At 51.9% G+C, this 57,671-nt stretch carries 50 protein-coding genes and 1 riboswitch (2 of these 51 cut by a window edge); of the genes, 1 reads left to right on the top strand and 49 read right to left on the bottom strand.

The window, feature by feature from the left end:
• From I8J30_RS20665 to lepB, 32 genes are all read right to left on the bottom strand, one after another.
• On the bottom strand, positions 1 to 298 hold the 5' portion of the coding sequence (locus I8J30_RS20665) for an SDR family NAD(P)-dependent oxidoreductase (RefSeq protein WP_210661351.1). The gene continues 464 nt to the left of window position 1, outside the view; only the first 298 of its 762 coding nucleotides appear in the window; it begins with the start codon at positions 296 to 298; its stop codon lies off the left edge, out of view.
• A gap of 108 nt (positions 299 to 406) precedes the next feature.
• Positions 407 to 832 carry a ribosomal maturation YjgA family protein gene (locus I8J30_RS20670; protein WP_210661353.1) on the bottom strand — a complete coding sequence of 142 codons (426 nt, stop codon included), beginning with the start codon at positions 830 to 832 and terminating at the stop codon, positions 407 to 409.
• A gap of 31 nt (positions 833 to 863) precedes the next feature.
• Entirely contained in the window at positions 864 to 1,964 is a 1,101-nt protein-coding gene (locus I8J30_RS20675; RefSeq protein ID WP_210661355.1) for a DUF3900 domain-containing protein, read from the bottom strand.
• A gap of 130 nt (positions 1,965 to 2,094) precedes the next feature.
• Positions 2,095 to 2,910: an aminoglycoside adenylyltransferase domain-containing protein gene (locus I8J30_RS20680; protein ID WP_210661357.1), complete on the bottom strand. Its 816-nt coding sequence runs from the start codon at positions 2,908 to 2,910 to the stop codon at positions 2,095 to 2,097.
• A gap of 1,142 nt (positions 2,911 to 4,052) precedes the next feature.
• A complete protein-coding gene (locus I8J30_RS20685) occupies positions 4,053 to 6,146 on the bottom strand; it encodes a HelD family protein (RefSeq protein WP_210661359.1) in 2,094 nt (697 codons plus the stop codon).
• 236 nt (positions 6,147 to 6,382) lie between these two features.
• Complete coding sequence (locus I8J30_RS20690; protein WP_210661361.1) at positions 6,383 to 6,673, bottom strand: DUF1294 domain-containing protein; 291 nt, start codon at positions 6,671 to 6,673, stop codon at positions 6,383 to 6,385.
• Between the two features lie 13 nt (positions 6,674 to 6,686).
• Positions 6,687 to 9,227 (bottom strand): ATP-dependent helicase HrpB, encoded by a 2,541-nt coding sequence (hrpB, locus tag I8J30_RS20695; RefSeq protein ID WP_210661362.1) that lies wholly within the window; start codon positions 9,225 to 9,227, stop codon positions 6,687 to 6,689.
• Positions 9,228 to 9,456: 229 nt separating this feature from the next.
• Positions 9,457 to 10,452, bottom strand: a complete 996-nt coding sequence (locus I8J30_RS20700; RefSeq protein ID WP_420831242.1) for a glycoside hydrolase family 113 — start codon at positions 10,450 to 10,452, stop codon at positions 9,457 to 9,459.
• A 23-nt stretch (positions 10,453 to 10,475) separates the two neighbouring features.
• Complete coding sequence (locus I8J30_RS20705) at positions 10,476 to 11,492, bottom strand: glycosyl hydrolase (RefSeq protein ID WP_210661364.1); 1,017 nt, start codon at positions 11,490 to 11,492, stop codon at positions 10,476 to 10,478.
• 32 nt (positions 11,493 to 11,524) lie between these two features.
• Positions 11,525 to 13,258 (bottom strand): DUF5060 domain-containing protein, encoded by a 1,734-nt coding sequence (locus I8J30_RS20710; protein ID WP_210661366.1) that lies wholly within the window; start codon positions 13,256 to 13,258, stop codon positions 11,525 to 11,527.
• 27 nt (positions 13,259 to 13,285) lie between these two features.
• Positions 13,286 to 14,284, bottom strand: a complete 999-nt coding sequence (locus I8J30_RS20715) for a carbohydrate ABC transporter permease (protein WP_240548235.1) — start codon at positions 14,282 to 14,284, stop codon at positions 13,286 to 13,288.
• Between the two features lie 21 nt (positions 14,285 to 14,305).
• Positions 14,306 to 15,208 carry a carbohydrate ABC transporter permease gene (locus I8J30_RS20720; protein ID WP_210661367.1) on the bottom strand — a complete coding sequence of 301 codons (903 nt, stop codon included), beginning with the start codon at positions 15,206 to 15,208 and terminating at the stop codon, positions 14,306 to 14,308.
• Positions 15,205 to 17,781 carry a DUF5696 domain-containing protein gene (locus I8J30_RS20725; protein WP_240548236.1) on the bottom strand — a complete coding sequence of 859 codons (2,577 nt, stop codon included), beginning with the start codon at positions 17,779 to 17,781 and terminating at the stop codon, positions 15,205 to 15,207. Before I8J30_RS20725 ends, I8J30_RS20720 begins: the two co-directional genes overlap by 4 nt.
• A gap of 14 nt (positions 17,782 to 17,795) precedes the next feature.
• Complete coding sequence (locus I8J30_RS20730; RefSeq protein ID WP_210661369.1) at positions 17,796 to 18,416, bottom strand: Yip1 family protein; 621 nt, start codon at positions 18,414 to 18,416, stop codon at positions 17,796 to 17,798.
• The gene (locus I8J30_RS20735) at positions 18,397 to 19,869 is read right to left on the bottom strand and encodes an NHL repeat-containing protein (RefSeq protein WP_210661371.1); all 1,473 of its coding nucleotides are present in this window, start codon (positions 19,867 to 19,869) and stop codon (positions 18,397 to 18,399) included. The genes I8J30_RS20730 and I8J30_RS20735 overlap by 20 nt, the downstream gene beginning before the upstream one ends.
• Positions 19,870 to 19,882: 13 nt before the next feature.
• A complete protein-coding gene (locus tag I8J30_RS20740) occupies positions 19,883 to 20,749 on the bottom strand; it encodes a carbohydrate ABC transporter permease (protein WP_210661373.1) in 867 nt (288 codons plus the stop codon).
• A gap of 4 nt (positions 20,750 to 20,753) precedes the next feature.
• A complete protein-coding gene (locus I8J30_RS20745) occupies positions 20,754 to 21,626 on the bottom strand; it encodes a carbohydrate ABC transporter permease (protein WP_240548257.1) in 873 nt (290 codons plus the stop codon).
• 109 nt (positions 21,627 to 21,735) lie between these two features.
• Positions 21,736 to 24,672: an extracellular solute-binding protein gene (locus tag I8J30_RS20750; protein ID WP_240548237.1), complete on the bottom strand. Its 2,937-nt coding sequence runs from the start codon at positions 24,670 to 24,672 to the stop codon at positions 21,736 to 21,738.
• A gap of 193 nt (positions 24,673 to 24,865) precedes the next feature.
• The gene (locus tag I8J30_RS20755) at positions 24,866 to 26,260 is read right to left on the bottom strand and encodes an ABC transporter substrate-binding protein (protein WP_210661377.1); all 1,395 of its coding nucleotides are present in this window, start codon (positions 26,258 to 26,260) and stop codon (positions 24,866 to 24,868) included.
• A gap of 360 nt (positions 26,261 to 26,620) precedes the next feature.
• Positions 26,621 to 27,661 carry a LacI family DNA-binding transcriptional regulator gene (locus I8J30_RS20760; RefSeq protein ID WP_210661379.1) on the bottom strand — a complete coding sequence of 347 codons (1,041 nt, stop codon included), beginning with the start codon at positions 27,659 to 27,661 and terminating at the stop codon, positions 26,621 to 26,623.
• Between the two features lie 286 nt (positions 27,662 to 27,947).
• Positions 27,948 to 28,763 carry an adenosylcobinamide-GDP ribazoletransferase gene (cobS, locus tag I8J30_RS20765; RefSeq protein WP_240548238.1) on the bottom strand — a complete coding sequence of 272 codons (816 nt, stop codon included), beginning with the start codon at positions 28,761 to 28,763 and terminating at the stop codon, positions 27,948 to 27,950.
• Position 28,764: 1 nt separating this feature from the next.
• Positions 28,765 to 29,394, bottom strand: a complete 630-nt coding sequence (locus I8J30_RS20770; RefSeq protein ID WP_210661383.1) for a bifunctional adenosylcobinamide kinase/adenosylcobinamide-phosphate guanylyltransferase — start codon at positions 29,392 to 29,394, stop codon at positions 28,765 to 28,767.
• A gap of 41 nt (positions 29,395 to 29,435) precedes the next feature.
• Positions 29,436 to 30,494, bottom strand: a complete 1,059-nt coding sequence (gene cobT / locus I8J30_RS20775; RefSeq protein WP_210661385.1) for a nicotinate-nucleotide--dimethylbenzimidazole phosphoribosyltransferase — start codon at positions 30,492 to 30,494, stop codon at positions 29,436 to 29,438.
• Positions 30,495 to 30,527: 33 nt separating this feature from the next.
• Positions 30,528 to 31,343, bottom strand: a complete 816-nt coding sequence (locus tag I8J30_RS20780) for a heme ABC transporter ATP-binding protein (protein WP_338044909.1) — start codon at positions 31,341 to 31,343, stop codon at positions 30,528 to 30,530.
• Positions 31,340 to 32,380 (bottom strand): FecCD family ABC transporter permease, encoded by a 1,041-nt coding sequence (locus I8J30_RS20785; RefSeq protein ID WP_210661386.1) that lies wholly within the window; start codon positions 32,378 to 32,380, stop codon positions 31,340 to 31,342. The genes I8J30_RS20780 and I8J30_RS20785 overlap by 4 nt, the downstream gene beginning before the upstream one ends.
• Before the next feature lies 1 nt (position 32,381).
• Positions 32,382 to 33,392: an ABC transporter substrate-binding protein gene (locus I8J30_RS20790; protein ID WP_210661388.1), complete on the bottom strand. Its 1,011-nt coding sequence runs from the start codon at positions 33,390 to 33,392 to the stop codon at positions 32,382 to 32,384.
• A 174-nt stretch (positions 33,393 to 33,566) separates the two neighbouring features.
• Positions 33,567 to 33,825: riboswitch (cobalamin riboswitch) on the bottom strand.
• A gap of 56 nt (positions 33,826 to 33,881) precedes the next feature.
• Positions 33,882 to 36,086 carry a heavy metal translocating P-type ATPase gene (locus I8J30_RS20795; protein ID WP_210661390.1) on the bottom strand — a complete coding sequence of 735 codons (2,205 nt, stop codon included), beginning with the start codon at positions 36,084 to 36,086 and terminating at the stop codon, positions 33,882 to 33,884.
• A gap of 130 nt (positions 36,087 to 36,216) precedes the next feature.
• Positions 36,217 to 36,525, bottom strand: coding sequence for a rhodanese-like domain-containing protein (locus I8J30_RS20800; RefSeq protein ID WP_091218217.1), 309 nt, complete (start codon positions 36,523 to 36,525; stop codon positions 36,217 to 36,219).
• A 149-nt stretch (positions 36,526 to 36,674) separates the two neighbouring features.
• Positions 36,675 to 36,986 carry a heavy metal-binding domain-containing protein gene (locus tag I8J30_RS20805; RefSeq protein WP_210661392.1) on the bottom strand — a complete coding sequence of 104 codons (312 nt, stop codon included), beginning with the start codon at positions 36,984 to 36,986 and terminating at the stop codon, positions 36,675 to 36,677.
• 55 nt (positions 36,987 to 37,041) lie between these two features.
• A complete protein-coding gene (locus I8J30_RS20810; RefSeq protein WP_210661393.1) occupies positions 37,042 to 37,383 on the bottom strand; it encodes a DUF3889 domain-containing protein in 342 nt (113 codons plus the stop codon).
• Between the two features lie 72 nt (positions 37,384 to 37,455).
• Positions 37,456 to 38,463, bottom strand: coding sequence for a DUF4184 family protein (locus I8J30_RS20815; RefSeq protein ID WP_210661395.1), 1,008 nt, complete (start codon positions 38,461 to 38,463; stop codon positions 37,456 to 37,458).
• A 2-nt stretch (positions 38,464 to 38,465) separates the two neighbouring features.
• Entirely contained in the window at positions 38,466 to 39,017 is a 552-nt protein-coding gene (lepB, locus tag I8J30_RS20820) for a signal peptidase I (RefSeq protein ID WP_091218228.1), read from the bottom strand.
• 195 nt (positions 39,018 to 39,212) lie between these two features.
• Here lepB and I8J30_RS20825 point away from each other — a divergent pair, with 195 nt between their 5' ends.
• Positions 39,213 to 40,409, top strand: coding sequence for an MFS transporter (locus tag I8J30_RS20825; protein ID WP_210661397.1), 1,197 nt, complete (start codon positions 39,213 to 39,215; stop codon positions 40,407 to 40,409).
• A 53-nt stretch (positions 40,410 to 40,462) separates the two neighbouring features.
• Here I8J30_RS20825 and I8J30_RS20830 read toward each other — a convergent pair whose 3' ends face one another.
• The 17 genes from I8J30_RS20830 to I8J30_RS20910 all read right to left on the bottom strand — a co-directional run.
• Complete coding sequence (locus tag I8J30_RS20830; RefSeq protein ID WP_240548239.1) at positions 40,463 to 40,957, bottom strand: YlbF/YmcA family competence regulator; 495 nt, start codon at positions 40,955 to 40,957, stop codon at positions 40,463 to 40,465.
• Positions 40,958 to 40,979: 22 nt separating this feature from the next.
• Positions 40,980 to 42,584, bottom strand: coding sequence for a tRNA (N6-isopentenyl adenosine(37)-C2)-methylthiotransferase MiaB (miaB, locus tag I8J30_RS20835; protein ID WP_420831243.1), 1,605 nt, complete (start codon positions 42,582 to 42,584; stop codon positions 40,980 to 40,982).
• Between the two features lie 173 nt (positions 42,585 to 42,757).
• A complete protein-coding gene (locus I8J30_RS20840) occupies positions 42,758 to 43,330 on the bottom strand; it encodes a phosphate propanoyltransferase (protein WP_210661401.1) in 573 nt (190 codons plus the stop codon).
• A gap of 99 nt (positions 43,331 to 43,429) precedes the next feature.
• A complete protein-coding gene (locus tag I8J30_RS20845; RefSeq protein ID WP_210661404.1) occupies positions 43,430 to 44,296 on the bottom strand; it encodes a 2-oxoacid:ferredoxin oxidoreductase subunit beta in 867 nt (288 codons plus the stop codon).
• Between the two features lie 3 nt (positions 44,297 to 44,299).
• The gene (locus tag I8J30_RS20850) at positions 44,300 to 46,033 is read right to left on the bottom strand and encodes a 2-oxoacid:acceptor oxidoreductase subunit alpha (protein ID WP_210661406.1); all 1,734 of its coding nucleotides are present in this window, start codon (positions 46,031 to 46,033) and stop codon (positions 44,300 to 44,302) included.
• Between the two features lie 190 nt (positions 46,034 to 46,223).
• A complete protein-coding gene (locus I8J30_RS20855) occupies positions 46,224 to 47,174 on the bottom strand; it encodes a dipeptidase (protein ID WP_210661408.1) in 951 nt (316 codons plus the stop codon).
• 96 nt (positions 47,175 to 47,270) lie between these two features.
• A complete protein-coding gene (locus I8J30_RS20860; RefSeq protein WP_028597363.1) occupies positions 47,271 to 47,531 on the bottom strand; it encodes a stage V sporulation protein S in 261 nt (86 codons plus the stop codon).
• Between the two features lie 147 nt (positions 47,532 to 47,678).
• A complete protein-coding gene (locus tag I8J30_RS20865) occupies positions 47,679 to 48,473 on the bottom strand; it encodes a TIGR00282 family metallophosphoesterase (RefSeq protein ID WP_091218575.1) in 795 nt (264 codons plus the stop codon).
• Between the two features lie 75 nt (positions 48,474 to 48,548).
• Complete coding sequence (gene rny, locus I8J30_RS20870) at positions 48,549 to 50,090, bottom strand: ribonuclease Y (RefSeq protein ID WP_091218578.1); 1,542 nt, start codon at positions 50,088 to 50,090, stop codon at positions 48,549 to 48,551.
• 181 nt (positions 50,091 to 50,271) lie between these two features.
• On the bottom strand, positions 50,272 to 50,937 hold the full coding sequence (locus I8J30_RS34055; protein ID WP_210661411.1) for a RecX family transcriptional regulator: 666 nt from the start codon (positions 50,935 to 50,937) through the stop codon (positions 50,272 to 50,274).
• Positions 50,938 to 51,026: 89 nt separating this feature from the next.
• Positions 51,027 to 52,085, bottom strand: coding sequence for a recombinase RecA (recA, locus tag I8J30_RS20880; protein WP_091218584.1), 1,059 nt, complete (start codon positions 52,083 to 52,085; stop codon positions 51,027 to 51,029).
• Positions 52,086 to 52,307: 222 nt separating this feature from the next.
• Positions 52,308 to 53,549, bottom strand: a complete 1,242-nt coding sequence (locus I8J30_RS20885) for a competence/damage-inducible protein A (protein ID WP_210661413.1) — start codon at positions 53,547 to 53,549, stop codon at positions 52,308 to 52,310.
• A 112-nt stretch (positions 53,550 to 53,661) separates the two neighbouring features.
• A complete protein-coding gene (gene pgsA / locus I8J30_RS20890; protein ID WP_210661415.1) occupies positions 53,662 to 54,237 on the bottom strand; it encodes a CDP-diacylglycerol--glycerol-3-phosphate 3-phosphatidyltransferase in 576 nt (191 codons plus the stop codon).
• A complete protein-coding gene (gene rimO, locus I8J30_RS20895; protein ID WP_210661417.1) occupies positions 54,234 to 55,562 on the bottom strand; it encodes a 30S ribosomal protein S12 methylthiotransferase RimO in 1,329 nt (442 codons plus the stop codon). Before rimO ends, pgsA begins: the two co-directional genes overlap by 4 nt.
• 137 nt (positions 55,563 to 55,699) lie before the next feature.
• Entirely contained in the window at positions 55,700 to 56,188 is a 489-nt protein-coding gene (locus tag I8J30_RS20900) for a YajQ family cyclic di-GMP-binding protein (RefSeq protein WP_091218591.1), read from the bottom strand.
• Between the two features lie 108 nt (positions 56,189 to 56,296).
• Positions 56,297 to 57,229 (bottom strand): helix-turn-helix domain-containing protein, encoded by a 933-nt coding sequence (locus I8J30_RS20905; protein WP_210661419.1) that lies wholly within the window; start codon positions 57,227 to 57,229, stop codon positions 56,297 to 56,299.
• A 20-nt stretch (positions 57,230 to 57,249) separates the two neighbouring features.
• A protein-coding gene (locus I8J30_RS20910; RefSeq protein WP_090976411.1) for a DUF3388 domain-containing protein crosses the window boundary here: on the bottom strand, positions 57,250 to 57,671 show its 3' portion. It continues 343 nt past the right edge of the window; the window shows 422 of its 765 coding nt (coding positions 344-765); its start codon lies beyond the right edge, outside the window; it ends in the stop codon at positions 57,250 to 57,252.

Genomic DNA, 57,671 nt, shown 5'->3' on the forward strand with positions numbered 1-57,671 from the left:
TGGCGTCAATCGGTTTTAACGGCTCCAGTTTCGCGGCGTTATTAATGAGTAGTAGTTCGCTGATTTCTGCATCCTCGCGAATGATCAGAAACAACCGATCTATGATCTGCTCAAGGTCTCCGGCATTTGCCAAATCACACGGCACGGAAGTGAATCGTTCGCGTCCAACGAGCACCTTGGATTCCGAACGCGACAATCCATAAACCTCATATCCCGCAGTTAACAGCTCCAAAGCCACTGCTTCACCAATTCCTCGCGACGTTCCCGTTACGATTGCAACTGCTTTTCCCCGATTCATAACAGCCGTCCTTCCCTGGTATCATTTTCCTTCATTGTAGCGATCTATCGATGAACTTCGCAACTTTACAGTCCCCACCGGCAAAAAAGCGACCTGCAAGCACAACGCTCACAGATCGCTCTTGTATTCCTTATTTTTGACCCTTTGACGTCGTCCGCAGTCCGCATGGCGTCCGATATCCATCCCATATACGATTGCGATACCCACTGTGTATCGGAGCAGATCGATGGCAAGGAATCCTTGCCCCAGCACCAATCCGCCAATTACAGTCGAGCGAAGCGCATGAATCCAATCCGCTTGATACAGCTGACTACATTCAACCGCCATACAGAATAGGAAGCTGATACCGGCTGCCAGAGATGCACGCTGCCGCACCAAGCAAGCACGACAACCAGCATAAATCATTCCTGCCCAGAGAGCATCGCCAGCATGATCCGCAACAAAATTGGAAAGACGATCTCCGAAGTGCCTAACCGATAACCCCAGCACAATTAGCACCAGAGCCGCAATGAAATAGTAGATCCGTCGTTTCATCCGAAGCCCCTAACTACCGCGATTATCGGTCTTAGTAAGGCAACTCATGCTTGCTCGTGTCCGCCTTCTCTTTCTTCCGTCCGACTACTTCAAGCACTTCCAACAAATCCGGCGGCTGAAGCAATTCAACCGGTGACATGTTACGGTCGAATTGGAATGCATCTCCTTCAATGAGTGCAATATAACGGCCATTATAGGTAGCAAAATGAATCGATTGCCCAAACTCGGCAAGCGGTCCCTTCACCGAAACATCGCCAAGCTTGAACGCGACGCTTAGGTTCGGCTGCTGCTCCACCAGACGCTCGGCTGCGGCAACAACCCGCTCTTGATCCCAAGACTGCTGCAGTTCCCTTTTCTCGCTGGCCGCCCAGATTTCGAACTGATTCTCTTCTTGCTGGCGCTCTTCACCAACATGACCCTGCCATTTATCTTCCATATACTCATGAACCATCGTCAGCATATGCTCACTCATCAGCTCAGGCATTGCCTTCTCATAGCTGACAAACCGAAGAAAATCCTCGAAATACCGAGCATGCGACGCTTGATGAATCTTGAGCTCCCACGGCTCCAGCATGCCATCCTCGGGCATGAACGGATATTGAATCGACTTCATATTGCGTGCGCTGATGGCCATTTCGACATGCGAAATAAGATTGTGCTCATCCGTAATACGGGCGATTTTCGGCTCGAAATCACACTTCAGCACGAAGATCAGCGGCTCATCCGTGTGACGATTCGGCGTGGCATGCACGACGATTAGCGCACCTCCGCGCACGGCTGCCGCTTCCATATAGAGTCGAACGAGCTCATCGGCAAAGCCGTGAAATTCTGACGCGGATTCGGATGCGCGCAGCCGCTGAAACGTATTATAGTTCGGATTACTGTCCAGCTCATAACCGGGCTCCACGATAAATCGGCCGATTTTGGTCGGCGCGCCTTCGGTGCTTGGATGACGCTCTGCCTTTCGTTTACAGATCCGCGTGAACTCCCCATCGAGGAAGGACTTCAGCTCGCTTTCGGCATAATCATAACGATCCAACGTCTGAAAATGCTTAAATGTCTTCGCGGCGCTGTTGTCGCCACCTTCACCTTGTATGACAAAAAACGATAAATACTCAACGATAAAATCCATCCGTTATGTAAACTCCTTTGGCTGATGTAATCTGCGAAGCGAAGCGGTCAAGCTGACAAGCTGACACTCAAGTCATTAGCATAGCATAATTCGCCGCAGACTGTCCTGCCGGAAATCATGTTCGGAATATTTAGAAAGGATACTTCGCGTTGCACTCCGCAATCGTAGCCTGCACAAACTGCTGCACCTCTTGTGCACGTTCGAGATCCGTGTTGTATAGCGTCCCCCCGGTACCGCCGCTGCGGATCTGAACGGCCTCCCGCACAACGCGATGCCACCTATTAGGCTCCTGCTGCAGCAGATAGTAACCTGCATCGAGCTTCGTAATTATGCTCCTATGTTCCATGGTGTAGACAATTCTGGCGAGCGTCAGCACGGCGAATTCGATCCATTCCTCATCCATATACAGCTCTGCGCGGTTCGCTTTCCCCGCCCAATAGACGTTCAAATTATAGTTCATCGCACCTCGTATTTCATCCCATTCCACGACGATGCCGAGCTCCGATGCTTCAGGGCCAAACACCGCAATGCCATGATTTCTCAAAATCCATGCGGATGTGGGATCAACATAACCGGTATGCAAACTCTTCTTCCCGCCATGGGACAGTCTGGGAAATGTCTCTCCTGCCGGTTCCGCTTTCTTGCTCAGATGGGACAAGCTCGTATACAGCCCTTCAACCGCCAGATGAAACGGATGCTGCGCATGTAATTCCTCATGGATGGCCGTAATCTTGGCATTGTCTTCCTCGTTAATGACAGCTTGATTTAACACGACTATGACGTCTATATCACTCTTCATGCTTTGATAACCGCCCAGGGCGATCGAGCCTTGAAGATACAGTCCATGCACGAGATGCGGCACATGCAAACGAAGCAACCGGCCAAAATCGTCCATCAACGGAGTTAGTTCATCCGGAATCATGGAGTTATTCATGCTCCTATTCATGGTTCACCCATCCCTTCCTTTTACGCCTTGCAATTTAGAAGCTTCCCTCCCCATACTATCGGTATTGCTCCCCGGCAAAAATAGAAAAGTTGAATTATTTTCTTTCTTATTTTGAAAATGTGGGGGGCTAAGAGTCGGGTTTTCCTACTCTCGGACCTTTTTACTGACGGTTTTGTGGCTGAGAGTCGCATTTTTCGACTCTCAGGCTGTACAGGCGGTGAAATCGAGGCATTTTCTGTGCTGAGAGTCGGGTTTTCCTACTCTCAGACCTTTTTACTGACGATTCTGCGGCTGAGAGTCGCATTTGTCGACTCTCAGGTTGTGCAGACAGTGAAATTGAGGCACTTTCTGTGCTGAGAGACGGGTTTTCCTACTCTCAGACCTTTTTACTGGCGGTTTTGTGGCTGAGAGTCGCTTTTTCCGACTCTCAGGCGGCGCAGACAGTGAAATCGAGGCACTTTCTGTGCTGAGAGACGGGTTTTCCTACTCTCAGACCTTTTTACTGACGATTCTGCGTCTGAGTGTCGATTTTTCCGACTCTCAGGCGGCGCAGACAGTGAAATCGAGGCACTTACTGTGCTGAGAGTCGGGTTTTCCTACTCTCAAACCATTTTACTGACGGTTTTGCGCCTGAGAGTCGCTTTTTCCGACTCTCAGGCGGCGCAAGCTCCGAACCCCCACTAATCTCAATTTCCTACGAACTGACAGCGAATATTCCACTCTCGAAGTGACACAATCGCCGAAACCCAAGTAACCTTACCTTTCTCGGAGCAATAAGCGAATATACCGCGTACGAGTAAGGCCCTTAATTCGACTAATTTGGTTGGAGGCTAGGTTGGCTTGGTTTAAGTTTAGTTCGGCTAGGTTGGTTGCTTGCTTGCTTGCTTGGAGGCTTGTTGCTGCTGGAGGCCAGTTTGGCTGGTTGGAATTTAGTTGGTTGCTTGGAGGCTAGGTTGGCTGGTTCGAGACTAGTTTGAAATGCTTGAAGGCTAGATTGCTGCTTGAAGGTAGGTTGGCTGGCGGGAGGCTAGTTTACGGATAGTCGGATTTCATGCCGCTCTGCCCTCCTCTCTTCCCTCAACAAAGAAAAAAGCTGCCCCTGTCATCAGCTGATGACACCTGGGACAGCCCCTACACAATTACTATACAGCAGCTACCGGCTCGGAAACCAAGGAGGTCAACTCGCCGCAATAGAGCAGCTTCAGCTTATGCAGCGCACGGGTGCAAGCGACGTAGAGCAGCTTCGCATCGTTGCTGCCGAAGCTGTCTCCGTCCGCGTCCGCGATCAGCACGGCGTCGAACTCGAGCCCCTTGGACAAATACGCGGGAACGACGGTCAAACCGCCGCCGTAGGCATCCTGCTTGCTCTGGACGAGCGAAGCCGCGATGCCTGCTTCCGCAAGCTTTCCGGCAATCTCCTCGCAAGAGCGTGCCGTTCGGCCAAGCACGGCCATTGTCCGGTAATGGCCGGATTTCTGCCATGCCTTCACGGTGTCAACGACCAGCGCGAGCCGCTCATCATCGGTGGAAGCGTTGGTCACTTCCACCATTTCGCCGCTCCGGAATACAGGTACAGCCGGCTTCACGCCGGTCCCCATCGCACCGAGAACCAGGTTCGCGAAGTCGATGATTTCCATCGTCGACCGATAACTCCGGTCGAGCTCAAAGTATCCGGTATCAGCCTCGGGCAGCAGCGAAATCAGCTCTTTCCAGCTATGAATACCCGCATAGCCGTGGATCCCTTGCTGCAAGTCGCCAAGCACCGTCATCGACGGCTGGCGCTGGCATTGCTTCAGCGCTTCAAGCTGGAACGGCGAGTAATCCTGCGCCTCATCGATGACGATGTGATCGTACGGCGAATGCTCGAAGCCGAACAGCCGCAGCTGAATATAAACCAGCGGCGCCAAATCCTCCGGCTGAACGAGCTTCTGCTTCAGCGCTTTGATCGTCGCCGCGGTGCTCTTCGCAGGCAGCAGCTCTTGAACAGCCGGCTCGCGCAGCAACGAGCTGTACAGCTGGGATGCCGTATACGAAGGAATTTTCTTCGTGTACGCATTTAACTTCGTACCCAGCTGCGACTTCAGTTTGCCGTCCGCCAATCGGCGCGCCTTCCACTCAGACTCCAGCCAGCGCTTGAGCCGACTAACCAGCCGACTGCGCCGCTTCATGTAAGGCTCGCTTGCATCGTCCGTGGAAAGCCACTCGACGATCATAGCCGGCGTGACCTTCCAGCCCGGCAATGGCTCGAAGGACTGCTCCGGGATAAGCGAAGCTTCTGTCAAAGACAGCTTCTCATCCACCAACGCCTTAAAAGCCAAACTGCCTTTCACACGACTCGGCGCATGCTCCATTTCTTCGCGCGTCCTCGGCTGCTCGAACCAATACACGAACGGATCATAGGCCTCATCCAGGCGAACCTCATGCTGCAGCTGCTCCTGCGCCCAATCGGCAAAAGTAGTCTGCAGAATATCGCCAACGCCCAGCTCCGGCAAGACGCCGGAAATATAATCAAGGAACATGCGGTTCGGTGCGAAAATAACCATACGCTCTGCTCGGATCGCGCCTGCATACCGATAGAGCAGGTAAGCCAGCCTGTGCAGCGCAACGGTTGTTTTCCCGCTGCCTGCTACCCCTTGAATGAAAACAGCTTTATTTTTATCCGTACGAATGATGCGATCCTGCTCCTGCTGAATCGTCGAGACGATATCGCGCAGCTTGTTATCCTTGCTCTCACCGAGCCGATAGAGTAGAAACTCATCGGTGACGGATTCCTCTTCCTGGCCTCGCACATAGCTGTCGACGACCCGCTCAAGCTTCCCGTCCCGGATCATCAAATTGCGTTTGAGATGCACCGTACCTTCAACATCGCCGTCCGGCGATTCATACGTAACAGGCGCTTCCCCGCCGCTGAAAGCATAGAACAAACTCGCCACGGGCGCGCGCCAGTCGACGACCAGCACGTCATTCGACTTCTCGTGGGCAACGCCTGCCTTCCCGATATAGAGCGGCTTCGGTGCAGGATGCACCGTTTCTTGAAAATCAATTCGGCCAAAATAAGGCTCTCGCTCGGCCACCTCCAGCCGTTGCTGCCGCTGTTCGCGCTGCAGCTCCAACATTTGCTCGGTGAAATCATTGCCGGTGTAGCGCGGTCCGATTTCGCGAAGCTGTTTGCGAATTTGCACCAGTACTTCGTCTACGCGCGCAGCCTCTTCTTGAAAGGCACTTTGAACGGTCATGTCAGTTACCTCCCTCTGCGACTGCAAGCCGCTTGCATGCTAGTGCAGCGTAATCAACGGCTCTCGCTGCCCGTGTCCGATACGCTTATCAGGAGGCGGCGAAAGCCGCATTCGCATGCGGCTTGGTCTGAAAATATGTGATAATAGCTTAGGCTCCGGGGCGGAGCACGAGTGACCACTATAGCATAACCGAACCACCCGAGTCAATCCATCCCATTTTAGTCAAGATACGACTTTTACAGCACCGTTCGAAGCAACCAAATCACGACAACGATATGCAAAATAAGCAGGAGCGGCAGCCCGACGGAAAATGAAGGATGCTTCGTCTTATGACGGAACATCCGCATAGCTATGAACCCTCCCAATGCTCCGCCTATAGCGCTCATTCCCAGCAAACGGCGTTCAGGAATGCGATGCCTGCGGTCGCGGACGGACCGCGTTTTGTCAATTCGCATTAAAGCGAACACGTAGATATTAATAATGATGAGATAAGCCAGTACGAGCTTGTCGAATAGAGTCAGTGTCATTCAGCAGACCTCCTTAATTCTTGGGGCGTGGCTTCGCGCGGTTAGTCGGTTCTGCCTCGAGCGGATTATCCGGCCAATAATGCTTCGGATAACGACCTTTCAAATCCTTCTTAATTTCAAAATAAGCATGCTGCCAGAAGCTAGCCAGATCCTGTGTCACCTGCACGGGCCGCTGCGCCGGAGAGAGCAGATGAATCGTCAAAGGCAGCTTCCCTCCTGCGATGCGAGGCGTTTGCTGCAGGCCAAACAGCTCCTGTAAGCGAACGGCGACAAAAGGTGCCGCCGGATCGCTGTAATCGACCGGAATCCGCGAGCCGCTCGGCACGGTAATATGCGTCGGTACTTCCTGATCGAGCTCCGAACGCTCCTGCCAAGTAAGCATCGATTCCAATAGCGTCATCATAGACAGCCGCGACAGATCATTTCGGCTTCTCATGCCGCCAATATAAGGCGAAAGCCAATCAGACAACGTGGCTGCCAAAGCTTCACCGGAAACGTCAGGCCAATTGCTATTGTGGGTATGCATAAGCGCAATCCGCGCTTGCAGCTGGCGAGCCTGCTTCGTCCACGGGAGCAGCTCCAACCCCTGTTCAGCGATGCCGCTTAGCAGCGCCTCCGTAACAAGAACGGGATCCGCTTCCGTGAGCTGCGTCTCCTTTAGAATCAGCGCGCCAAGTCGCAGCCTGCGCCGGGCTCGTACGGATTCCGTCTGGCGATTCCATTTCACTTCCGTTTCCGTTTCGATCTGATCGGCAAAATCATGCTCTAGCTCCGCTAACGTAATCGGCGCCGCCAGCTGTATGCGGCTGTCGCTTCCGCTGTCCTCCAGCTCCGCTGCAGCGAGATAGGCTGAGCCCGATAACGGCTGCAGCTCTTGAATGGCCGCTCCTCGTCCGCTGCGGAGCAAATAGCGGCCGTCGCTCCGGCGCTGCGCGATGCGGTCGGGATACGCCAGCGCGAGAAGCAAGCCGCAGCCGTCGCCGGGCTGCGGTGCCGTATCATGGATGCCTGCCGCGCGCATCCATTCTTTCGCCTCTGCTGCGATGCGTTTCACCGCAGCTTCGTCCGGCTGCTCGCCTGCGGCCCGCCCGTGCAGCGCATCAAGGCGCAGCCGCATGTCGATGCTGCGCGATTGGCGCAGCAGGTCGCGGTCGCTCAGCAGCGCCGCGAGCTCGCACGCGAGGCGGCCAAGGCCGAGCTTCTTGGCTTGCAGCACCATATGCGCGAGCCTCGGATGCATCCCGAGCTCCGCCATCTCACGCCCGTGAGCGGTCGGCTTCCCATCGGCATCGATCGCTTCAAGCTCGCGCAGCAGCTCCATCGCTTGCGAATACGCGGCCGCAGGCGGCTTCGTGAGCCAGGCCAGATCCTCGCCTGGATCTGCGATTCCCCAGATCGCCAGCTCCAGAGCAAGCGGCGCCAAGTCGGCACCGAGCAGCTCCGGATCGCTCTGAGGCTGCAGCTGGTAATGGGCCTGCTCCGTCCACAGCCGGTAACAGGAACCCGGCGCTTCCCGACCGGCACGGCCGCGCCGTTGATCGGCGGAAGCGATGGAGACGGGAACCGTCTCCAATCTCGCCATACCGGTACGCGCCGAGAAACGCGGTACGCGGCTGAGACCGGCGTCCACCACGATACGCACGCCGCGCACCGTGACGCTGGATTCCGCAATGGAGGTCGCGAGGACGATTTTGCGCATGCCAGGTGTCGAGGTCGGCGCAACGGCACGATCCTGCGCCTCGGGCGGCAGCGCCCCATAGAGCGGCATAATCGTGAGCGATGCTGCCGAAGACAGTGAAGCGGAAGATTGAGCAGCTCGCAGCAGCCCTTCGACTCGCCTGATTTCCCCCGCTCCGGGCAGAAATACGAGCGCATCCCCTTCATGCTGCCTCATTGCCTCAATGACTGTCCGTGCGGCAGCATCTTCAATTCTGCCGGACACCGGCTTGGCGGCGTAGAAGGTCTCGACCGGATATGCGCGTCCCTCGCTCACAAGCATCGGCGCATCGCCCAGCAGCGCCGCAACGGGCTCTGCTTCAAGCGTTGCGGACATGACAAGCAATCGCAGATCCTCTCGCAGGACAGATTGCGTCTGCAGACAAAGCGCAAGCCCCAGGTCTCCATGCAAATGCCGCTCATGGAATTCGTCGAAGATGACGAGTCCGACGCCTTCAAGCGCCTGGTCCGTTTGCAGCATTCGCGTCAGGACGCCTTCCGTAATGACCTCAATCACGGTATTCGGTCCGACTTTGGTATCCATCCGCACGCGATACCCAACCGTTCCTCCCGCTTGTTCCCCTAACGCTGCAGCCATATAACGCGCGGCAGATCGAGCCGCTAATCGGCGCGGCTCCAGCATGAGGATGCGCTGGCCCTGCAGCCACGGCGCATCAAGCAAGGCGAGCGGCACTCTTGTCGTCTTACCCGCGCCGGGCGACGCTACGAGCACGGCGGAATTCCGCGCTTCCAGCACCTGCCGCAGCTCAGGCAGAAGCGCGTCAATCGGAAGCGGTTCTTCAGCGCGAACCGTCCGATTGTGGTTACGTTCGTTCATGATTACTTCCCCTGTCTCTCAATCTCATATGTCCTATTATAGGGACTATCCGCTTTCACCGTCAAAATTCGGAACCCAATGGGATCATCTGATTGTTCATCGGCTGGAAGATGAGTCCCTCTGAACATGCTTATAATGAAAGAACCGCCAGAGAACAACTCTCTGACGGTCATAACAAACGCTATCGCGTTCCGGAAATTAGGCTGCCGCGAGATCCGGCAGGAGAAACTCATCCAAGCCGGAGCAGCGATTGCTTGGGCTTCTCATACCATTCCTTTAAGATGTGCTCCGCCTTCTTGCCATATATATCAAAGCCAACATTCGACCCAGCCTCTTCCCTGTCGTACAGCTTCACGCTCCAATCCCACCAGAAGAAACCGGCAAACCATGGCTCGTCCCAGAACACCTTTAAGACCGAGCTGTAGAAATTCGCCTGCTCTTCTTCACTGACGGGCAGCTCGGTATGCGTGAAATCCCAAGGCATCGTCGCGCAGCCAAGCGCGCTCCGGCAGCCGATTTCCATGAAGATAATGGGTTTGCCGAATTTCGCGTGGAGCGATGCCATCTTCTCGCGCACGGGCAGCCAGTTGGAAATCATTTCCTCTTCGCTGTCGCCAGGTTGATTCGCAACCGGATAATAGGCGCTCGTACCAATGAGGTCCACTTGGTCGAACCATTTAATCCGCTCCTCCGACCCGTGGTTTGCGTTATAGACGATCGGCCCGTCATAAATGCTCCGGATTCTCGCGATTAGCTGACTCCAATGCTCCTGCTTGGCCTCTGTCTTCACCATTTCGCAGCCGATGCAGAACATCTCGCACCCTAACTCTTGCGCGAGCTCCGCATAGTGGCTGAGAAAATTGCCATAAGACTGGAACCATGCATCCCAGTAAGGTTCAGCGCTGGATTCCTCCGGGAAACCGATATGTGCGCGCCAGATCCCGTCCTTGGAGTTGACGACGGGCTTCAAGCATACTTTCAAGCCCAGCGCCTTGGCTTCTTTTACGGTGTGCTCGATATCCCTGTCGGTCATCGTCAATCCGTAATCGAACGGAATTTCTGTCGCATACACGTTATTTTGCATCGTATAAAACGATAATGCGATCCATTCGCTGCCTGTCTCGCTCAGCTTGCGGAGAGAATCAACGGCATAAGGCTGCCTGTAAGAGCCTCGGGAACTATTCCATCCATACGTCATCCCTTTGATGAACAAATCGGTCGGCAATGCATCTTCTCTCCTTTACGTAGTTATTCTCGCACTGGCAAGAGGTAGCTTCTCAGGTCGGGAAGCTCATCGCGTGTCAGCGTGAACGAGTGATTGTAAAATTTCCGGAGCATCTCCCAGTCGGTAAACTGCTCGGACTTCACGAAATCGCCATACCACGTGCAATTCCACGCCCAAAGCGCTCCGTCCTCAAGCATGCCGTCAGGATCAGGAAGCGGCCCGTTTTCCGAGAGGGCGATGATTTTGGCTTCACGGGTGTAATCGGCTGCCTGATTGAATCTCTTAACGTTCGAAACGTAATTGCGCTCGGGGACATAGACGTCTTCGCCAATGATGTCGACGTATTCATCCCCGGGGTACCAGTCTTCATGCTGACCGTTCCAAACCCAAATCAGGTTATGGAGCCCGTGCATATGGGTCATGCGTTCAACCATGAGCTTCCACAGCCGGATGCACGGCTGAGGGCCTTTCGCCCCCCACCAAAACCATCCGCCGGATGCTTCGTGAAGCGGCCTCCACAATACAGGAACGCCGGCGTCCCGGAGCTTGGCCAGCAAACCCGAAATGGCGTCGATATCGCTCAGCAGCAGACGATACTCTTCGGAATCGGTATCCTCGAACGCTGCAGCCAAATCGAATGTTGTCGCCGACGTATAGAAACCGCGATGCCATCCGTTGTCGGGCGGCTGATCAATGAGGTCCTTCGGCGCATTCCAATGCCAGCAAAAGGTGACGATGCCGCCATCTTCCCACCACTTGAGCGCAAGCTCCGTGTCCGTCCCAACCGCTCCCCGCTCCAAGCGCGAAGGAGAATCGTTCATGAAATCGAATCCGCCTACGGCTGGATACTTGCCTGTTTCGCGATGGATGAAATCCATCTCGGGCGACGTGATAACGCCAATTTGTTGGCCTGTCAACATTTTGCGTCCGTAGGTATCGCATAAATAAGCCATCAGCCGTTTGGCGCAATCATCGGCATTCGGATTGATGAGTTTCGGCTGAACCTGAAACCGATTGTGATCTCCAGCGATTGCTGACATACTCTGCCTCCCCATGCTTGATCGTCATGCCATTAGTTACGCGTAACCGTAAACGCCAGATCGGATTGGGAGGTGTCCGGCGAGGCGAGAACAAGCTTGCCATCCGCTGCCTCTACGGATCCACCTGCAAGTGAAGCGCCCGTCCAAGGATCGTACCAGGACAACGTGTACGTACCGGCCGGCCAACTCTGCAGCGTTGCGGTCTTGCCCCCGGCCCCTCCGTTCCCTGCGAGCAGCCAACCATAGGATTGAAGTTCCCCTTGCATCGCCCAAGCTTGCGCCTGTCCGCCTTCATCGCCTTCCGCACTGTTCACCGGAACGCGCTTCTCGTGCAAATCAATGCCCGCCGTAAACGCGGCAAAATGCTTCATGTGCAGAAACATCTCGTCGCTGACTTGTCCGAAATCCCACCAGAACGGCGAGGAGGCCAAGCCGCTTGCGAGCGAAACCCAGATCGACTGATGATATTTCAGCGTATCGGTCACATTCCCCGTTTCTCCGATGATGAGCGGCTTCTCATAGCTGTCCCACCGTTTGCGGATATCTTGGGCGTAAGCCTTGTAACTGAGATTGTAGTAGTTCTCTCGATCGGCAAGATCCAGCGTCCGATAGCCATAGTCCCAATAATCCTGACGATTTCCCGCCATGGAGCCCATCGTCGGATGCCCGTACGGATCATGCTCTTTGAAATAACTGTGCACCTTCGCCGTCCAAGCATCGGTATCTGCTGTGCTGCCGTGCACCCAGCCGTCCGTGCCGTTAATCTCGCACACCAAGTCCCAAATGCCGATTGCGCTGCTATACCCCCAGCGGGCAATGATGTAGCGGTAGAGATGCTCCTGATAGACCCACATCTCTTGGCTCGTAAAGAAATCTTTCGCTTCGCCGAGCTCCGCGTAACCGCTCTTATCCCACGCTTTCGGCCACCCGTCCAAGCTGTCGGCCAGCGAGTCATGCGGCCAAATGACGAAGTTCATGTGCAGCTCCCGCTGCTCGAACGATTCGATCAAGTCATCGATGCGACTAGCCTTAAGCGGGTCGATCTTCTCGACGCCGAACGTGGCGGATTGCAGCTGATTGCTGCCGCCGCCATTGCCGGAGCTGTCATAATTGCCGTTCCAGTAGGTAATGAGGTTGCCGCCGTGCGCTGCGATTTTATCAAGATTGACGTCGGTAATTCCCCACGGGTAGGCTACGCCTACACCGTAGAAAGAAGAACCGTCCCTATATTCGAGATACCGCTTATTCTCGTCCGACACTTGAATCCAGCCGCGACGCTTGGCAGGAGCCGCCTCGAACGAGGCCAGCGGCCCTTCAGTCGCAGCTCCGGCTGTTACGGCGCGCAGCCGGTAGCTCCACTTGCCGGCTTCATCCGGCGAGAACCGGACCTTCCAGGCAAATCCGGTACCGTCATAGAAGCCGTTAACCGACCACTTCTTCCCGCTTGGCGAAGTCAAGTCCATGGACAGGTCAATCTCACGCGGATCGTAGGGATTCTTATAATCGGCGTCCATCTCCAGCGTAAGCTCGAATTTCGTATAGAGCTCGATAGCATCTGCATTCGCCACAACATTTCGAATAATCGGCGCCTTCGCTGCTTGTGCCGCATTCAACGCCGTCCCCGCATTAGCTTCCGATGACGGCTCCTTCTGCAGTGTTCCAGCTTGATTGGCGGGATCGCCGCCGGCAGTCAGCGCTATATAGCCGACTGCCGCCAGCACGAGTAAGCTCCCAGCTGCGAAGAGGACTAGTTTGCGATTGATCATGAGTGAAGTCTCCTCTCGCGCCTCCGGTTAACCAACGACGCCTGTCCGCTCGACGCTCTCTACAAAGAATCGTTGAACAAACAGATACATGACCACAAGCGGCGCGATGGCCAGCAGAACCCCCGTATCCACAATCATGGATACCAGGTTCGGATCGACCTTCACGTTCGAGCCCGCGCCGACGCCCAGAATGCCGGGCAAATATTGATTGGCGTCAGCCGGCAAGGATGCAACCTTGATGGCCATGAGATTGCTTTGGCTCATAAAGAGCGAGCTGTAGAAGGTATCGTTATACTGCCATACGAAAGCGAACAGCGTGACCGTGATCAAAGGAGGAATCGCATTCGGCAGCATGATCGTAAAGAACGTCCGGAAACCTCCCGCTCCGTCGATGAGCGCCGCTTCCTCGATTTCCGCCGGCATGCCGCGGAAAAATTGGCGGAAAATATAAATGTACAAGCCCGACTTTAAGCCATTGGCAAGAGCGGCTGTTATCAGGGAGGGGCCATAGGTATTCAGCATGTTAATGCCCTCTGTGCCTGTAAACAGGTTCACCAAACCCATGACGTCAAAGTTGCGGAAGTGCAAATACATCGGCACCATAAGCGTGCTTGAAGGAATGAGAATCGTCAGAATAACGAGCGTGAACAGAATATTACGTCCAGGAAATGTGAACCTGGCGAAGCCATAGCCCGCAAGAGCGCAAGACGCAGCTTGCAGTGCCGTCGTAGAGACGACGAACAGCAGCGTATTCTTCAGCAGCGGCCAATAATTCAGCACACTCATTGCAAGCCGTAAATTCTCCGTCGTGAAATGAACGGGAATCATATAGATGGTCGGATTGTAAATATCGGTCTTATCTTTGATAGCGACCGAAAGCTGCTGAAGGAGCGGATAGATGATGACGAATGAAATGCCGATAATCAGAATGTAACGAAAAATCGACCACAGCAGCTCGATTGATTTGTTCTTCGCCTTCTGCATCCTCAAGACTACAATCTCGTTCTCCATTAGCGAACCTTTCATGCTGTTCTCCTCCCTTCTGCGTCAGTTATAGTAGAACACTTTCCTGGAGACCAGAACGCCGACGACTACGAGAATCAAACTGATGACAATGGTGTAGATCCAGGACATCGCGGCGCTCAGACCGAAATTTTGCGCTTGGAATGCCGTGGTGTAGATCGTTCTCGTTAGCTGGCTTTCCGTAAAGGAGTCGATAATCGTATAGATGATGTTAGTTAGAATCAGCGGACTTACCATGGGGAACGTAATCTTCCAGAAAGTCTCGTAAGGCGTTGCGCCTTCCATCTTGGCCACTTCATACATGGTGACCGGTACGGACTGAAGCGCCGCCAGAAAAATAAGAATTTGGACGCCGGAGCTGCTGATGATCTCATAGATCCGCTGTACGGCATCGATGATATATTCGATGAAAATGGTCGGCATGCCCGCATCGGAAAGCATAAAAGCGAGCATAAGCGGGTCGAAGCCGTTCTGTGCAAGGCCTAATTCCTGTGCAACCTCGGAGCTGCCCGTCAACTGAATCAATCCGGAGGATTGAGCTGCGGCTACGGCGCCTGAAGCGAGAATGACCGGTAGAAAGAATATCGCTCTCGCAATCGACCTGCCTCTAAACTTCGAGTTCAGCATGACGGCGGTAAATAAACTGAAGAACAGGATCATGGGCACGTTCCAAGCCATTTCCGTTAACGATTCGGTAAGGATCCGGTTATAGTTCGGATCGACCGAGAGCGCATCGGTAAAGTTCTTCAGTCCGATGAAGTCCAGCGAGTACCCGCCCGGAGCCACCTTCAGCTCGCTGAAGCTGAATCGGATGGATTGAACGAGCGGCGTCGCGAACAAGAACACGAAGCCAAGCAGCCAAGGCGCAATGAACGCGACTCCGAGAAATGCACGCTTCTGCGACAAGGTTAATCGTCTGAGGTTCACGAGTTGTCACCGCCTACATAGAAATTTTTGGCCGCGATATGAATGCCATTGACCGTAACCGGCTTATCCGTATAGTTCACATAAACGGAGGTACCGTTGTCATAGCGCACCTGTGCGACGCCGGGTTGATGCTGGATATGTTCGGCAATCGTTCTGTTCTGCAGACCGGCAAGCGCCTTGTTCACTTTGCCGTACAGGCTGGAGGCTGCTTGGAGCCAATCGGTATAATGCGTCGAGAAAAACGATTCGTAAGCAGTCAATTTCAGCTTGGACGACGATTCATAGGACCAGAAGAAGTGCGGCGCGGCTCCGTACTCCAGCGAACGAAGCATTTGGTAGGCCAAATCTTGGTTGTCATCCAGATTAACGGCAGAGCCGGCATAATTCTTGTAACCGTGTATGACCATTTCGTAGAATGGAATTTCTTGATCGGTGATGCCGAAACCGCTGGAAGCCATCGGTACGTCGATCAACGCGTCCGCATATTTCAACGCATAAGCATTTCCGCCGGTCAGCAGCATATTAGGAAAGCTCTTGTCCAGCTTGCCTAGCTGCTCCGTAACGATGTTCTTCGCGACATCGCGGAATACGACACGGCTGACCCGGTAATCGGCTTGCAGCAAGTCTCCCATATCGCGGAGAGAAACCGCATCGATTCCGTAGCCGTCATAGCTGTCGATGAATTGGTCAACGAAGTAAGGCAGCTTGGCCGGAGAAAGCAAGTAAAAAGATCCAAGCGAAAGGTCCATCGCGTTAAACGCGCGATTGATTGGCGCAAGCATCGCTTGCTCGCGCGTTACGAAGCGCGCCGCATCCGAGGCGGGCTTAAAGTTGCGATTCTCGCGAAGCACATGTTGAAACGCGACATCCGGATATAAACGGCCGCCCATCGCCTCGAGTTTCTCGGACAGCTGCTTCAGCTCGGTTTTGCTGCCAAGTTCGCTGTCCAATTTGACGTTCTTCGCGATTTTATGATCGAAGCCTTCATTGAACCAGCCGACATAGCGCATTTGAATGTTGGAAACGCCGGCAGCCTTCAGCTGTTCGGCCATTTGACCGGCTTGGTCGATCGTCGTCATCGGCATGAGTCCTTTATACGGAATGCCGAGGATCGACTTTTGTTTGTCTACGGCTCCCAGCACGTCGAGGTAGAACGGCAGTCCGGTTTGCGATCCGATCGGTTTCAGCACTTTATCCTGAACCAGCTTCTCGCGGTAGCGCTTTGCCATCCCGGAGTAATTCGCCTCGTTTCCGGATAAGAAGCTGTAGCGGACCTGCAGATCGCCTTTGAATGAATCCTCGGTAAGAAGCTGAATCTCGTCCACCTTATTGCCTTTGTAGATTTCGAGCTCATCCTCTCCGCGGATGGCGAAGCTCGCGTACGCATAGTTGTACGAATTTTTGCGGCCGCTAATATCGGCGTTGATGCTGGCGATGCCTTCGCCTTTCTCGATCGTGGCGAGCCAGGCGTCGTCGCCGGATTTCATGCCGAATACCGGCAGGCGTGCGGCTTCCGAAAGCTGCCCCCGGCGGCGGGAATTGTTGTTCTCGTCCTCGCCGTAGACACGCTGGGCATAGACTTCCTCGCCTATCTTGCCGTTATTCAGTTGAATCAAGCTCCCGGAGCCATCCGGCACAAGCATGTAGCCTTTCGCATCGGTGCCGGCTGCGCCGAAGAAATCGAGCAGCTCCACCGTACGAATTTGATAGCCCTTGCTTTCCTGAATCTCTTGCACAGGAACGCGGACCGTCAGCTCATCGCCGGCGAGCTGGTACTCGATGGGAACCGTAAAGTTCGGACGGCTCGCTCCTCCTTCGGAAGCCAGGCCGTTCTCTTGATTATCAGCGGCTAAATCCTCTGCCGTATACCCCGCTTTCGCAAAAGCATCCAGCATTCTGCTGAGCACGAGCGCTCTGGATACCGCCGTATCGAGCCGCTCCAGCACCTCCGGATTGTTCTCTAGCGGGAAATACCGGTTGCCTACGTATTTCGCCGTCGCTTCATCAAGCTTGCTGTATACCTTCTCTTCCATGCGCTTCTTGCTGATTCTCTTCGGCAGCGCATCGATGCCGAGGGATGTGTCCCCGATCGTATACGTAAGCCGGATGCCGTTCTCGATGCCCTCGGCCTTAAACTGCTTGCGTGCGATACTATCCGTGAAATTCGTGATCGATCCAAGCGTACCGATTGCATCCCTGTAATTGATCGTGACCTGGGCGGCCAGCCGATCCTTCTCGAAAGGCGACGCTTTAGCGTCGGAGCCCAGATCTTCCGGATTGCTCCGCCATACTTTGCCGCTGATTCGGTTAAGCACCGCGATTTCGGTCGTGTCCGGATTGAAATACAGCGCCAGCGTATCCGATTGGGCCGCAAGCTTCATTCCCGGAACGGCAGGTGCGCGATCAGGCAAATACTTAAGCTCCGAGGCCGCGGCCGGCTTAACGTCCGGCTGCATATAGGTACTTACCTCGATCGCCGGCGCACCTTTAGTGGACTGGTAATAGGCGAGAGCCGAGATACCCGCTATCCCGATACAAGCCAGCGCCGCATACCATTTCATTCGGTTATTCAAGGGTGCGGCCTCCTTTACGTACGGAATATGATTTCGCGATAAACATCATAAACGAACCAATAAATTTGCATGCCCAAGCTGAATGCCAGCGTGCCGAGAAATACGACGAATCCCATTGCGATCACGGTCAGCACCAACGTGAGAATGGCTTTAGCCGGCGTGTATTGATGCACCGTCATAATGCCGATGAACAGCAAGAGGAGGAACCAGATACTCGCCAAGCTGTTGACCAGCCAATAGAATGACGTCTCCTCCTGCGTCATGAACCGGCTTATAAACGTAATCGGCAGATTGAGCAGCACGATCGGCAGCAGCGCATAGCCGGTTGCCATAACGATTTCCTTGAACTTGCCTTCGCCCTCCATCAGCGTCGTAATGGACCAGTTCGCTATGCAGAACAGGAAGAACGGCAGCACCGTGAATTGCAAATCATCCAGACTGTTTAACGACCTCGGGTCTACGAAATTGACGAGAAAACCTGCGAATTGCTTCTGCAGGATGAGCGTCAGCACAAGCAGCAGGAGAATGGCCAAGGAAACTTTGACCTTCCCTTTATTCTCGTATTTCATGTCCCAGAATCCGTCGAACGGATGCAAGATGAGATGGAGCGGAAACTTAATATAATCCTGCTTCACGTTTCACAGTCCTCCTTCTTATAACGTTCCTGGCGATGCGGAACGCGACGAATGCGGCTACGAGCGAGATCAGCACCGTCATGAATGGGCCGAAATTGTCCTTCATCACTTCCCGGCGATATCGCTTGTAGGCAACGGAGTAGTTTTTCCGGCTCATGCCGAGCTTGAAATATTCCATGGCCTCTTCGTTCTTCTTCTCCATGAGCAGCGATTTGCCGATACCTAAGTAGGCGATCTCGTAGTTCGTATTCAGACGCAGCACCTGGCCCCATAATTTGACGGCCTCGTTATCGTTTCCGCTGTAATGCTGAATCGTTGCTTGACGAACCAAACTGCCGAACTCCGTAGGACGGAAGACCGCGATATTGTTCTTGCCCCGATCGAGCACGGCAAGCTTATCGCCAATTTGTTCCACGGCTACCGGTGTATTGAATACGCCAAGCTGGTTGCCTCTGTCGCCGAAAGCATAGAGCAAGTCGCCTTCGTCATTGTACGTGAACAGTCGCGCGCGATTCGAATCCAGTGCTACATACATGCCGCCGTCAAGCACCTTAATGTCGGTGAGCTTCGACGGCCCCGAGTTATTGCCGAACCTTCTGAAGCGGATGTCGCCTTTGACCGGCCAGTAGCCGTACCGTTTAAGCACATCTTGACCGGATGGATTAAGCCGTTTGATCGTTTCATTCGACGTATTATCGATGGCAGTCGCGTAAACGAACCCTTTGCTGTCAATATCGACGCTTGCGAATTCGGTCGGGATGAACAGTTCCATCTGCTGCTTCTGCGCTTTCGTGGACAACGATCTCCAAAGCCGTTCCCATAGGCTTGGCGATACGCTGATCGTGCCGACATATCCCATGAATACCTTCTTGTCGTCGAATTGCATGATGCCTTCAAAGACGCCGCGGGCGACTACGAATAATCGGTCCGCGCTGTCTACGGTTACCTTAAGCGGCACGAACTTAAAGTCTTTCGGCAAAATATCCGATTTCGGGCTTTCGACGATCTTGATCAGCTTGCCATTGTTTGAAAGCACGACGACTCGATTGTGCTCGGTATCGGCGACGTAGATTTCGTTCTTCTCCGAGACGAACAGCCCTTCCGGCGCCGCGAAGCCGTCTTCCTTGCCGTTATTGTCAAACTTGGTGATGATTTGCTTGACGTTTAATTGACCGTCAAGGATGACCACCCGAGCATTGCCGCTGTCCAGGATATATATAGTGCCGTCATGCGTCACGTACATATCTTTAGGCTGATTGAAATCGCCGATACCCAAGCTGCTCCCGGTAATCGCATAGTCCGGCAAGTATGGGGCGGGCAGCGGCACGGCATCCCCGTAGAAATCATAATTGTAAGCTTCGTATGGCGCAGCTGCCGAGGCCGGCGGCGGCACAACGATCGTCATCACCAGCGCCATAATCGCAGCAAGCAGGAGCACTCTCTTACTTTGCACGCTTCCACCCCCTCTAGTCCTTCATGCCGGACGTCGTCATCGTTTCGATAATGCGGCTTTGCGAGAATACGAATAGGGCAATCGGTACGCTCATGAGAATCAATGCGACAGCCGAGCCGACGCCGGCACGCGCAATCCCGCCGAAAATAATTTGATTGGACGCATAGTGAAGCGTTTTTAACTGTTCGCTATAGATAAATCCGTTGCCGTCCGTACCCCAAAGCATCTGGAACAAGAGAATGACGAGCGTGAGCCAAGCCGGTTTCACGTTCGGCATGACGATTTGCCAGAAGATGCGGTATTCGTTTGCCCCGTCGATCTTCGCCGATTCGAGAAGCGCGTCCGGAATTTGTTCCATGAACTGCTTCATCAAGTAGAGGCCGAGCGAGAACGCGAAGGCTGGCACGATAACCGCCCAGTACGTGTCTATTAATCCGATCCAGGACATGACCATATAATTCGGAATTGCCGTAACCTGCGGCGTAAACATCAGCGACAGCACGACGATCGTAAAGATGATTTTGCTGCCCGGAAAACGATGCTTCGCCAGCGGATATGCTGCGGCGGAAGCCAGCAAGACGTGACCGACTACACCCATCCCGGTAATGAAGAACGTATTGAAAATATAGCGGGAAAACGGTACCCACGATTGGCCGAGCAGCGTCATTAAGTCGATGAAATTGCTCGTGGTCGGATGCCTGACGAATAAGGTCGGCGGGAACAAGAAAATTTCGTCCAGCGGCTTGAACGCCGCATTAATCGCATATACAAGCGGCAGCGCCATAAAAGAAGCAACGAGCGCCAGAAATGCCGTAAGCCAGAATGTTCCGGCAAAGGAACGGTTTACGCGTTTTTTACGAAGCGTTAGCGCAAGCTTCATGCGGTTAATTCCCCACCTTCCTGAGAAGTCGTTGAACCGCCAAATTCGCGCCAAGCATCAAGAGGAACAAGACGGTCGCGATCGCGGAAGCGTACCCCATTTCGAATCGGATCGTACCGAAGTCGATCAAGTGCGTGACGATCGTTTCCGCGGCGTAGTTCACGCTCGGGAAGCCGGCCAAGTAGATCGAAACATCCGCTATGGCGAGTGACGCCGTTATCTGGATGACGGCCCCGAACATTAACTGCGGCTTCATCGACGGCAGCGTGATATACCACAGCTCCTGCCAACGGTTCTTGACGCCATCGACGGCGCCTGCTTCATAGAGCGTCTTATCGACGGTCTGCAGACCCGCAATGAAGGCAAGGAAGCCGGTACCCAAACTGAGCCATAATTGAACGAGGATGACGATCGGCATGATGTACTTCTCCGTCTTCAGCCATAGAATCGGGTCCAGGATCACGCCCATCTTAATCAAGAAGCCGTTAGCGATGCCGTAACGGTCGCCCGAGAAGATCATCTGCCACAGGAAATACACGTTTCCCGAGATCGACGGCGCATAGAACACGAGCGTCATGAATGCGCGCAGCTTCGGCCGTAGATCATTAATAAGCCAAGCAAACACGAAACAAGCGATGTAGCTGAGCGGTCCTGTAATAACCGCGAAGAGAATCGTGTTCTTGACCGCAATCAAGAACACGTCGTCTTCCAGAAACAAGCGGCCATAATTCTGCCAGCCGATAAAACGCGGAAACTCAAGCATATTGAAGTAAGTGAAACTAATAACGATAGACATAATGACAGGCAGCACCGTAAATACGGCAAAGAGCAGCAAATAGGGCGACATCAGGATATAAGAATGCTTATGGCCCTTCATGATCTCCCATTTGACAGCCCACCAGCTCGGAGTGCTCGTCGGCGTTTTTCCTGCCACTGTCGTTGTTCGTTGATTCGGCAAATCGATATTTGACATTTGGACCCCTCCTTTATTCCGGCAGGCCGAATTCTTTGCGTTTCGCGCGAATTTCATCTTGGATATACTGCGCGTAGTCGAGGATCGCTTCGCGCGCCTCCGTATCCGCTCCGACGACGACTTTCAAGAATGCGTTCTGTAGATGCCGTCCGGTGAAGTAACCGCCCGGAACCTCCGGAATGCCGCGGACCCACTCAAATTCCTCTTTCAAGCTGTCATAATCGGCCACAGGCCAAGGCAAGCTGTCAAGCGCTTTGACGTTCGCGGTCGGATAGCGGGCCGAAGCGCCCATAAGCGCTTCCATTTCGCGGCCGTACTTCGTCTGCGCATCTTCGCCGGTCCACCATTTCATGAACTGCCATGCGGCATCCTTATCCTTCGCGCCGCTTAGCATCAGCGTACCGCTTCCGTTGCTTGGCGTATCTCTGCGGATCGTGCCGTCCGGCTGTTTCGTGCCCGGAATCGGAACGAAGCCCCACATGCCGCGAATTTCCGGCGCGAATACAGACAGCTGGTTATACGTCGTATAATCGACGATACCGATCGGCATTTCACCGGTTCTGAAACGGTTCGCGAAATCGAATTCGCGCTCAAGCTTATAATCGCTGTAAAGGTCGGTCCAGGTTTTGAACGTCTCTACCCCGATTCTGGAATCCAAATCGGACTCCTTGCCTTCGTTCCGGTAAAATTGTCCGCCATTCTGCATGAGCATCGTAGCAAAGATGGAATTCGGTGGAATGTTCTGACCCGGAATCGGCACGGAGGTCGCAGGCGTCGTAATCGGCATGCCAAGCTGCATCCGGTTCTTGTTCAGCACTGCGAGCAGCTTATACATATCGTCCCAAGTTTGAGGCACATCCAGGCCCAGCTCTTTCAAGACATCCTTCCGATAAAAAAGCATATTGAAGGTTTGGGTTTCCGGCAGCGCATAGACGCCTTTCTGGTAAGTAAACGGAACTAGCGCGCTTGGACGGAACCAATTGGCTACTTCCCGGTAATCCGGGAATTGCGACAGATCGGCCGCAGCTTTGCGCATCGCGTAGTTCACCGGAATATCGTTGCTGATTTGCATCGCGACATCCGGCCCTTGGCCTGCAAGCGTAGCCGGCAGCAGCGTATTCATTTGTACCAACTTCAGATTCACGTTAATGCCGGTCTCCGGCGTGAACGTTTCGTCGATCATCGCTTTCAGCGTATTCGCCTGGTCGCGGCCGCTTCCGATCCACACGGTAATGGAACGCGGATTCTTCTCGTCGGATGCATTGCCGATCTGGTTGTAATCGATGAAGAAGGAATACGCGAACGTTGTGATCTCATGGCTAAGTCTCGTAAAAAATCCGTCTCCGTCGGAAGGAAGCTTCTTATTCGGCGAAGCGACATAGATTTCGTCGATTTGCAGCGGCATTTCGAGCGCCTTCTGCAGCCAAGTGCCCAGACCGCCCGTGTTGCTCTTGTAAGCGGCAAGGCGGCGCGGAATCGTGTCCGGATTATCGATGAGCTCGCCAAGCTGCAGCGCCATCGTCTTAAGAAGTGCTTCGGAATCGCTGCTTCCGCCCGAAAGCCTCTTCAATTCTTTGCTTACGGCCGTCAGTCTTTCTTCCTCCGACTTGAACGTCTTCAGCAAGTTCGGCACCTGCTCGTCCACGCGGTAGTCGCGGAACTTATCCGGCGATGCGCCTGTAATCATGATGATTTTGCGGTACATCTCGTTGAGGTTAAATAAGCTGTCTTTCACTTCGCGGATAAGCGGCGCGAATTCGCCGAGCGTGTCTTCAAGGCGGATGATGTTCTTGCCTTTCTTTAGCTCGAACAAATACGGCTCGTCTCCTCCCATTACGTCGATGCGGTATCCGCTCTTATAACGGAACGGGATTTGCTCCGCTTCCCGGAACGGCACTTCGCCGTTAACGTACAGCCTGCGCGTCGAGTAAATGCCGCGGACGAATTGCTGTTTTGCCTTTAAGGCGATTTTATACAGTCCGGCTTCCGGAGCGTCAATCTCCCATTCGATCCACTGCCCGGGCATACGCCAATTGTAGCCGCCGATCGTATTAACCCGAATGAGCTCCGGACTGTACGGCTTCACGGCTGCGCTGGCCCGTTCGGTTTGCGGATAGAGAGTCGGAGACGACTTGGCGCGCGCATTCTCGGCTTGAACCGTAATGAGCTGACCGTCCGTTTTCTTTAAGCCCTCCTGCTCGTATCTCTTAACGGTTTCTTCATATAGCGCGGGATGCTTGTCTTGATACAAGCGCAGCTGCCGAACGACCATCGGCTCGCGCTGCGATACGAATGAGAGCGTGTGCGTTCCGGCGGTCAAGTAGAACCGGAAAGGATCCGCGTAGTAGCCATTCGAATCCTTGAGCAGCAATTCGCGCCATTCGGGCCGCTCAAACTGCTGCGGGCGCAGGTCGTTTCCGCGGTTATCCCGCTTCACCTGATCCAGCTCATTGTCCCAAATGCGGTCGAATTGCAAATAATCCGCTTCCTCAAACGGCAGCACGCCGTCGATCAACAACGAACGCTCGATACTCGAGCTTTTTCCTTTGATGGGATAGTACTGTACCGAGATATTGTAAAAGCCCGCTTCCGGGACATTCACCTTCCAGTCGACTCGTCCTTGTTCGCCGGTCTTCAGCGAAGTACCGCTCATGCCCTCGTAATTGTCGAGCTTCTCGATGCCATCGCCTTCCGCCATCGCATAATCGGAAGCATCGATGATCACTTCGCGATCAGGGAACCCCGCACTTTCATTCTTAGCCAGGTACGATGCGTAATCGCCTCGTTCTTGCTGCAGCGAGGTCCACGAACCGCTGACGAACGTCGATTTCTCGCCAGCGCCGCTAACGTTGTCTGCCCCAAGCTGAGACCAGAGCACAAGTAGCCCGGCCGCTCCAACAATGCCGATCGACCATAAAGTCAACTTCTTCTTTCGAACAGTTCCTTTCAATGTCAGCCCTCCTATGCGGCGACTTGATCTGCGGCCAACCTCATATTTTTTCACCTAACGAACTAACTGGACAGTTAGGTTGTTATGATCGCATGATAGGTTGAAGTAGCATCCGGGAATTGGTGAAACAAAAGGGGCTGTACCGATTATTCGGCAGCCCCTCTCCTTAGTTGCCAGTACTGCTCCAATCAGCTTATTTCAGCTTATCCAGCGCAGCTTGGCCGTTTGTCTTATACTTCTCAAGCGTTGCCGCTACGGATTGATTTTTGACGATAACGTCATCCATGATCGTGAAGAACGGGAAGTCTGCTATGCCTTCTTCGATCGAAAGGCGGCCAGTACCGTTTACGTGCTCGATCGCCATCTTGATGTCAGCTTCGTTCTTGAAGCGGGACTCAAGCCAGTCTTGACCGAGGTATTCTTCTGTCGCAGGGATATCTTGCAATTCTTCGAAAATTTGGTACACGATTTGCGGATCCTTCGTCCCTTTCGGAATAAAGTAACCATTTTGCGCCGTGTTCGCGAACGTGTATTTCCCGTCGCTTTGCGGTCCTGCAGGGTTAGGCACGATACCAACCTCGAAGGTCAGATCCCCCATGTTCCAGTCATAGTTGATCGACATGGCGACATCGCCGTCTTTGAACGTATTCGTTTCGTTCCAGTCCATTTTATTGCCGCTTTTCACTTTCACGACATTCTCCACATTGTAGAGACGGTTAACGAATTCAAGCGCTTCAGCCATCTTCGGATCCGTAAAACCTAGCGATAAGTCCGTATCGGTAACGAACAGCGCGCCGTTCGTTACGCCGATGTGCCGAGCCGCGTCAGCTGCCCAGCCTGCGTAGCCCCATGTATCTTTCTTGCCGTCGTTGTTGGAGTCTGTCGTTGCTTGCTTCGCGATTTCCATGAACTTGTCCCAAGTCCATTCGCCGTTGTTGTACAGATCCTGCGGATCCTGCAAGCCAAGCTTCTTGATCAAATCGCGGTTATAGTACAGTCCTACTGCCGAAATGCCCGGCGTATTGAACGAATATTCCGTTCCGCCGATTGCCGGCAGCTTCTGAACGCGCTTCTGTTCTTTGTTGATGTCGTTATCAGCCGTTGTGAAGTCCGTAAGCGGAAGTACAAGGCCTTGTTTAATTGGCGCGATCGCGCGTTTGAACTCCATGATCGAAATGTCGGCCATCGGCTCGCCAGCAAGCACTGCGGTCGTGAACTTGTCCATGTATTGATCGAACGGAATGTTCACGAATTCGAGCTTCATGTTATATTTTTCTTCGAGCTCTGCGATCTTCGCGAGGGAGGCTTTCTCGCCGGCCGTTTCACCTTTCGGCTTGCCATCCCACCACATGGAGATTTTGACTGTGCGGCCGCCTAAATTGATGGCTTCCGCCACAGGCTCGTTCGCTGCGTCATTTTCTTCGGTTGCGGCATTGTTTCCTGCAGGTTCAGTAGTTGTGTTGGTTGCAGTGTTGCTTTCGGTTGTGTTTGAGCCATTGTTGCTGGTATTGCCGTTGCCTCCTCCGCATGCACTTAGAGTAAGCATTAACGCGACAGACAAGATTGTAAGTGCTTTCATTTTTCTCATTGCAAAACAACCTCCTATTTGTTTGTCTTGCCGCACTTCGGAGCAGAAGCCAATCCGTCTCCGAACCGCCTTTTTCTACCAGATTCCCCAACGTAAACGTTTACATTTTACCGCTTAATGTTTTCTCACCACCACCGTTAGGCTAACATTTCAAAAACCACATGCCAAGCATAGCATCCACTACCAAAAACAGTCAATTAAATTTTGGTTAAAGCAACAAATAAATTTATGTTATGTTTTTATGTCGTTATGAATTTGTTATTTTGTTAGGCAACTTCGCATCTCTGGCATCATATAAATAGCCCGCCTGAATGCGTCGACGCATTCAGGCGGGCTTTAAAAGATCCCGGATATATCGATTCACATAACGGATTCCATGCTCGCAATGGGATGAGCATGGGCATCTCGAATAATAATATCGCCGTAAATCAACTTTTTCTCATACGACGAGCTCGGATTAAGAATCCGCCACAGTATCTGATCGACAGCTCTCATTCCAAGCAATTCCTTATTCACATTGACCGTTGCAAGAATCGGATAATTATCGCAAGTGTTGTCGTAGCCGGTAACGGCGCATTGTTCCGGCACCTGGATCTGAAGCTTATTCAGCTCTTCGATCAAGTACCTTGCATTCACGTCGTGCGCGCAGACGAATACCTCAGGCAGCTCTCCCAGCTTGATCTTGGAGAATAAGAGATACATATCTTGTGCGTCGGGACCGATCAACTGCGGGTCTTGATTCAATTCGATTTGATAGCTTTCCAACGTCGTACGGAAGGCAAGCCACCTCTCGAAATAGCTGGGCGCATCCTTGATGCTCCCAACATACTGGAACTTCCGGTAGCCCTTGCTGATCAACTTCGTCATGAGCTCCTGCATACAGCTGAAATTGTCGGAGAATACCGTGTCGCAATGGAGTGCCGGGTCACTGTGGTCGATCATGACGACAGGGATGTTCATTCGTTTAATATCGAGCAGAATTTGAGTCGAGACAGAGCCGATCGTAATGACACCTTGAATGGCTTCGGGCTTGAGAAGAGAAAATACATGCTCGCCGGACGGTTCGGTCAGCGTAATAATGTCCATGCCCCGTTGGCTCAATCTTGCGTTGACGCCGTCAAATACCGGCCCCCAGTAAACGGAATCCCGATTCTGATAACGCACGTTCGGAAACAGGACGACAATGGTTCCGCTCCGCTTCATGTCCTCATGCTCGTTCAGCTCTCCCGTAAACCGGGCGGGCTCATTATTTTTAAAGTATCCGAGCTGGCCTGCCGCTTTCATGATCATTTCTCTCGTTCGCTCGCTCACGCCATTCTTGCCAGATAGCGCGCGTGATACGGCAAACTTTGAAACGCCTGCAAAATCGGCGATTTCCTGGATTTTCACTTTCCCTCTCATTCGGACCAGTCCATTCTGTGCACAATTTAGGTATCTCAGCCTATTGATCGGTCTTTGAGCGCATTTCGATGAATGAGTCCAAATTTGCCGCTTGTTGTAAACCAATCATAGCAAACAGTTTGTCAAACGTAAATCAGATGTTGCGATTTGTTATGTATTTGTTTGGTCAAATAGCAAAAAGTTAACGGAATCTCCATTTGAACATACAAAAAACGACCTTGCGGACATCAGCACCGCAGGTCGTCCCTTATCGTTTCTAGTTCGCAAAGCGTAAACGATACTCCAATTACACCAGAACCAACATTAGGTAAAACAGCAGAATCGATTCTATGATTTCAGCCACGGCTCCATAGGTATCTCCCGTCAACCCGCCCAGTTTGCGGATCAGCCAAATGCAGAGAATCCATCCCGCGGCAACCGTGATACCGCCTTGCATCAGCAGCGTAACAAACGCCGATTGATATCCCGCGCTCGGCCATACAAGGAATGATCCTGCCGCCAGCAAAATGGTCACCAACAAGGCGGATGCGGGATGACGAAAGTGCACCGCTCGAAACAACGATGCCATCCCCTCGTTTGGCCTTGCGAACGGAAACGCGGCCATGGCCAGCACAATCCATAGCCTGCTCCAGGCGCAAGCCATCATCATCAGAGGGAAGAAACTGCGCCATTGAAGCTCCGATACGTTCATTACCGCTGTCAAACTGGAAAATTTAAACAAAAGCAGCAGCACCGCCGTCAATACGCCCATCGCGCCGACCCTGCTGTCTTTCATAATATCCAGCATCTTCTCGCGGGAACGGTGGCTCATCACCCCATCCGCGGTATCCATCAGCCCATCTGCATGCAGTCCGCCGCTAAGCGCAATCCAGACCGCGAGCAAAATGACGGCAGCCGGCATCGCCGGCACCGCGTCCTGAAGCAGCATGCCGGCCAGCGCTACAACACCGCCGATCACTGCGCCTACAACGGGATAGTAGACGACGCTTCGCGCCAACACCTCCGGCGTGAACGGGATCGCGACAGGGACCGGAATTCTCGTCAGCAGTTGAAAAGCGGTACCTGCAGCTTGCAGCTGTTCTTTCAGTATTCGGCTAAGCAAGTTACTCCTCCTCCAGCTGGAAAGCATGCGCCTTCAAATCGAGCGGGATGCCGGCCACCACGAGGAAAGCTTGCTGGCAGCATGCCGCAAGCTTCCGGTTCATTCGCCCCGCCTCGTCCCGAAACCGTCTTCCCAGCGGGTAGGCAGGCACGATCCCGCTTCCGACTTCGTTCGTAACCAACAGAAGCGGACCGGTGTAGGTGGTTACGGCATCAATAAGTCGATTAACCTCCGCCGAGAGCGCACCGGAATCATAGCGATAGGATTCTCCATCATTCGCATCGAATTCACCTAGTCGAAGCATCTGATTCGTCAACCATAACGTAAGACAATCGATGATAACGGCCGGACGCCTATGGTCATGATCATGGTCTCGCCCCTCTCCCACAACCACGGCTGCCGCCTCAAGCTTTACCAACAGCTCCGCCACATCATAAGGCTCCTCAATCGTTTGCCAAGCAAACCCAGACCGCTCGCGCGAAACCCGATGGTGATCGGTCCGTTCCTTCATCTCGTCATCCCATATCTGGGATGTGGCAACATAGATGCCCCGCTTGGCCAGATTCATCGCATAGGCTTCGGCGAAACCGCTCTTCCCGCTCCTAGCGCCGCCTGTTATGAATATTGCCATGTACTCCCCCACCTCTCGTTCCACCAAATTGCTACTTGTAGCTACTCGCGCGAAACACCGGCGCTCTCGAACGTCGCCATTTCACGCATCACGCGAAGTGCCGCATCTACCAGGTGGAAACAAAGCACCGCTCCTGTCCCCTCGCCCAGCCGCATATCCAAATGAATCATCGGCGATAATCCGATCTGTTCCAGCAGCTTGCGATGTCCCTGTTCTTGCGAGAGATGAGAACCGATCATATACGCCGCCGATTGCGGTGCGATTGAGGCTGCAACAAGCGCCGCTGCCGAGGAGATGAAACCGTCAATGATAACCGGGCAGCGATTGGCCGCTGCACCGAGAATGACGCCGACCAATCCGGCAATTTCAAGCCCGCCTACTTTTGCCAATGCACCAATCGGATCGGTCACAGAAGGCGTGTTACAAGCGATCGCCCGATTGACGACATCTACCTTATGCATGCGCCGCTCTTCGTTGATTCCGGTACCAAGACCTACAGCCTCATCTGCAGACATGTTGCCAAGAACAGCGCAAAGCGCAGCGCTTGCCGTCGTATTGCCAATCCCCATTTCGCCCGTGGCAAACATGCGGTAGCCGTCAGCAGCAAGCTTTTCCGTCAAATGAAATCCATCTATGATAGCCGCGAGTGCTTCATCACGCGTCATCGCCTGCTCTTTTGTCATGTTCGCGGTACCCTTGCGGGTTTTGCAGGTAATCAAGGACGGATGCACCATATCCGCATTTACGCCCATATCCACGCAGTACACATCAGCGCCGGCGCCTCTGGCAAGCACGTTCACACACGCTCCGCCCGAGAGAAAATTCAGTACCATCTGCGGCGTAACTTCAGCGGGAAAAGCGCTAATCCCTTCCTCGCATACCCCGTGGTCGCCAGCCATCACGATGACCGCCCGTTTGGATAAATCAGCCGAAATTTCACCGGTTACGCCTGCTATTTGTTTTGCGATCTCCTCCAGCTTCCCCAAGCTGCCCGGAGGTTTCGTCAAGTTGTTCAAGTGAAGCTGCGCCGCTTCTATTTGTTCCCTATTGAGAGGGTGAATCCGCTCAATTAACCCCATTAAATAAGATTCGTTTTTCATGCAAAACCCTCCTCTTCAAGTACGACTCAATCATCATTCGCCTCGACATCCCAATTCACCCGGCTGCACGCCTGATTGCAATAGAATTTGCGGAACGCCGGTATCCGGATGCGGCAGCACAATGGCTCTTGCTCCGAACACAGTTTGAATCAGCTCAGGACGAATGACTTCCGAGGGAGGCCCATACGCCTCGATGCCTCCATCATGCAGGACGAGCAACTCATCGCAGTAATGAGCGGCCAGATTCAAATCATGCAGCACGGCGATGACCGTCAGCCCCCGCTCCCGCTGCCATTTCTTCACCGTATCCAGCAGCTGCACCTGATACCCGATATCCAAGTAAGTGGTCGGCTCATCGAGCAGCAGCAGCTCCGGCTCCTGGGCCATCACTTTAGCCAAAGCAACGCGTTGACGCTCGCCTCCGCTTAGCTGATCGATTCGACGATGCTGCAGCTCCAGAAGCCCCATCGATCCAAGTGCATCATCGACCACCTCGCCACTGCCGGACGTTTCCTCACCCAGCCAGTTCTGATAGGGGAAACGCCCCATCGTAACCACCTCACGAACGGTAAAACCAACCGCCGGAAGTCCGCCTTGCTGCAGCACCGCTACCCATTTCGCCAAATCCTTGCGCTTATACGCGCCGACAACCCGATCTCTTAACAGCACATCTCCCGCGGTCGGCGGCTCCATGCCTGTCAGCAGCTGCAGCAGGGTTGATTTACCGACGCCATTAGGACCGATTATGCCGTACATTCGACCTTCCTGCATCGTGAAACTGATCTCGCGCAGTATTTGCTTATCCGCAATTCGTTTGGATAATCGCCTAGCTTCGATCATGCCTGTCATGCCTGTGAACCTCCTTGCAGCACCTTCCGCCGATAGAGCAAATAACCAAAGAACGGTGCACCGATAAGCGCCGTCACCACGCCAAGCGAAATTTCTTTCGGGCTAAGCGCGGTCCGAGCGAGCGTATCCGCCCATAGCAGATAAATGGCACCCCCTACGGCCGACAGCGGAATGATGAAGCGATAGTCGGGTCCGACCAACAAGCGAAGGAGATGAGGCACTACCAAGCCTACGAAACCGACTACGCCGGCAATGGAAACCGCAACCGCCGTCAACAAGGTAGAAACAATCAGAACGATTAGTTTCGTTCGCTCGACGTTTATGCCTAAATGAGCGGCATGCCGCTCGCCCAGCACGAATAAATTGAGATGCTGTCCATAACGGATCATGACCGGCAAACCTACGATCAGGAACGGCACAATCAATTGGACATGCTCCCAACTGCGTGCGCTTAGACTCCCCATCAGCCAGAATAAAGCTTCGTTAATTACACCTTGCGACATCGACACCATGAACGTCACGAAAGCGCCGAGAAAAGCTTGAACGATAACGCCGGACAAGATTAACGTCTCGACATTAATCGCTCCTCTTGCACGGGAAAGCGCAAATACAATAAAGAGGGTTACGATTCCTGTTGTGAAGGCGACGAGCGGAACCGTCCATAAGCCGATAACCGATTGGTAGCCGAATACAATCATGAAAGCCGCGCCAACCGAGCAGCCCGTTGCAACGCCAAGCGTGAATGGATCGGCAAGCGGATTGCGAAGTACGCCTTGAAATCCGGAGCCCGCAAGTGCCAGACAAGCCCCCACAAGCATAGCTAAGACGACTCTGGATAATCTTAGCTGAGTCACGATTGCGATATCGCTGGCCTCATAGAGACCGCTCGGATCCTCCATCCAAGGCAGCTGATGAATCAAAATTCCCCATACGCGAAGAAGTGGCAATCTGGAGGAGCCAATAGACAAACTGACGACGACAGATACGGCAAGAAGGAGCATCGCTGCTCCTCCATAAACATATAGCCTTTTTCTCATCTTACTTGAATAAGTCCGGATGCAGCTTCTTCGCTACCTCCAGCAGCCCATCGGCAAGTCGCGGTCCGACACGCGTCAACGGATCCTGGTCCACTTCAAACACTTGCTTATTCTTAATGGCATTAATTGTTGCCCAGCCCGGTCTTGTTTCAATTCCCGTTAGAATGGGATTTTTCTCACCTTCAGCAAGTGTCATGGAAGCATATATGATCTGATCCGGATTCGATTTGACGACCGACTCGGGATCAATTTCGTACCAGCCCTGCTCACTTGCAATGTTAATGCCACCGGCGAGTGTAATGAGCTCATCCAGGAACTCGCCTTTACCGACTGTCCAGCCCGGTGCGAATTCCAGGTACACATTCCGTTTCGGCGCATCTTTAACGGCATTAACAACCTGTTCCCTAACTTGCTCCATTTGAGCCGTAACCGCTGCCGCTTGCTCGTTTTTATCCAAAATTTCACCGATCTGCTTTACCTTCTCCATGACGGCGTCATAGGTCTTGGGATCCGTCGCAAACACCGGAATTTGGAGCGAGCGAAGCTTATCGACAACGGCACTTCCCATTGTATAGGAGGCGAGCACAAGGTCCGGTTTAAGCGAAACGATTTTCTCAATATCCGCGTCCATGTCACCGATCTTGGGCAGACTCTCCGCTTCCTTCGGATAGTTGGAGTAATTGTCTACGGCAACCAGAGAAGCCCCTGCATCTACGGCATAAACGATTTCCGTCTCGCTGGGCAGCAGCGAAACGATGCGCGCAGGGGCGGATTGGAACGTAAGCTCTGTGCCTGTTACATCCTTCAACGTCAGCGGATATTCGGATTTTTGTTGTTGTTGAGCCGAGTTATTTGCAGCAGCTTGCTCGGAAGCATTAGCTGCATTGCCCTCATTGCCGGCAGCTTGATTGGCATTACTCCCGCCGGAACCGCAAGCAGCCGTTAACATCAGCAAAGCAGCCATAGTCAGGGTTAAGACAATTTTAGTTAATGGCATTAATTTCGATTTCATGTGATTCATACTCTCCCTATTTTATAATTGCGTCCAATGAAAACCCGGCTATTGCCGAATGAAACAAAAAAAAGCATTTCCGACTTCGAGCGTCAGAAATGCTTATGTTCCGTAGAACATCAGCGGGCAATATACAGTTGCCCATCTCCAACACCTCCCTAAGTCCTCGTAGGTAGCGTTTAAACGGAACAGGCAGGTATCCTGACTCGAAGCATCCGTCATCAACGTCTTCCCAAACGATCCCATCGTTCAGTGACTTATCGTTGATGCATTGTCGACTACGGCGATGGACAAGCATTCTTCCATTCCGGGGCGACGCTTCTTACAGTGGCGGGTCCGTGCCGGCATTGCACCGGTCTTCCCTTTTAAGCTAAGCTTGCGTGTTTCAACGAATGGAAACGAGCACATACACTTAGCACCTGTTCGTAAACTATGAAATTGCGCTTGAGTAAATATACCATCACCTATATGGGATGTCTACATTTGGCTTCACTTCCGTAGAAATCGGTTCATTTGACCGTTTAAACGCAGCGCATTAAATACGACTGAAACGGAACTGAGCGCCATAGCCGTCCCGGCCATCCACGGCTCTATGCCGCCCACTGCCGCAAATGGGATCACAATAGAGTTATACAGCAGCGCAAAACCAAGATTTTGACGAATATTCCGGACTGTCAGTCTGCTGATTTGAAAAGCCTCATAGATACCGGTCAGCCGCGAACGAAGCAGCGTCATATGCCCGGCATCAAGCGCGGCTTCCGTACCGCCGCCCATCGCGATGCCGACATCTGCGGCTGCAAGTGCCGGCGCGTCATTCCAGCCGTCACCGGCCATAGCAATGACTCTTCCTTCCGCTTGCAGCTCGCGTATGAGCTCAGCTTTATGCTCCGGCAGCATGGACGCATGAACATTCTCCTGTGCGATACCCGTGATCCGGGCTACGTTCTTTGCTGATGAGGAATGATCGCCTGTTGCAAGCAAGATTTGAACCCCTTGGGCAGCCATTGCGGACACGGCCTCCGTTGAGGATCGTTTCACTTGATCGGTGAAAGCAAACGCACCGACACATTCCCCGTCTATAGCGGCATAGATGACCGTCTCTCCCAGTTCTTCTCGTCGACTGACGAAGCTCAGCAAAACGCGATTCATCTTCCATTCCCGCTCAGCGGCAAAACCGGCATTTCCGATTTCGACTCGCTTACTCTCAACGACAGCTTCAATCCCCTTGCCGGGAAACGCGTGATAAGCCGTTGATGCCGGGATGACCAGTCCAGCACGCTTGGCTGCCGCCTTAATCGCTGCCGCAAACGGATGCTGGGATTCCGCCTCAGCAGATGCGGCTAACCGCAGCAGCGCGCTTGGCGAGCCGGACAATGCGGATACTTCCGTTAACGCCGGTTTACCTTCTGTTAACGTGCCGGTCTTATCCAGCACGATCGTGTCCAATTGCGCCAGACGTTCCAATGCGCCGGCTTCTTTCAACACAATGCCGCGGCGGGCAAGCTTACCGGTAGCCAATACGAGCGATATCGGCGCAGCCAAACCAAGCGCGCACGGACATGCGGCCAGGAGCACAGCCAGCGCATGCAGCGAAGCCTTCCCCCAATCGCCCGGCGCAAGCCATACCAGCCAGAGAATCAGAGTGGCTATGGAAAGCAGCATCATGATCGGTACAAAAATAGCCGATAACCGATCCACTCTTCGCCCGATTGAGGACTTCGTCGCTTGCGCTTGGCGCGTCAATGCCGCAATTCGGCTTAACATCGTATCCGGCCCGATCGCCGTGACCCGAATGCGCAGCGCTTGTCCGCGAACGATCGTACCGGCATAAACTTGATCCCCGGCTGAGCGCACTACAAGCGCGCTCTCGCCGGTTAGGAAGGACTCATCCATCGTCGAATGTCCCTCCACGATGATACCGTCCGTCGGAAGCGGCTCATTCACCGCTGCAATAAGCTGATCTCCGATCCTTATTTTTGCAAGTGAAGTCTTCTCCCTGGTGCCGCCGCGAATGACGATCGCTTCATTGGTCTGGAGCGATGCGTAGCTGTCGCCTTCCTTCATGACCCGCTCCGACGCGGATGCCTCCAGCAGCTTGCCCAGCAGCACAGCGGTTATGACCACCGCCGATGTCTCAAAGTATAGCGCCCCGCCGGTCATCATCGAGATATAACTGTATGCGAAAGCAGCCGTAGTTCCTATCGCTACGAGCACATCCATGTTGGCCGTTCGCTCTCGCAGCGCGTAGAATGCCCCGAAATAGAAAGGCATCCCGATAAAGAACTGCACGATTGCCGCCAGCACAAACTGAAGCAGGGGCTCCTGAATAAGCAAAGGAACCGGAATGGCTTCCAGCCAAGCATAATGATGAACCATTGTCCATAGCAGAGGAATCGTGAATAACACGGCCACGAAGACTCGCACTTTAAGCGAGTCCAGCTCAGAAGAATTGTCGCCATCCTTCCCGTACAGGAAAGCATGAAAGCCAAGCTGACCGATTCGTTCGATAATGGATGTCGGCGACGTTTGTTCCGGTGAGAAGGTGATGTAAGCCGATTTGGCCGCATAATGAACGGATACACCGGATACGCCTGCCAGCTTGCCGACAGCCCGCTCGATGCGGGTTGCACAGGCCGTACAGCTCATGCCGTGTATTCGCAAATCAAGCGTATGGTCTCCGCGTTGCTGCTGCATAATGAACCTCCTCAATCAAACAAACTAGCTGTCCTACTCTCCACTATATGGCAGGGTTGTTCGACTCATGATATAAACAACAAAAGCACCTTCGCGCAGCAAGCGCGAAAGTGCTCTCTTGAACAACGATCTATTCTCCGGTAGCAACTTCCCCGGGCCAGCTCAGCATACCGCCGAGCACATTAACGACCTCATAGCCTTGCGCAGCCAAATAATCACAAGCTTTGCCGCTGCGATTTCCGCTTCTGCAAACCATATACAGCGGCTCCTCGAAATCATTCAATTCGCCTAGTCGTTCAATGAAGACGGAGAGCGGAATGCTTACCGCTTCTTTAATATGGCCGGATTCCCACTCATCGGGCTCCCGTACGTCGATTACGCTCAGTTTCTCGCCTTCGCGCAGCCGAGTTTCCAATTCACTTGCCGTGATTTCTCCCATTTCCTGCTATCGCTCCTTCGTGCTAGTAATGAAACCCATACTTGCATTTTACTCCTCAGCCTTGCCCAATGTCCATCCGGCGAGTGACATAAGAAGGAGCAGCATCCGCTGTACCCCGCGAAGGCTGCTCCCGATTGGCTACCATTTCGTTAAATACGTACCGCCGTGCCGCTGACGGCAACCATCAGCATGCCTTCTCGAACGACCTCATAATCGATATCGATACCGACTAACGCATTTGCGCCCAGCCGTGCAGCTTGACTTTGCATTTCACTGAACGCTACGTCGCGCGCTTCTTTCAGCTTCGTTTCGTAAGCACCTGAGCGTCCTCCGACAATATCGGTAATACTCGCAAACAAATCGCGCATGATGTTCGCTCCCATAATCGCTTCTCCGGTTACAACACCAAGGTATTGCTGAATCGGATGTCCTTCAATCGTAGGCGTAGTCGTTACTATCATTGAAATCCCTCCCAATCGATATAGTGACTCATACGTAAGACGATGAACAACGGATTCAAATCATAGAAGAAAAGGCAGGCAAGCCGTCCACTTTTCCGTCTTCCATAAATTGAATGCGTACGACTTTCTCGCTATGCTGCTCAAACCAGATGCGAACGGTAACCTCAAATTTGCGCGAGCCTTTGTTCAGCAGCAGACGAAACGTTTCCGACATCAGTCCCGCTTCCTCCACTTTTCGGCCTACATGCTTATAGTCCACAATCTCAGCATGATAACGGTGCGTCGTTTCCTTCATCGCGAGTCTGCCCCACTTCGCGTACGGCGGTTCCGCGGAAACAGGCGTAACGGCACCCAACAGCATCATGCAAGTCATCAGTAGAATAATTAACGGTCTCATTCTGCCACCTCCATAGTCTAGGCGATGGTAGAATTCCCCATTTCAAGCTCTTTCATACATGGATGGATGAGGTTACTGCTTCAACTGGAATAATCCTTTAACCACATGCTGACTTCTTGTCACGATTCGACTTGACAGCAGCAGCGCCGCACTCCAGCAGATCAGAAATCCATTCCACAGCGGGTCAAACACTCCCTTAGGCGGGTGAAGATACTTATAAGGGATGCCGTTTGACAGCAGATCGTCTCTTAAGTTAGAACCAACCCGAAGTGCAATAATAACAGCTACGATAAGGGCGAGCGAACCAAGCGCATACCATACTCGCTGCTTCTTCACCGCCCAATAAAGCAGTGAAGCGACATAGAATCCGAACAATAGAGAAGACAACGGTGCCACAACGACGATACTGACGAAATCATGTCTGTGGTGGATAACCATCATTTTAATCTTGTAAACAATCGATGTTGTGACCAGCAACACGAACCATAAAGCGATTTTCGCGCTTGGCGCCGCGAGCTTCTCTTTAACTGTATTTCGCGTCATGCCAATGAAGCGAACGTATCGGTACAGGAGCAGGAGTCCCGGTATGAACAGCCCTACTATCGAGAAGTCAATCTGCAGCTTTGAATACAACGGCGAATCGCCATGGTATTCTCGCAGAAAGGGGAACCACTCTACAAATATACCGCCAACATGCGTCCAAGCATCGACGAACATATGCGTCCAATAACCAATCAATAAAGATCCGAGAAATACGATCCATGCGCGTAACGAGTCCAGCTTCCAATCCACACACAAGCTAGACACAAACTGATCCATTCTCCCGAAGGAAGGAAGAAACTTGGGCAGTACCGGCTTGATCATATAATGAAACACAAATGCAAAGGCAATACACAAAGGCAAGCCTTGTATTAGAAAACCTAACAGCGAATGTCCAATACTCTGATAGGGTTCCATCGCCACAAAATATTCCATATCAGGCGACATGCTCCCGAGGATAAGTCCCGTAACACTTACCCATTTAGGCTTGATCCGTCTTAGTGGAACCGCAAAGAAAGGATGTGCAAAAGTAAAAGGCACGGTTATTCCAACCCGCCGAACTTATTCAATGGCCATAGACGAAAAACGGCTCGACCTTCCACGCTTGATAAGGCGATGGGGCCTAACACGCGGCTGTCTTGACTGTTTTCTCGATTATCGCCCATTACAAATACGGTGTCGGAAGGGACAGTATAGGGCATTTCCAGCCCGTTCGAGAAGGTGAGGCCTTTTATGTACGGCTCATCCAGTTGTTTATCATTCAGAATGACATGGCCATCATCGGTTATGTTAAGGACATCCCCCGGCAAGCCGATCACGCGTTTAATCAATCGCTTGTCGCTTTCAGGTCCGTTGATGATGACGATATCTCCCCGGTGCGGAGACTCGAATCTGTAACTGATTTTATCCTCAATCAATCGTTGGCCTTCCACTAATGTTTTTTGCATCGAGATATTTCTTACTTCGGTTTGGGCAAAAGCATAGTTCTGGATCAGCAGCGCGGCTACCATCGCCACTCCCAGCGTAAGAACCCAGTCCCTTACTTCTCTCGCCCACGGTTTCTTATGTGTAGGTGTAACTTCCGGTTTCTCCATATCATTCTCCTTCCAACTCGTACAGCTATCGGCTTACATAGTTCGTTTTCTAGCTAAACCTTCTTATAACTATTACGAAATTAACCATCAAATAGTTTCTTTGAAAACAGCATTTTGTAAAAAGCATTGCCCGTCCGCGGTCTGGTAGGATAAAGTTAGGAGATTAATGTACCTTTCCAAAGGAGTGAATCATCGTTGTCCGCTGACGCCAAGGCTGCACTTATACCCACTACGCGCTCCGACCATTTCATTTTCATCGTAGTTACGTTATTGTACTGGTCTACCTTATATGTCTATGTCCCCATTCTTCCGCCATTTATGAAAAGCAGCGGCTATGCCGATGTGCTGATCGGCATCGTGCTCGGCAGCTACGGCTTTACGCAGATGCTCGTCCGGTTCCCGCTTGGGCTTGCTTCCGATAAGCTTCATAAGCGTAAGCCGTTCCTTATGCTGGGCATGGTGAGCGGTGCATTAAGCTGCGTATTGTTCACGATTCCCGGTTCCTGGCTATGGCCGTTAGCGGGCCGTATGATGTCAGGCGTTTGCGCTTCCGCATGGGTTGCTTTCACGGTGCTTTACGCAGCCTACTACGCCTCCTCCGAAGCGACCAAAGCGATGAGTAATATCAGCTTCATGACCGTCTCCGGACAGTTAATCGGCATGACGCTGAGCGGCTGGCTCGCCGGCGCATACAGCTGGAATGCTGCTTTTATCGCCGGAATTGGACTCGGCGTCGCAGGGTTACTGCTCTCCTTTGCCGTTAAAGAGCCTCGCGAAGGAGTCGAACGTCCGCCAATCTCGCTGCAGCATCTGCGAGAAGTCGTTCGAACGCCGTCCCTCATCCAGGTATCGACGCTGTCGATCTTAGCTCACTGCGTGCTGTTTATTACCATGTTCGGGTTCACGCCGCTGAAAGCAACTTCCTTAGGCGCATCAAGCAGCCAGCTTACTTTAATCGTCATTGCGTTCATGGTTCCCCATGCCATCGCTTCCTTGCTGACAGGCCGAATCCTTGCACCTCGATACGGGAGCAGGAATGTGATTGCCATAGGCTTTGCGCTTAGTGCATTATGCACCATTGCCATTGCTTACTCCCCATCGCTGGGATGGCTGGCGCTTACGCAGGCGCTTAACGGCTTTGCACAGGGCATGCACCTGCCATTACTGCTCGGACTCGCCATACAGCCGTTTGAGTCCTCTAAACGCGCAACGGCGATGGGCTTCTATCAAGCCGTGTACTCGATCGGCATGTTCGCGGGCCCTTTCCTAGCCGGCTTCATCAATGAAGCCTTCGGCCGCGATTACGGATTCTGGCTGGGCGGCCTCTTCGCTCTGGCTGCACTGGCTCTTACGCTGATCTGGCGTCGCAGTCATGCTCAACAATCCGCCTAACAACAGAAAACCCTGCCGCAATCAGCGCGGCAGGGTTTTCTCATTGCCTTTAACTACATGCACTCTTCCGGATCTTCAACCTGCGCGTCCTCAATGGAGATCTTCTCGGCAACCGTATCGCGGATCACGGAAACGACGGTTTGCAGCAGATAGTTAATATCCGCTTGGCTTTGTTGGAACTCCGTAATGATTGGGATTCCATCCAGCTCATCTTGCAGCACTTCGATTTCTTTCTCGATCTTAGCGACCATATCTGCGTTCTTGAACGTTGTCTCGAAAGCAACGATTTCCTTCTGCTTCTTCTTGATTTGGGCAATCAAACCTTGAATGCGCTCATTGCCTTGGATTTGCTTCTCCGCACGTTGGAACAGCTGCACTTCTTCCGAAGTGAAGATCATCGTTGCAAGTTCTTTCGTTTTGGCCATGATATCCGCACGCACGATAATATCTTCCGTATTGAATTTCGGTACCGTACAATTCGAATCGTGGTCGTGATCGTGATCGTGGTCATGTTTATGATCGTGTTTCGCTGTTTGCTCTTTTGCCAATGGTTCCAGCTCCTCTAGTTTGTTAAGATACGGCTTCGTGTTGCGTGTATTCCGTGATGGGCTCAGCTTTGACATACCAAGTTTGAGCCTCGGTCACTCTTGCCTCTATGAATTGTCCAATCCACGCTGCCGGTCCTTCGATATGAACCAATTTATTCGTGCGCGTTCGTCCGGACAATACTTGCGCATTGTTCTTGCTCTGGCCTTCTATCAGCACTTCGACCACCTGGCCGATAGCATCTTCATTACTTTGACGGCTGAGCTCCGCGATAACGGCGTTCAGTCGCGCGAGACGTGCTTTCTTCACAGCCTCCGGAATGTTATCTTCCATATCTGCAGCAGGTGTGCCTACACGTGGAGAGTAGATAAACGTGTAAGCAGAAGCGAAGCCGACTTCCCGCATAAGGGAGAGCGTATCTTCGAACTGCTCGTCCGTTTCACCGGGGAAACCTACAATGACATCCGTAGTCATGGATACACCCGGGATCGCTCGTTTGATTTTGGCTGCCAGCTCCAGGAACATCTCTCTTGTATACTTGCGACTCATCCGTTTAAGCACCTCCGTGCTGCCGGATTGTACAGGCAGATGAATATGCTCTACGAGATTGCCCCTTGTTGCCAGTACCTCAATCAGATGATCGTCGAAGTCACGCGGGTGACTGGTCGTAAAGCGGATACGCGGCAAATCGATCTTGGCCATATCCGCCATCAAATCGCCGAACCGGTACTCGATATCGTCAAAATCCTTCCCGTAGGCGTTAACATTCTGTCCAAGCAGAGTAATCTCTTTAAAGCCCTGACGAGCCAGCTCACGAACCTCCGCGATAACATCCTCCGGACGTCTGCTTCGCTCTTTACCGCGCGTATAAGGCACGATACAGTACGTACAGAACTTGTCACAGCCATACATGATGTTCACCCAGCCGCGCATGCCTTCCCGCTTCTTAGGCAGGTTCTCGATGATGTCGCCTTCCTTGGACCATACCTCTACTACCATTTCCTTGCTAAACAGCGCATCCTGCAAAAGGTATGGAAGCCTGTGAATATTATGTGTACCGAAAATCAGATCTACGAAGCTATGCTTCTGCATAATTCGGCTGACAACCGATTCCTCCTGCGACATGCAGCCGCAAACGCCAAGAATCAGTCCCGGTTTCTCCAGCTTCAGATGCTTCAAATGTCCCAGCTCGCCGAAAACTTTATCTTCTGCATTCTCGCGAACCGCGCAAGTGTTGAGCAAGATGACATCCGCTTGCGTACGGTCATCCGTCGGCAGATAGCCCATTTGCTCGAACATGCCCTTCATGACTTCCGTATCATGCTCATTCATCTGGCAGCCGTATGTCGTAATATGATAGAGCTTGCCTTTGCCGAGCTGCAGCAGTTCCGGAGGTGTTGCCGATTCATAATGAACCTGAATAGCTTCCTTCCCTCTGCGCTTCTCGTCCTTATAGTTAGGCGCAGCGTTCACCGTTATATCTCGACCGTTTATTCGGTAGGTTGTTTTCCCGTCTTCTTCCCTCAGTACTTTCGCACCTGTGAAGTCAAAATACTTGGAGAAGTCCTTTTCGCCGCCGTTCACGGGCTTTGCTTGGCCCGCAGCCGCGTCATGCGTCTCCTTACTCACAAACCTTCACGCCCTTCCTCCATACGTGTCCATTCCAATATTATAGCAAACCCGCTGGCGATTATAAAGAAAAATGAACCTTTGTTCAACCTTGCAGCGAACAAAATGTAACAAAAAAGAGACAATTCACTTCTGCGAGTGAATGTCTCTTTTCGGTTATCGGTATAAAAAGGTTACCGGATGATCTCGGCTTGATCGCCTGTCGATGCACCTGCAGCATTCGCTTCATCCGTATCGATATGCATATCAAGCGCGAACTCCGGCGATACGCGAGCGATTACGTTCTCAAGCACAAGGCCGCGTTCGCCTTGCAAACGTACTGTCAACCGCTGCTTGTCCGCAATTCCGAAGCGCTCCGCATCACTCGTATGGAAGTGAATATGACGCGCTGCTACGATGACGCCTTCTTCAATGGTCACTTCGCCTGCCGGACCTTTTATCGTGATGCCCGCAGAACCAGCGATGTCACCGGATTCGCGAACCGGCGGATTAATCCCGAGCGTGAACGCATCCGTACGGGAAACTTCAAGCTGCGTCCGTTTGCGAACAGGACCTAGAATCCGAACTTTGCCGAAGCCTCCCTTCGGTCCGACTACCTCTACCGTTTCATTAGCTGCATATTGTCCCGGTTGAGAAAGCGGCTTGAAGACGGACAGCTCGGCACCTTGTCCGAACAGTGCCTCTACATGCTCTTGAGTAAGATGAATATGTCTGGCGGATACGCCAACGGGAACCATCATTTTCATATGCTTATAAACACCTTTCTATAACGCGTCAGGTCGATAAGAAAGGCATACAGCTCAAGGGATGAACTGTATGCCTTCTATATAGGCTGAACGTTGCGATTATTTAAATTCAGCTACCAACTTATCGAATTGCTCTTGCGACAAGGATAGATCTTGGTTGGCCAAACCTTCCGTTTGGAAGCCGCTCACCATATCCTCATATGATTTGCGCTCTTTGTTTTGGTAGATGAGACCTGTAAGCATGCCGTTCGTTTCCATGATTTTGTTCATAGCCGCGATACGGTTTGTCGGATCGTAATCCGGGAATTGATCCAGGTTTACGATATTTTCTTTGAACCAGTCGTACGTGTTCACTTTGTTGAACGTTACGCATGGGCTGAATACGTTGATCAGCGAGAATCCTTTGTGGTTCAGGCCTGCTTCGATCAAAGCAGTCAACTGCTTCAGATCGCTGGAGAACGATTGCGCGATAAACGTAGCGCCGGCAGACATTGCGATTTCAAGCGGCGATAGCGTTGATTCAATCGAACCCTCCGGAGTCGATTTGGTTTTGAAGCCCTCCGCACTGCGCGGCGAAGTTTGACCCTTCGTCAAGCCGTAGATTTGGTTATCCATTACGATGTACGTAAGGTCAACGTTACGGCGAATGGCATGAACGGTATGGCCCATACCGATTGCGAAGCCGTCACCGTCACCGCCGGAAGCGATAACCGTCAGCTCGCGGTTCGCAAGCTTCACGCCTTGTGCGATTGGCAATGCGCGGCCGTGAATACCGTGAAGACCGTACGCATTCACATAACCGGAGATACGACCGGAACAGCCGATCCCGGAAATAACAGCCAGACCCTCAGGCTCTAGGCCCACGTTAGCGGCAGCCCGCTGAATCGCGGCTTGAACGGAGAAATCTCCGCAGCCCGGGCACCAGTTCGGTTTTACATTATTACGGAACTCTTTAAATGTAGCCATCTCTTAGACCAACTCCTTGCATGCTTTGTGCACTTCGGAAGGCAGGAACGGATTGCCGTCGTATTTCAGAACGCTCTTGATTTTGTCCGCGTGACCTGCGTGCAATTTCACTTGATCAGCCAGTTGGCCGGTTGCATTGTTCTCAAGCACAACAACCTTCGCTGCGCTTTGCAGGTAAGGCGTCACCAGATCCGTAGGGAACGGGTGAATCTGACGAATCGTGATATGGTTCGTTTTCAGGCCGTCACTCTCCATACGTTGACGAGCTTCGTCGATCGTACCGCCGGTCGAACCCATGCCGATGATGAGCAAATCTGCTTCTTTGTGAGGAGCATCTGCGCGAACCGCGTCACGGATATACATGCCGTCAAGCTTCGTAAGACGTTTATCCATCATCTTCTTACGGTTGATGGCACTTTCCGAAGGACGTCCCGTTTCGTCGTGCTCAACGCCCGTTACATGGTGCAAACCGCCTTTGTCGCCCGGAATAACACGCGGGGATACGCCGTCTTCCGTTAGTTCATAACGTTTGAACAGCTCATTCGTTTCAAGTTCAGGCAAATCGCGAACGAGTTTACCGCGGTTAATCGGCATTTTATTCAGATCAAGCTGCTCGCAGGATTGTTTACCGAGCGACAGCTGAAGGTCAGTCATCAGGATAACCGGTACTTGATATTGCTCCGACAGGTTGAACGATTCAATGGTGTCGTAGAAGCAATCTTCAAGGGAAGCCGGTGCGATTACGATCTTCGGAATCTCACCATGCGTTCCGTATACCATTGCGTTAAGGTCAGATTGTTCTTGCTTTGTAGGCAAGCCCGTGGAAGGACCTCCACGCTGCGTATCTACGATTACAAGAGGCGTTTCTGTCATCCCTGCAAGACCGATGGCTTCCATCATAAGCGACAGACCAGGACCGGCCGAAGCTGTCATCGTACGAACCCCAGCGTAGTTTGCTCCGATAGCCATCGTTACAGCAGCGATCTCATCTTCGGTTTGAATGACAGTTCCACCGAACTTAGGAAGCTTCTTGATCAAGTATTCCATAATCTCGGAAGCCGGCGTAATTGGATAGGCGGACATCAAGCGGCAGCCGCCGGCAACAGCGCCAAGGCCAATCGCTTCGTTACCGATCATGAACAGCTTCTGTTTGCCGTCAGCCGGCTCTAGTTGGAACTCTTCCAACGGGCCGCCTGCCAGCTCTAGTACATAGTCAGAACCGCGTTTAACCGCTTCGATATTCTTCTCCACGATTGCGGCGCCTTTACGGCCGAACTCTTCTTCTACTGCTTTATTAAATACATCAACTGGCAGACCAAGAAGCGCCCAAGACGCGCCGGACGCCACCATATTTTTCATTAGGGAAGTACCCAAATCTTCGGCAATCGAAGTGATCGGTACTGCAAATAAACGTGCATTAATGCCTTCCGACAGAACTGGATTAAACTTTGCGTCGGCAACGACTACGCCGCCTGCACGCAATTCATGTGCGTTTAAGTCGATACTCTCTTGGTCAAATGCAACCAAAATGTCCAAATCATCCGAAATGGCAAGCATCGGTTTGGTGCTGATTCTGATTTTATTGTTGGTATGACCGCCTTTGATACGTGAAGAAAAGTGACGGTAACCATACAAGTAGTAACCAAGACGGTTAAGAGCTGTCGAGAAAATACGGTCGGTACTTTCAACGCCTTCCCCTTGTTGTCCCCCGATTTTCCAAGACAATTGACTAATCAAAACGCCCATCTCCTCTTTTGATGAACCTGCAATATTTTCGACATCTTTTAACAATAATAATAAATTTCTTTCAACAGTCAAATAAATTTTATGACTCAAAGTACTAAAATGCAAGGTGTAAATGCGTTTTCATCACATAGTTCTTTTCGATTATACCCATATCACAGCGAGATGGGAATCCCTTAATCGTTCAGCTAGGAAGATGCTTTACCAGAAAACGCAATGCATTTCCGGCTAAAAATGCATCCACGCGTTCTTCGGAATATCGCGTAAGCAATGCATTCTGTAGATTGTAGAGCTCCCCGGGATGCGCCAACTCTTGTACATGTGCCTCGATCCCATCGAAATCCGATCCGAACATGAGCAGCTCTTCACCGCCAAGCTCGCAAATTCGCTCTATGTGACGCAGCACGTCAGCAATTGCCGCGGCATGATGAGTCGCAACAAATTGCGGCACGAAAGTAATCCCAATCATCCCTTCTCGTTCAATGAGCGCTTTCAGCTGATCGTCCGCAAGATTGCGGGGATGCGCGCACAGACTCCGGCAATTTGAATGCGATGCGATCAGCGGCTTTGTTGAGACCTTAATCATTTCCCAAAATGCGTTGTCGCTCAAATGAGACACATCTAACAGTATACCCAATCTATCACATTCTTTTACTAGGGCTCGGCCTTTTTTTGTAAGACCGCCTCCACGCGGCTCCATAGCCCCGTCAGCGCCCCAATTCGCATAGTTCCATGTTAACCCCAACGCTCTCACCCCGAGCTCGTAGAGGATGCGCAGCATCGCCAGATCACCATGCAGACCGTCTGCGCCCTCGAGCGACAACATCGCTCCTATTGAATTGCTGTTGTTCATGAGCGCGGCTGCATCCGCTGAGGTCCGTACGAAGGTCATTTCCGGGGCAGACAGTACTTTACGATGAAACAAATCAATACTATGTAGAATTGGAGTCATCGATTTCTCCATCCGTTCGGGAACATAAATGGCAAAGGTCTGAAGAAGAGAGCCCGCCTGTTTAAGACGCGGCAATGTGACATCGAGCTTATTCGTGGAATCCTGCTCGAAAGATAAGGATTGATCTTCGAGAAGCTTCCACAGCACATCACAATGAAAATCCACACTTCTTAATTTCGGCATCGACACAACCTCCCGTATCACCTATTTTTCACGCAAAAAAACCTGCCTACAGCGTAAACAGGTCGAAGAGTTCAGATGGAATTATGTGGGCGTATTCTATCTCGGCTCAACGATTAGTTTTATCGCTGTACGATCCTCGCCGTCTATAACGATGTCTGTGAATGCCGGGATGCAAATGAGGTCTACTCCGCTCGGCGCTACAAATCCTCTTGCAATTGCCACCGCCTTTACCGCTTGATTCAACGCACCAGCCCCGATTGCTTGTAATTCAGCTGCGCCGCGTTCGCGTAATACGCCGGCCAGCGCTCCTGCAACAGAATTTGGATTGGACTTTGCTGAAACTTTTAAGACATCCATGGATAGTACCTCCTCGGGAATGATGGATGAATACTGCTATTTAGATAGATATTCGAGAGAGGTGAAATAATTCCTGCTTTCACTTTGCAATATATTCTGAATTATGAGAATTTTCATAGAACAATGAATAAAAAAACAGATTGTCTGCTACATGAGCAGCCAATCTGTTTCGGTTAATCGGATTTTTTGTATTTTCGTCGCAGCTCCTGTTGCTTCATCAATCTCAACCGCGATGGCATGGAGATGCCAATCTCCCTCATCCACAACAAACCGTGTCGGCAGCTGCGTCAAGAACTTATGCAGCACTGCATGCCGTTCCATCCCCAGTACGCCGTCTCTGGGCCCAACCATGCCTACATCCGTCAAATAGGCTGTGCCTCCAGGAAGAATGCGATCATCATTCGTCTGCACATGGGTATGCGTGCCAACGACGATGGATGCGCGGCCGTCCAAGTGCCATCCCATCGCGATCTTCTCTGAAGTCGCTTCGGCGTGAAAATCGACTAAGATGTTTTTCGTCTGCTGCTGCATCTCTTCGATCAGCTCATCCGCTTTACGGAATGGGCAATCGATTGGCGGCAAGAAGGTTCTTCCCTGCAGATTAATGATCGCCAGTTCTTTGCCGTTCGCCTTGATGACCGTTGCCCCTTGACCGGGCGCCTCTTCCACGAAGTTGGCTGGGCGAACCATGCGAGGCTGATCATCGATCCATTCGAAAATATCTTTGTTATCCCAAGTATGATTGCCCATCGTAATGCCGTGAACACCGGCTTCAAGCAGTTCTTTCACAATCGTTGCTGTAATGCCTCTGCCTGCTGCCGCATTCTCGCCATTGGCAATAATAATGTGCGGGTTGTATTTGGATTTCAGTGCCGGCAGCACCTTCTTGACCGCGTTACGACCCACATTTCCGACGATATCCCCAATAAACAATACGTTCATGACACCATAACCTCTCTAGTGAAGACCAGAAAAGTGGCTGCAAGCAGCCACTTTTCTAGGTACCTTGCTATTTACTTATTTCGCATATTCAACAGCACGCGTCTCACGAATGACCGTTACTTTAATATGCCCCGGATAATCGAGCTCACTCTCGATTTTCTTCGTAATATCGCGAGCTAGGCGGAATGCTTCCGTATCGTCGATTTTGTCAGGTTGAACCATAACGCGAACCTCGCGGCCTGCTTGAATCGCGTAAGATTTCTCAACTCCGTCGAACGATTCCGAGATGCCTTCCAGCTTCTCCAGCCGTTTGATGTACGTCTCAAGAGTTTCTCTGCGTGCACCAGGTCTTGCTGCCGACAAGGCATCTGCCGCGCCTACGAGCATTGCGATAACCGATGTTGCTTCGCAATCGCCGTGGTGGGACGCGATACTGTTGATGACAACAGGATGCTCTTTGTATTTCTTCGCCAGCTCTACGCCGATCTCGACATGTGAGCCTTCCACTTCATGATCGAGCGCTTTGCCGATATCATGCAGCAATCCGGCACGTCTTGCTAGCGTCAGGTCTTCACCCAGCTCTGCAGCCATTAAGCCGGTCAAATAAGCAACTTCCATGGAGTGCTTGAGCACGTTTTGACCATAGCTTGTACGATATTTGAGTCGACCTAAAATCTTAATGAGATCTGGATGTAAGCCATGCACGCCAACTTCATAAGTCGCCTGCTCTCCGTATTCACGGATACGTTCATCCACTTCTTTGCGCGACTTCTCTACCATTTCCTCGATACGTGCAGGATGGATACGACCATCAGCTACAAGCTTCTCGAGTGATGTACGAGCAATCTCACGACGAATTGGATCGAAACCAGACAAGATGACCGCTTCCGGTGTATCGTCGATTATGAGATCGATACCGGTCAACGTTTCCAGTGCGCGAATGTTGCGGCCTTCACGTCCGATAATGCGGCCTTTCATTTCTTCATTTGGCAATGCAACTACGGAAACCGTAGTTTCAGCCACATGATCTGCTGCACAGCGCTGAATGGCAAGCGAGATAATATCACGTGCTTTCTTATCCGCTTCTTCCTTCGCTTGCTGCTCGATTTCTTTAATCATTTGTGCAGTTTCATGACGAACTTCCTGCTCAACGTTGTTCAAGATGATTTGTTTCGCATCTTCCATTGTTAAGTTCGAAATCCGCTCAAGCTCTTGAAGCTGCTGTTTGTAAAGGGTATCGATTTGTTCCTGTGTTTCCTCGATCCGCTTCTCTTTGTTGGCAACTTGTTCTTCTTTGCGTTCCAGCGCTTCTATTTTTTTATCCAACGACTCTTCTTTCTGAATCAGTCGTCTTTCAAGACGCTGTACCTCATTACGACGTTCGCGAATATCTCTCTCAGCCTCGGTACGGAGCTTGTGGACTTCATCTTTCGCTTCGAGAACCGTTTCTTTCTTCTGCGCTTCGGCTTCTTTCTTCGCATTGTCAACAATTTGACTAGCGGCCTGCTCGGCGCTTGAAATTTTGGCCTCGGCGATCGATTTGCGAATAAAATAACCGACACCAAAGAAAATTGCACCAACAACGAGAATGATCAGGATCCATACCACTGCTGGCATCTTTCTCACCTCCTCGTTGCTCACCTAAGCAAACGCTTGGGACATTATTTGGTTTTCTAGCCGGTTTTTAACCCGATCATACATAACTAAATTTGACGAAAATAATCGTTTCGAATCAATTTTTGGAAGGAAAATCGATTCTAGAATAAAGAATACAAACTTATTTTATCTTTTGTGAAAATCAATTGTCAAGCATATGCCCATCCTCATCATCTTCCATTCCAAGAACGGCAGCCTTTACCGCTTCTCTTACCGCATTCATCGGAAACCCGCGGCGAAGAAGAAACACGGCTAATTTCTGTTTCCTCTCGCGAGGTTCCCCTTTAATATAGGGCCATTTCTTATGGGCGGCCCGAATGGCGATATCCGTCTCCGATTGCTCATTCAGCTTCTGAGAGGCTTGCTTGGCCATATCTCTGGAGATTCCGCGTTGCACAAGCTCCTGCTGCAATAAGCGGCGCCCTTTCATCTGCGTCCGCATTCGTTCGGAAGCATACATGTGGGCATATTGTTTATCGTTTACCAATCCTTCCTGCGTCAGACGCTCAATCGCTTTCTCCGCGGAATCGGGATCGATTTCCTTTCGTGCCAAATATCGCAAAATCTCCTTCTCCGTCCGCTGTCTTGCTCCTAAATAGGATAGAGAAAGAATGTATGCCCGGTGCTTGGTGTCCTCTTCAACAATCTGTTTCAGCTCATCCGCATGAATTTCTCTGCCCTTCAGCAGACGAAATTTAATGAGTAGGTCTTCATGTACGCTGGTGTACGGTTCTTGCGAATCATTGACAAATAAATGGTAGCGCTGCTTGGACTTCCGGTCCTGTTCAACGCCGGTAATAACTAGCACCTCTGTCCCTCCCCTACGTGGAACCACTTACTTAATAAATAGAGAAGCACCTGTACAGGTGCTTCTCCGGGTAACCGATCTCAATCGGTTTATTCCAAATCCAAATCCAATTCGTCCTCGTCCTCTTCGTCCTCGCTGAATGCCGCTGCGCCTGCAGCTGCTGCAGCCATGTTGCTGGCATCACGAATTTGCTTCTCGATCACAGCCGCAATGTCTTTATGATCTTTAAGGAACTGCTTCGCATTCTCACGGCCTTGTCCAAGACGCTCACCGTTATAGGAGAACCACGCACCGCTCTTCTGAACGATATCCTGCTCGACGCCGATATCCACGATGCTCCCCTCTTTGGAGATGCCTTCGCCATACATAATGTCGACTTCGGCTTGTTTGAAAGGAGGAGCTACTTTGTTCTTAACAACCTTAATACGTGTCCGGTTACCGACAACGTCATTCCCTTGCTTAATGGACTCGATACGACGAACATCAAGACGGATTGTGGAGTAGAACTTCAGCGCGCGACCGCCCGGCGTTGTCTCAGGGTTACCGAACATAACGCCGACCTTCTCACGAAGCTGGTTAATAAAGATCGTGATGGTCTTAGACTTGCTGATGGCACCGGAGAGCTTACGAAGTGCTTGCGACATCAAACGCGCTTGCAAACCAACATGGGAATCTCCCATGTCGCCTTCGATTTCCGCTTTCGGAACGAGTGCCGCAACGGAGTCAACAACGACGATGTCTACCGCGCCGCTGCGAACAAGAGCTTCCGCGATCTCTAGACCTTGTTCACCCGTATCCGGCTGCGAGAGAAGCAATTCATCAATGTTAACGCCAAGCTTGCTTGCATACGAAGGATCAAGAGCATGCTCCGCATCGATAAATGCAGCTTGTCCGCCTGCACGTTGTACTTCTGCGATCGCATGAAGCGCAACTGTTGTTTTACCGGAAGATTCCGGTCCGTATACTTCAATAATCCGGCCGCGCGGGAAGCCGCCAATTCCAAGTGCAATATCTAGTGCAAGCGCACCGCTGGATACCGTTTCAACTTGCATATGTGTCGATTCACCGAGCTTCATGATGGAGCCTTTACCAAATTGCTTCTCTATTTGACGCAATGCCATTTCTAATGCGGCTTTACGATCTGCCAACGAATCCACATCCCTTATGATTTATACTTTAATGATACCTTGTTTTGTTCGCTTTGACAAGAGTTTTTGCGAACATATATTCTTATTTCTCATTTGGCCAAATGGAGAAACAAAAAAAGAACCGCAGCAAAGTAATCTTCGCCACGGTTCTTCCGCTAACTAATGTCGATTATAGTCGAAAATTCATCGTCTGACAAGCTGAATTTAACATTTTATTCTAGTTTAGAGTGCCTGCCACAGCCGATAAAGAAGCGACTTCGCCGCACGCAGTCGAATAATGCCTCTGCTGCCGCTAAGATGCGCCGTGAACACCTGCGTGGGCTTCCCGCGCTCGGAAAGACCGAAATACACAAGTCCGACCGGCTTCCCTTCGGACTCGGCAGGACCGGCTACGCCCGTTAACGAGACGCCGAAATCGCTGCCTGCAAGTTCACGGACCCGCTCCGCCATGAGCGCCGCAGTCGATTCGCTGATTGCGCCGGGTGCATCGGTCCCTTCGAGCTGGGACATCGGGATGCTCAGCAATTTATGTTTCATTAAATTGGTGTACGTCACAACGCCGCCGACAAACTCGCCGCTGCTTCCCGGTACTTGCGTCACGAGCTGCGCGAATAAACCGCCTGTAAGACTCTCTGCGCTGGCTAGCGACCGTCCGGTTGCCCGTAGCTGCCTAATGACAGCTTCCTCGAGCGGAATGTCCTCACGTGCGTACAGATGCGTGCCAACGCGTGCAAGAATTTGATCCTCCGCCGTTTTGAGACGTGTTTCGGCTTCCTGCTCGTTCAATGCTTTCGTCGAAATTCGAATAGCAACTTCGCCTTCTTTGGCATACGGAGCAATCGACGGATCGGATTGACCTTCAATTAAATCGATAATGGCCTGCTCCAAGCTTGATTCACCGATTCCGGCGAACATGAGCAATCGCGAGAACAGCTTGCGTTCCTCTCCCATGACAGATCTAATCCACGCTTTAGCCGGACCGTCGAACATCGGTTTCATTTCGCGCGGCGGCCCCGGGAGCAGCACATAGCTCGTGCCATCCACGGTGAGTGCATTGCCAACGGCTAAGCCTGCATCATTCATCAGCGGATCGCTGCCTTCAATCAGATGCGCCTGGCGGCGGTTGCTTTCCACCATATGAATGCCGCGCGAGCTGAACAAAGCCTCTATTTTGTCCATGGACGGCTGATGGATTTCAATCGAACGGTTTAAATAGTCCGCCAGCGCATCCTTAGTCAGATCATCCATCGTCGGCCCAAGTCCGCCGGTAAAGAGGATGAGATCTGCCCTAGTGCGCGCAAGCTCGATCGCCTGTCGAATCCGGCTCGCATTATCACCGACGACTGTCTGAAAATATACATCGACCCCCAGCTCCGCAAGCCCTTGAGACAAATAAGTAGCATTCGTATTCACAGTCTGACCCAGCAGCAATTCCGTACCTACGGCAATAATTTCAGCGCGCATGACAACAGCTCCAATCTATGTATAAGGTGGATTAGAAACCCGGTTAAGGAAAAGCAAAGCACCACCCCTTCCTGACGAACGGAAGGAGTGATGCTGCATGTTTGAAGCCGGTTTAAGCTACCGGAATGAGATTTTTATTTTTGACAAAATAATCGATGCCGGAGTAAACCGTGATGAGTGCCGCTGCATAACTAGAAATCAAGTCGAACGGAAAATCCAGAAATGCAAACGGGAAATTGTTAAGCAATAACGCGATAATCATCGTAATTTGAACGGCTGTCTTCCATTTGCCCCACGTGCTGGCAGCCAGAACAGAGCCTTCAAGCAGTGCAATCTGGCGAAGGCCGGTGACTGCAAACTCACGACTTATGATGACGATCGCGATCCAAGCATCAAGCTTAGCCATTTCGACAAGCGAAATAAGCACCGCCGCAACTAACAGCTTGTCTGCCAGCGGATCCAACAGCTTGCCCAAATTAGTGACGATTTTGTTCTTGCGTGCAATATAGCCGTCAAGTCCATCTGTGCTCGCTGCAACGATAAAGACCAGCGCGGCCAAAATCTGATTCCAAGTAATGGAAAAATCATCATAGGTGAGCGGCTTCAGATCAACGTTGATCAGCAGCAGCACCATAATTATGGGCACCAAAAAGATGCGGATAAGCGTAATGCGGTTGGCTAAATTCACGAGAGCCCCTCCCCGGACATATCAAACTCGTAAGCGTGCGTGATGCGCACCCTTTGAATTTCGCCGATTGCGGCCTTACATTTCGAGATAAACACTTCACCGTCAATTTCAGGTGCATCGTATTCCGAGCGGCCAACGTATACATCACTGCGGCCGTCATAGCGTTCTACCAGCACGTCGATCTCTTTGCCTACATGCTTGCCGCTAAGCTCTTTGGATACTTCGCGCTGAATTTCCATGAGTGTATTGGAGCGCCACTCTTTCACATCATCAGGAACAGCATCCGGCAAGCGAACCGCCGGTGTATCCTCTTCCGCGGAGTACGTAAACACACCCAAACGATCAAATTTCATCTCGCGTACAAAATCGCACAGTCGTTCGAAATCCTCGTTGGTTTCGCCTGGGAACCCAACAATAATGGAAGTCCGAAGCGCTACATCCGGAATGCGGGCACGAATCCGCTGCACTAAAGCGCGCGTATCCGTTTGGCGTCCAGGGCGGCGCATTCTCTTCAGAATGGAATCTTCGCTATGCTGAAGCGGCATATCAATATAGTTGCATACTTTCGGATTTGCAGCGATGGTTTCGATCAGCTCGTCCGTGAAGAAGCCCGGGTATGCATAATGCAGACGTACCCATGCAATGCCGTCCACTTCGCTTACGCGATTCAGCAGCTCCGGAAGCATAAACTTATCGTACAGATCCGTTCCGTAATTCGTGGAATCCTGCGCAATTAAGCTGACTTCCTTCACGCCTTGCTTAGCCAGCATCTCCACTTCAGCCACGATGGACTCCATCGAACGGCTGCGGAACTTACCGCGCATGATCGGAATCGAACAGAATGTACAAGCGTTGTCGCAGCCTTCGGCGATTTTCACATAAGCCGTGTAACGCGGCGTAGTCACCAGACGCGGTAGCTTCTGATCGTAGTCAAAGACCGGATTTCCGACTTTAACCGGACGTTTACCGCGAAGCGCTTCTTCGACAATATCCGTAATCTGATGGAAATCGCCCGTACCGACAATACCGTCGATCTCCGGCATTTCTTCCATCAACTGCTTCTTATAACGCTGTGTCAAACAACCGGAGACGATAAGCGCCTTAAGACGGCCCGTTTGCTTGAATTCGGCCATGTCCAGAATTGTATTGACGGACTCTTCCTTAGCCGCATCAATAAATCCGCATGTATTCACGATAATAACGGTGGCATCATCTGCTTGATCCACCAATTGGTAGCCGCGTTGATCGATTAGACCGGACATAATCTCCGAATCGACCAAATTCTTCTCACAGCCCAATGTTACGACTTTCACTCGTTCTGTCATTTTGTATCCCCCAAACCCCTCCGTAAAGCTATCCTAACAAGTATAATACAAGGCATATTCAGTGTCAAAATACGAAAAAGTCCCAGCCACCGCGACTTTGCCCGCGGACCGGGACTCTTCTTATGTACCAAATTCCCTTAACGATAGTTCGTAAATTGCAGTTCGATTTGAAGATCCGCGCCGCGCAGCATCGCCATGACCGCTTGCAAATCATCAAGGCTCTTGCCCGTTACGCGAATGGAATCCCCTTGAATTTGGCTTTTCACTTTAAGCTTGGAATCTCGAATCAGAATATTAATTTTTTTTGAAATATCCTGCTCGATGCCTTGCTTCAGCTTAATCTTCTGTCTAACCGTACCCGCCGAAGCCGGCTCCAGTTTACCGAATTCCATGTTCTTGATGGGAACGCCGCGCTTGATCATTTTGGATTGCAAAATATCAACGACGCTCTTCAATTTATACTCGTCATCCGATACAACGACGATATCTTCTTTCTCGAGCGCAATGCTGCTCTTGCTGTTCTTGAAATCGAAACGGGTCTCAATCTCCCGCTCCGCTTGTGTAATTGCATTGTTCAGCTCTTGCATATCGACCTTCGATACGATATCAAATGAATTCTCAGCCATCTTCCATTGCAGCTCCTTTGCTTTTTCATTGTCAAGTATTATAACGCATCTTCCTGCGCAAGAAAAGGCATTCCTCCCGGCTATTCCCAGGATGAATGCCTCTGTGCGTTACTCAGCAGTCTTATTAGCTGTATCTGCTGTATCATCTTCAACCATATCCAGCTGCATGCGATGTGGATTTGCTGCATTTCCATCTTCCATCGCAACGCCGTCGAGAGTCACTTCAACCAAATCCGCGCGTCCGACATTGATATAAGCGGGACCGTTGATATCAAGCTCAATGGTTTCGCCGGATTTATTGAATTGATGCTGCAAAATATATTTCCCGCTCTTGTTCTTCTCTTTGACCCCGACCCAAGCACGTCCGGTCGCATTAAACACGATTTTATGCGCGCCTGCAGGTGCAACCTTGTAATAATCCGTCGAACCGGAAGAACGGTCAAGCGTCAGCGTTGTCGCTGGCACAACAGGTTCCTCCACCGGCTCCTCTGTTGGAGGTGGTGTAACCGGGACTTCATCTTTGCCGCCGGTAGGTTCGTTCGTGGACGCATTATCACCGTTTTTTACCGTAGCCTTGTCAGGATTGTTCTCCGGCGCTTCCGTCTGATCCGTCATCTTCGTTTGATCTGCGGAATCCACATTGTCTTTGCTTGGCTGCTTGATTGCATAAATATAAACCAGCACGATAATGAGGAGCAGAAACGACCACATCAGCGTACGAAAACCCCATTTGCCCCATCGATCATTGGATTGCGTTTGAGAGCGGCGTGGTCGTTGGATTGGCTCCACCACTTGCTCCGGAACGTTCGAGGGGATTTCCTTGTTGTACAAACGAAGAACTTCGTCAGCATCAAGCCCCACTGCTTCTGCATAGTTCTTTACAAACGCGCGCACATAGAATGAACCGGGAAGCACACTATAATTGCCTTCCTCAATCGCTTCAAGATAGCGTTTGCGAATTTTCGTCAATTCCTGGATGTCATCCAGGGACAGCCTTCGCTGTTCCCTCGCCTTCTGAAGCAAGGCACCCAAATCCGACATGACCACACCTCCTCATTTCATCAAAAATCGTTAAAGCCCATCGTAAACGATTCGTAAGAAATTTCCTCGTCGGGTGTATTGCGCAATTCGATAATATAATCAAAATCACTATATTCATACGCCGATTCCTTCACGAAAATATCCGGATGCTCGATTACTTTCGTTGATGGCATTGCCATAATTTCTTGCAAGAGCGCATGGTGTTTCTCATTCGAACGAATTGTGCTGACAATCCCGTCAATAATAAAAATGTTGTTCGGCGTCATTTCTTCTTCCGACAGCTGGCTGCGCACCGTTTGTCTAAGCAGCGTGGAAGAAACGAAGGTCCAGCGCTTATTGGAGCAAACGCTGCCCGCGATGATAGATTCCGTCTTACCGACGCGCGGCATGCCGCGCAATCCGATTAACTGGTTACCTTCTCGTTTAAACACTTCTCCAAGGA

The organism is Paenibacillus lignilyticus, from assembly GCF_017942085.1.
GTDB lineage: Bacteria > Bacillota > Bacilli > Paenibacillales > Paenibacillaceae > Paenibacillus_Z > Paenibacillus_Z lignilyticus.

Bases quoted from the DNA above. Each gene is read 5' to 3' on its own strand.
- I8J30_RS20670 (WP_210661353.1), bottom strand. From the start codon at position 832: ATGAAACGACGGATCTACTATTTCATTGCGGCTCTGGTGCTAATTGTG.
- I8J30_RS20675 (WP_210661355.1), bottom strand. From the start codon at position 1,964: ATGGATTTTATCGTTGAGTATTTATCGTTTTTTGTCATACAAGGTGAA.
- I8J30_RS20680 (WP_210661357.1), bottom strand. From the start codon at position 2,910: ATGAATAGGAGCATGAATAACTCCATGATTCCGGATGAACTAACTCCG.
- I8J30_RS20685 (WP_210661359.1), bottom strand. From the start codon at position 6,146: ATGACCGTTCAAAGTGCCTTTCAAGAAGAGGCTGCGCGCGTAGACGAA.
- I8J30_RS20690 (WP_210661361.1), bottom strand. From the start codon at position 6,673: ATGACACTGACTCTATTCGACAAGCTCGTACTGGCTTATCTCATCATT.
- hrpB (WP_210661362.1), bottom strand. From the start codon at position 9,227: ATGAACGAACGTAACCACAATCGGACGGTTCGCGCTGAAGAACCGCTT.
- I8J30_RS20705 (WP_210661364.1), bottom strand. From the start codon at position 11,492: ATGTCAGCAATCGCTGGAGATCACAATCGGTTTCAGGTTCAGCCGAAA.
- I8J30_RS20710 (WP_210661366.1), bottom strand. From the start codon at position 13,258: ATGATCAATCGCAAACTAGTCCTCTTCGCAGCTGGGAGCTTACTCGTG.
- I8J30_RS20715 (WP_240548235.1), bottom strand. From the start codon at position 14,284: ATGAAAGGTTCGCTAATGGAGAACGAGATTGTAGTCTTGAGGATGCAG.
- I8J30_RS20740 (WP_210661373.1), bottom strand. From the start codon at position 20,749: ATGAAGCTTGCGCTAACGCTTCGTAAAAAACGCGTAAACCGTTCCTTT.
- I8J30_RS20745 (WP_240548257.1), bottom strand. From the start codon at position 21,626: ATGAAGGGCCATAAGCATTCTTATATCCTGATGTCGCCCTATTTGCTG.
- I8J30_RS20755 (WP_210661377.1), bottom strand. From the start codon at position 26,260: ATGAGAAAAATGAAAGCACTTACAATCTTGTCTGTCGCGTTAATGCTT.
- I8J30_RS20760 (WP_210661379.1), bottom strand. From the start codon at position 27,661: ATGAGAGGGAAAGTGAAAATCCAGGAAATCGCCGATTTTGCAGGCGTT.
- I8J30_RS20770 (WP_210661383.1), bottom strand. From the start codon at position 29,394: ATGGCAATATTCATAACAGGCGGCGCTAGGAGCGGGAAGAGCGGTTTC.
- cobT (WP_210661385.1), bottom strand. From the start codon at position 30,494: ATGAAAAACGAATCTTATTTAATGGGGTTAATTGAGCGGATTCACCCT.
- I8J30_RS20780 (WP_338044909.1), bottom strand. From the start codon at position 31,343: ATGACAGGCATGATCGAAGCTAGGCGATTATCCAAACGAATTGCGGAT.
- I8J30_RS20785 (WP_210661386.1), bottom strand. From the start codon at position 32,380: ATGAGAAAAAGGCTATATGTTTATGGAGGAGCAGCGATGCTCCTTCTT.
- I8J30_RS20790 (WP_210661388.1), bottom strand. From the start codon at position 33,392: ATGAAATCGAAATTAATGCCATTAACTAAAATTGTCTTAACCCTGACT.
- I8J30_RS20795 (WP_210661390.1), bottom strand. From the start codon at position 36,086: ATGCAGCAGCAACGCGGAGACCATACGCTTGATTTGCGAATACACGGC.
- I8J30_RS20800 (WP_091218217.1), bottom strand. From the start codon at position 36,525: ATGGGAGAAATCACGGCAAGTGAATTGGAAACTCGGCTGCGCGAAGGC.
- I8J30_RS20805 (WP_210661392.1), bottom strand. From the start codon at position 36,986: ATGATAGTAACGACTACGCCTACGATTGAAGGACATCCGATTCAGCAA.
- I8J30_RS20810 (WP_210661393.1), bottom strand. From the start codon at position 37,383: ATGAGACCGTTAATTATTCTACTGATGACTTGCATGATGCTGTTGGGT.
- lepB (WP_091218228.1), bottom strand. From the start codon at position 39,017: ATGGAGAAACCGGAAGTTACACCTACACATAAGAAACCGTGGGCGAGA.
- I8J30_RS20840 (WP_210661401.1), bottom strand. From the start codon at position 43,330: ATGAAAATGATGGTTCCCGTTGGCGTATCCGCCAGACATATTCATCTT.
- I8J30_RS20845 (WP_210661404.1), bottom strand. From the start codon at position 44,296: ATGGCTACATTTAAAGAGTTCCGTAATAATGTAAAACCGAACTGGTGC.
- I8J30_RS20855 (WP_210661408.1), bottom strand. From the start codon at position 47,174: ATGCCGAAATTAAGAAGTGTGGATTTTCATTGTGATGTGCTGTGGAAG.
- I8J30_RS20860 (WP_028597363.1), bottom strand. From the start codon at position 47,531: ATGGATGTCTTAAAAGTTTCAGCAAAGTCCAATCCAAATTCTGTTGCA.
- I8J30_RS20865 (WP_091218575.1), bottom strand. From the start codon at position 48,473: ATGAACGTATTGTTTATTGGGGATATCGTCGGAAATGTGGGTCGTAAC.
- rny (WP_091218578.1), bottom strand. From the start codon at position 50,090: ATGCCAGCAGTGGTATGGATCCTGATCATTCTCGTTGTTGGTGCAATT.
- I8J30_RS20885 (WP_210661413.1), bottom strand. From the start codon at position 53,549: ATGCGCGCTGAAATTATTGCCGTAGGTACGGAATTGCTGCTGGGTCAG.
- rimO (WP_210661417.1), bottom strand. From the start codon at position 55,562: ATGACAGAACGAGTGAAAGTCGTAACATTGGGCTGTGAGAAGAATTTG.
- I8J30_RS20900 (WP_091218591.1), bottom strand. From the start codon at position 56,188: ATGGCTGAGAATTCATTTGATATCGTATCGAAGGTCGATATGCAAGAG.
- I8J30_RS20905 (WP_210661419.1), bottom strand. From the start codon at position 57,229: ATGTCGGATTTGGGTGCCTTGCTTCAGAAGGCGAGGGAACAGCGAAGG.